Source organism: Mojavia sp. (assembly GCF_059505145.1).
On the sequence record NZ_JCACKA010000093.1, the window covers coordinates 1 to 42,109 of the forward strand.

Below are 42,109 nucleotides of genomic sequence, written 5' to 3' on the forward strand. Positions count from 1 at the left end.
CATTAACTCAGCATTTATCAGGTGCATTGATCCTTAATCCTTTCGGGGTGCGCTCTATCAAATATTTGTTCTCTTCATTAAGCAATTTTTAATATTTGATCCCTAAAATAGAAACCTATTTCCTCCAAAATTAAAAATATGCAACATAAATGTGCATTAGCTTATTAATACCAATTTTCTCTTAATGTTTATCCAATCTATTTTTTAGAAGTAAGATAAAACATCTCTGGATTGTTGATATGAGAAAGGCAGCAAGATGTCAAGCTTTGTTGCAAGGTACTTTTAACAAAATAAAAATCTCGTTACCTTAAAGATAGCTCTGTACTAAAATCAAGTCGGGGGAATAGTAGCAATGATGGGAATATTTTGGTTTTCGGTTTGCTGCTTGCTTTGGTTGATTGGCTTCACACTTTTGGCAGAAATTTGGTTCTATGAAGAAGAACAAGAGTCAAAAGGGTGAGTATTGCTAATTAAAAATTTGTAATTCGTAATTAGATGAATCGTGAGGCAGTCCGGTCTTGGTGGTTCTCTTTGCATAGGAACTGCCGTAAAGCCTTCTCCTAACAAAGACGCTGCGCGAACGGCATAGCTGCGCTTACTGCGTAGCGTCTTTGCAGGAGATACTCAGACGGTAATTAAGTTACATAGATGGACTGTAGCGATCGCTTTCTCTAATCAGTTTTTAATTACGAATTATGAATTAAGATTTACTAACTATAAATTTTCTGGGTCTATTCCTAACTCTCGAAGTTTTGTTGCTAGACGTTCAGCTTTTTGTTTTTCTTGTTCTGCATGTTGGGTCTGTTTTGCTGCGACTTCTTCGGGTGTAGGAATTAGCTGACCTTCGGCTGTAAAGTAGCGTAATTGATTTTCATGCACACCCAAGTATAAACTTAGTTGCTGGCTCCATAACAAACCTTGGAAGTTAGGTTCTATAGGTTGATAAGTACCACCAACTAAGATAAAACCAGCAAATTCTAAATTCTTGGGGTCAAACCAGAAATATTCTGGAGTGCGAAAGATATCTTGGTAAAGTTGTTTTTTTAAGCCTTTGTCAGTAGCTACAGTTGATTTAGAAAGCAATTCTATAATCAAGTTGGGATATTTACCATCTTCTTCCCACACAACCCAACTGTCACGAGGTCGACGTTCAGTATCCAGTATGACAAAAAAATCTGGCCCTCGAAATTCTTCTGATTTACGCTGACGCTGACTGTAATAAATCGTCAGATTACCAGCTGCAAAAAAATTATTGTGGTCTGGCCACCACCATTCCAGGCATTTTAGCAACAGCAACATTTGCTGCAAATGTAGATAGGTTTCCAAGGGCGGTTCGTCACTGTATAAATCCCCTTGAGGAAATATTATATCTTCTGGGGGTTCAAAATCTTTGGCGACGGACATGGCTGCAAGTATTTGGATGATATAAGTTTAGTGTAGTTTGATGGAATGTGATCCTAATTTGTAATTCTTAATTTGTAATTGGGTAACGCAAAAAAGGTATGAGCCAAGTGTTATTCGGTTATTGAAATTTTTTCTAATTGCACTACAGCATTATAATCTGGCACACCTTCTAAAGAACGTTTACTTTTATCTAGCAGTACGTTTCCTTCAGGCCAATGTACTTGCAAGTTACCTGATTGAATTGGTGCTAAATACACTTGTCCTTGTAATTCACCTAATTGATTTTTGAGAATTACGCGATCGCCATCTTTTAATCCTAATTTTGTCGCATCATCAGGATTCATTAACACTGCATCTCGCACTGCCCCAGTAATAGCATCTTTGCGTTCTTGCACCATACTATTAAATTGTTTGCCCCGACGTGTTGCTACAAAAAAACAACCCTCTGGTAATTCTTTCTGCGTTGGCAATAAAGGCGTAAAGTGCGCTTTTCCGTCTGGTGTGGAGAAGTTCCAGCCAAAGCACAAATGCGAACCGCCATATTGAAACTGATCGCCCTGTTGCTGTAAGTGTTGAATACCAGCATACTGTGGTACAACTTGGGCAATTTCTTGGCGCATCGTGGCTGTATTATCAAAACTCAGCTTGTCTGCTAAATCAGGTTTAACTCGTCTTGCTAACTCCATAAATACTTCCCACTCTGGACGCGCTTCACCAATGCGTGGCCCTGGAATTTCTGGGCTGAAAATTACCCGGCGTTCAGTGCTAGTTTGTGTCACTCCCCCTGCAATTTCGTAGCGAGTTGTCGCAGGTAGCAGCATTACTGTATCGGCTGGTTCTACCAACATTTGGCTAGACAGAACAATATCCATATGCACCCGTAAAGGTATTTTTTTCAGGGCAGATTCTACATAATCCGGTTCTGGCAGCACTTCTAGGAAATTACCCCCGACGGAGAACAACACATCTAATTGTTCTCGATGGGCAGCATCAATCATTTCTGGGGCAATTAGACCTTTAGTTGTGGGCACATCAAAGCCCCAAATCTGCATTAATTGGGCAGCATTTTCTGTGTTGATCGGCTTGCCACCAGGAAAGACTGTAGCATAACATCCCATCTCTGCACCACCTTGCACCCCGGAGTGACCACGAATTGGCATTAAACCGCAGCCTTCTCGACCGACAAAACCTTTGGTGAGAGCTAGGTTAATGATACTGCGTACATTGTCTTCACCGCATTCATGCTGGGTGATCCCCATGCTCCAAACAAATACAGCTTTGTTCGCTTCCCCTACCATTTTCGCAAAGGCATACATTTGATCGCGGGAGGTTCCAGAAAGGCGTTCTAATTCTTCCCAAGATTGGTGATCAAGTGACGCTTTGAGTTCGGCAAAGCCAGTGGTGTAGTTGTTAATAAATGACTGATCTACCCAGTTGTTAGCTATTAGATGCTTAATTGTGCCATTCAAAAAAGCCATGTCTCCGCCCAAGTTTACTAAAAAGAAGTCTTCAGCAAATTTAGTACCGAACAAGGCACTTTCGGGAATTGAAGGAACCCAGTAGCGCTCCATGCCTGGTTCGCGGTAGGTGTTAATAACTACAATTCTAGTGCCAGCTTTCTTGGCATAGTGGAGATACTTAACGGTTACAGGCTGATTGTTAGCAACGTTAGAACCAATAAAGACTAATAAATCAGTACCAATCCAGTCTTTATAAGAACAAGTTGTAGCCCCCGCACCGAGAGAAGCCTTTAAACCTGCGGTACTCGGAGAATGGCAGATACGGGCAGCGTTATCAATATTGTTACTTCCCATAGCCCGCACCGCTTTTTGGGTAGCGTAGTAAGTTTCGTTGACAGTGCCGCGACTGGTAATGTAAAAACTGAGGCGGTCTGGTGTTGTAGCGCGAATGCGGCTGGCGATGACATCTAATGCATGATCCCAACTGACACGGCGAAAGCCTTTTTCACCTCGTTGGCGGATCATTGGGTAGGGAAGCCTTCCCAAGTCGCGTAACTGGGAACTTTTTTGAGTTTGTAATTGAGAAACATTTTTTAGCAGCACTGGATCAAATGCTGGCATAGTATTCATCTGCAACAACCGCAACCGGACATTGCACAGATGGATGCCATCGAGCGTCCAATCTTTCATCCCGGTGGTTCCCAAAGCGCAACCATCGCAGACACCCTTATTTAGGATGTTCCACGCATAAGGTAATTGTTTACGAGAAAGCCAGATTGCTCGAAAAACTTCCCAATAGTTATTGGGGTATTGTTCGCCAATGCCAAAAGGTTTCCAACTTGCCCAGTGTGAAGGTGTCCAAAATTTTGATGGTTTGGGCAACATAGCCAATTGAGGTAAGTAAGCGGTTATTCTTCAAGGCTATCGCTTTGTGACAAATTTGAGTAGCGTTTGAGCGTTGCATAATTGAAGTATAAATTCAGGCGATCGCCTCAAGCTTGCGGGCGCATAGCGAGAACGCTCATCTAGTAATGTACATCACTGGCTGAGGAAATTAATAGAATGAAAACCAAAGTTCAAATGCACAGAACTATCTTGATCAACAGAGGATGAACCAACCCACACTTGCCTATGTGGAAACGTCTCTACCTTTTGCAACTCAGGCAAAGCGATTTGCAGCCGTCCGGGATTGGGGCATTGCTTTAGAAATTGCCAACGAAAAGGATATACAGATAGATGTGTATAAACGCGCCCAGATTCCGATAGCCAGCGTGCAGGCATATAAAATGCACGATTTTCATCCACTTCATCGCAATGCGGAACATCGCCATCAAGCCAAAATCCACGTAGAACAGACCTTGGAACTAGCCGCTCAGCTGAATGCACCTCGAATTGTGACAGTCTGCGGCTTTGGGCATGACCTAGCAGATAATCCATTAGAACGAGCAGTAGAGTTTTTCTCCACCTTGGCTCAACGAGCAGCAAACTTAGGGGTTCGCATCATGATTGAACCCTTAAGTCCCAAACGTGCTGGGGCATTGACACATCCTGATGAGATTGTGTCTGTGATAACGTGCTTAAATCAACCAGAGGTATTTTCTATTGTGCTAGATACCGGACATCTGCTCGATAGTGGCTTTAACCTCAATTTGTTTTTCTCCACCTGGCAGCATCCGGTCGAAGAACTGCAACTTAAGGGCATGAACTCATCTCCACCAACACTGACGATGCCGCTTACTAGTTGGATAAAAGCCATGAAGTTCCCGCCCGATGTGATTTGTGTGGAGCATCGTCAAGCTATTTCCTGGAAAGAATTTGACCAGATTGTACAAAAATGTTTTCATTCGCTGGGGAATTTAAATAAAAACATTTGAGTTTGCGAAGAGCGCGCTCTTCGCAATTGCATTTGTGAGTTTATACTTCTTTCACCTTATCCGCTTGTCTGCTTGCCTATCCTCTTGTTTGCAGAACATCTGTACTATATACTAACCGACAGGTAAATAATTGGCGCTTTTTGAGCTAATTATCACACCAAAAAGCTTAATATCAAGATTGAAACTTATACTCAAGCGATCGCCGCTTATGAAATAGCATTTTAACACTCAAAGATTTGTAGATTTTTCAAAATATTTTGTATTTCTAAAACACGTTGCTAATAAAAATATAGTTATCAAATGGAAGACCTGACACAAAGTCATGCACACGAAGATTTTTATGTTATAAGTCAATAAACCAATAGGATTTACTGAATACTAGCTTAGAAGATTACCAAGTTTTTCATAGACACAAATTATGTCTAATTGTTAAGTATTAAATAGCTATTAACTTGATTTATGATTGACTAAACTCTATTGCTATTTGTGGAGTGTTGCAATGTCTGGTTGCAGATTAACTCGTTGGGGCGCTGTCTTGGGTATTGCAATGTGTGCCAGCATTCCTGGTGCGAATTGTGCGATCGCTCAAATTAGCTCGGATGGCACTTTGCCTATTAACTCGAACGTTAATAAACAAGGTAGCACCTTCAACATTACTGGAGGGACACCTGTTGGCGGCAACTTGTTTCACAGCTTTAAGGAGTTCTCTGTCCCTACTAACAATACTGCTTTCTTCCGCAATGATGCCGACATTCAGAACATTATTAGCAGAGTAACAGGTAGTTCAATTTCTAACATTGATGGGTTAATACGAGCTAATGGTCTAGCTAACCTGTTTGTGATCAATCCCAACGGGATTATTTTTGGACGCAACGCTTCACTGAAAATAGGTGGTTCTTTTGTAGCGACTACAGCGTCGGCAATTGGGTTTGATAATCAAGGTTTGTTTAGTGCTTCTACACCGAATAATCCTGAACTACTTGTGGTCAATCCTTCGGCTCTTCTATTCAATCAAATTGTTGCAGCGCCGATCCAAAATAACTCAGCTAATTTAAGTGTTAATAATAATCGTAGTTTGCTAGCAGTTGGGGGCGATGTCAACATAAATGGTGGCTCCTTAAATGCCTTTGGTGGACGAGTGGAGTTAGGAGGTTTAGCCGGAGAGGGGACAGTTGCTCTTAATGCCAATAGCAACAATTTCAGCTTAAATTTTCCAGATAATGTAGCACGAGCAAATGTGTCGCTTACCAACGGCGCTAAAGTTAATGTTGCTTCTGCTGGTGGCGGTAGTATTGCCATCAATGCTCAGAATATAGATGTTTTAGGAAAAAGTAGCCTACGTGCGGGTATTCGCCCACTTGCAAGAATTGATGACGCTCAGGCGGGAGATGTCACCCTTAACGCCAAGGGAACAGTGAGAATCGAAAATAGCTCTATCTACAACGCCGTTTTTGGTTCTGGAAAAGGTGGTTCCTTACGTGTGGATACAGGGAAATTGATTATTCAAGATGGAGTAGTAGCGACTGCTACTATTTCTAGTGGTAGTGCTGGGGATCTGGTTGTAAATGCCTCTGATTCAATAGAACTCACTGGCAGTTCCTCATCAAACGGTACGATTGAGATTGATATCGATATTCCTATCGCTTTTCTTTTTAATTATCCTGTTTCTGTTCCTGTTCCTATTGGCTTGTTTTCCGCTTCTATTAATGCCCAGAATCTTCCTAATGTTTCTAGTTTTTTAAGTTCTTTACCTACTGCAAGTGGAGATGCCGGAAACTTAACCATTGAAACTGGGCGGTTAATTATCTCTAATGGGCCAGTGGTATCGGCAGGTACACTTAGCACAGGACATGGAGGAAATTTAACCGTGAAGGCAGACTTGATAGAACTTAGTGGTACCTCAGCTAATAATTCTCCCTCATATCTGTTGACTACAACAAATAAGGTTCCTAGCGGATTGCGTAATGAAACTGCCGGTTACGGAGCAGGTGGCAACTTGACCATTAATACTAGACAGTTAATTGTCCGTGATGGTGCATGGGTGACAACTGGTACTGGTGGCGAAATGCCAGGAGGGGAATTGACTGTGAACGCCTCTGAGTCTGTAGAACTTAGTGGCACCTCATCAGAAAATATTCCTAGTGTTTTGGCTTCTGGAACATTGGGATCTGGAAATGCTAACAAATTGGCTATTAATACTAAGAAGCTGATAGTCAACAATGGAGGAATTATCTCGGCGGGTACTTCTAGCTCTGGAGAGGGAGGCGAATTGATTATTAACGCCACCGATTCAGTAGAACTTGTTGGTACTTCAAAACAAGGCTTGTCCGCCTCTCAAATAAAAGATTTGATTGGATTTGGTGGAGCTTTAGTCTCTGACTTCGTGGAAGATCGTCCATTTCCGAGCGGTGTAATTTCTGGGACTGGAAATGAAGGAAATGCTGGAAACTTGACTATTGACACTGGACGGTTATTAATTCAGGGTGGAGCACAAGCATCGGTTTCTACAATTAGTGCCGGAGATGCGGGTGACTTAAATGTTCGCGCCTCATCTATAGAACTGAGTGGGACTTCGCTTGAAAGCCCTAAGCCCAATGACATTGTAGGTCGAAGTCTATTGACAACTGCTGTCGGTGAAGGCTCAACTGGAAAGGGTGGCAATATAACAGTTAACGCCAACTCCTTAACTATCACCGATGGTGCTGCACTGGCAGCCAGTACTTCTGGGCAAGGGGATGGAGGTGATATTACTCTTAACGCCAATACCTTGAGTGCTTTAAATGATGGGCAACTGCGTACATCTACCTTTGGTAGTGGACAAGCAGGTGACATCACACTAAATATTCCAGAAATACAGTTATCTGGTTCCACTAGTGGTGTTTTTGCTCAGACAAGCAGTACAGGGCCAGCTGGAAAGCTGACGCTTCAACCTTTGAATGGACAAACCTTGACAGTAAACTTTTTTCATAAAGCGCAGATTTCAGCATCCACCTCTGGTAGCGGTAAGGGAGGAAACCTCACTATCACCGCCCCTGAGTCAATCGCCCTCAATGGTAATGGTATCTTGGCGGCTACATCGGAAGATGTTGGTAGTGGACGAGCCGGAGATGTGCTTCTTGGTACTGAAAAACTAACTATCAGCAATGGAATGCGCGTTTCAGCCGCTACTAATTCTACTAACCCCGCAGCTAGTGGTGGCAATCTGACCGTGCAAGCTGCACAATTGAACTTGACAGACGGCAGTAGCTTAGAAGCTGGGACGACAGGACAAGGAGCAGGTGGTGACTTGACACTGAGAACAGGAAAATTAGCAGTTGAGAATGGGGCGAAAATAACTGTCAGTAGTACAGGCTCAGGGCGTGCAGGTGACTTAAAAATTCATGCTAACTCTGTATATCTAAATAACAATGCCAAAATTACTGCTGACACTACAGGAGGTGGCGGAAATATCTTTGTACGCTCCCCCTGGTTGTTATTACGCAATCAAAGCTCTATCACCACTAATGCTAGAGGCAGTGGTATTCCTGGAGGTAACATCGCTATTGATGGACTAGATGGCTTCATCATTGCTGTTCCAAGCGAAAATAGTGATATTAGCGCCAATTCTGTTGACTTTCGTGGTGGAAATGTCGAAATCAGCGCTCAAGGAATCTTTGGGATTCAGCGTCGCAATACATCGACTCCAAAAAGCGACATCACTGCAACAGGAGCAAGTCCTCAATTCAATGGTTCAATAGAACTTAATACACCTGGTATTGACCCCAACAGTGGTTTAGTAGAGTTACCCACGATAGCCGTAGACACTGAAGTAGCCCAAGTCTGCGATACTCCTGGTTATGCTCAAAGCAGTTTTATCATCACCGGACGCGGTGGTTTACCTTCCAATCCTACGAAGGATGTTGCAGTTCCTGATGGAGTAGAAGTAGGTTGGGTATCGCTCAAACCCAGAGGCGATGCCAAAGGTGGGCTACGCCTACGCAACGATCAATCCGTTATTAGTAAGCCAATTAGCAATATGCCAGAACGGATTGTAGAAGCAAGCGGATGGTCGGTGAATAAGAAGGGAGAAGTGGTACTCACAGCTAATGTAGCTAATACCAGCCGACGTTCATGGCAAAACGCCATAGCTTGCAATGTTCCTCATGCCAACAAGTAGAAACCAGCTTGAATATTAAGCAATATCGTAAAAATTTGTGTAAACAACTTTACTAAAGCCAATTTCCTACCAATATATAAGGTGCCCAAAAATACGGGCTTTTTTCTTTAGTAAACACAGCTAGTTGAGCACGCTGGAGCGCAGTAGCTTTATTCGTTCCAGCCTTTAACTCATGATAAAATTCACTCATAAGTTGAGCAGTAATCTGGTCATCCACTGACCACAAGCTTGCTAATGTACTACGCGCACCTGCTCGCACAGCTATCCCAGCTAATCCCAAAGCAGCTCGCTTATCACCTTGAGCCGTTTTGCAAGCACTCAAAACGAGTAACTCTATATTTCTATACCTGTTACGATCGCTAACTCGAAGTAAAGTATCAAATTGCTTAACTTTTAATAGTTTGTCCCAGATGAGAATAAAGGTTCTTTCTGGATCAGAACTAAATTCTCCATGAGTTGCGAAGTGAACCACAGAAAAAGGAGATGATTGCAGTTGCTTTCGTAAATTACTGTCGATAAACTTTTGATTTAATAGTTCTTGATTCTGAGGGATTTCCGCCTGGATTTGTTTTAATTCACGTACTACATTTTTCAGCGCTGAGAATTTTCGACCTTCTATCGAGCGTGCTTCTCCTACTCCGGCAGTTAAAGCATTTAAAGGCACCTTTTGCAGTGGTTTGGGGTCGAGAAGTTGTAAACTAGGAGCCAGAGCGATCGCATATTTCTCTATGAGATATTTCTTGTGCTGAGAATCATAGAGAACCCCCATTGGAATATTACGTAATTCGCCGTCTAACACAAAAACTAAAGTGGTAATGTCACTATTAGACAATTCTGCTTGTGCTGGTCGGACTAGCCAATCATATATCTTTTGTGACTGTTGTTTGACTTGAGAAGTCGCGGCGACATCCGGTAAGGATTTCCGCAGTAAAGCTACGGTAGTTTCCAAAGTCTGTTGGGATACATTGCTTGTGTAGTGATGCAATTGTTGATTTGGCAAGGTTAAAATAACCTCTAAGCGGTCTGGCAAAATAATTGAGTAAATAACTGCTGCTTTTTTGTCTTGAGTAACCACTTTGTCAATCTCTACAATTGGTTCTAAACAAGGTGAACGAAAGAAGTTGTTCAGTTCTGCTAGCTGAAGCGATTCCACTACCTGACGAGCTTGTTTGAGTTTGTATTGATTACTCTGTTGTGTGCCTCCTTGTGTGTTTTCTGCTCGTAACTGCAATTCAACTAACTCCCGATACACTGGTTCCACACTTTCACGAAAAGAGAACTGAACGTCTGGGCTAGCGGCAACTAAATCGCCGCGCAAAGATTCGAGAGTTTTGTAAGCTGTATCATATGCAGATATCGCACCTTTTATATCTCCTTTTTGCTTGAGTAAACGTCCTTGCTGCCATTGCCATTGATAAGTAATATCTGACGCATCAATACTCTGGGCTATAAATAAGGCTTTTTGTGTTAAAGCTAGAGCATCAGATAACTGTTTACTATCTTCATACAGTCCGCCAAGAAATCCAAGAGCATAAGATTCGGCTCGCTGGTCTTTCAAGTTCTGAGCTTGCTGCACAGCGGTAGATAATAGTTGAGCAATATCCAAGTTTGAAAGACCACTTGTAGTTGTTTTGTGTGTAAAATTTTTTAATAATGATGCAAACTGAATCCGAGCATATACTGAATTACGGCTAGGAACTAATTTGTTAATTTCAGGTAAGATTTGGGAAGACAAGGCTAATGCTTGTTTTAACGTATTAGTGTCTGAGTTGTTGTTAAAAATCTCTAGAAATAAATTTAGCTGATTTAGCTGTGCGAGCAGGCGCGTAGTAGCTGATGCAGCTTTAGCTGCCTGCTGATAAAATGCCAAAGCAGCTTGAAATTGTTGTTCAGCAAGTTCTATATTGCCTATGCTTCGTTGACTTCTTCCTTGAGCTAAGGCTGTGTTACCTAAACTAAGCAACCCATCACCTATAGCTCTTGAAGATTGTACTTGCTTTGCTACAGCTAAACTTTGTTCTAGAACAGTTCTAGATGTATCTAAATCACCAACGCCTCGTAAAAGATTTCCAAGCCCTTGAAGTCCAGCTGCTTTAATTGATAATTCTGTAACATGAGTAAGGGTTTGCTGAAGATCGGTTAAGGTCTTTTGTGCTTGACGGTAAAGCCCTAACGCTTGCATAGCTTGAGCAGAATTAATCCGGTTACGAATTAACGTTTCTTGATCATTTATTTGCTGATAAATGTCAGCTGCTTTTTGCCAACTAGACAATGCAGCTTCAGTTTGTCCTTGCGTTAATTGTAACCGCCCCTGTACATCCAAAGCTTGTGCTAAAATTGCCAGACTGTCTTTTGAAGGATTTAAAGCTTGTAGCAAATTCAGGCTTTGAATAATTGCTTTTTGTGCTGGCATTGTTTTACCAAACTGCTGATAAGTCAGGGAAAGATTGCTCAACACCATAGCTTGGTTCAATTTATCTCCAGTATTTCCATAATCAATAGCAGCCTGTTCCAAGACCTTGAGCGCTTCAGTAAATTGTCCTGCTTCATAGTAAGCTTTACCTCGTTCTACTAAGCTTTCAGTTTGAGTAACCAATTTTTGGATTTTGGCTTGTGGCTGCTTTAGGTTGGTGTAAGTAAGGCTTGCTAAAACAGGTGGACTAAAAATACATAGTAAGGATGTTACTAGCGCTAAGGAAGAGAAGAACAAAAGTCTCGAAAAAGATTGTAACAGACGGAATAAGATACGCTGTTTTCTTGCCATATTTATTCCAAAGATGAATTTGATTGAGCAACGCCTTTTTGTGGGTTATGAAGTTCTACAATCGATGCTGTTGCAATTTCTGATAAGCCAATATTTTTTAATAAAAGTGTCCAATCCTGTATGAAGATAAGTGAGTTTGGATTAGTACGACGAAGATTAGCTAAATTAGTTATAGCGTCTTGCCAAATCTGGTTGACAGCATAGGTAGTGTATTCACCCGACTGTGCTATTTTCAATTGATTTTGTAAGTCTTGAGTTAAGGGCACACGTTGTACCCACGCTTTCACATAAAAATAATCTAAACTATTTTGGGAATTGCCGCAGAAAACTTTAAAATACCATTGATAATTCTTATTGGTTTTCAAAGCATATTGTGGATTTTGCGGCAAAGTAATGCCGACAACACCAGGCTTCTCTGGTAGTGATAGAGATGTCCGATAGATGTTGTCGTCATTTTCATCTTGAAGTAGAAACTCACCTAAGCGAGCGTTTATAGGTAATTCAGGTACATAAACCCAAAAAGTCGGATATTCAGAAATTGTGTAAGTCAAAAACGATGTTGACTCCTCTGCAATTTCCTTACCAGGCACTAGGGCAATAACAGGCGCATTCAATGGTAAGCAACCATCACGGCTTGTTCCTCCTTTACGGCGACCAGTAGGCGCACCGTTATCTGGAAACTTTGGACGGGGAGAGTGGCTTGGGTTAGGGGCTTGCGCTCTGTTAGCTGATTCGGGAGACTGTGCCCAAACTAGCGAAGAGTAACTTGTCAGACTAACGAGTAATAGCGGGATAATGCCAGCAAGTTTCATCGGAGACATGTCACTTTTGCGAAAGGAATCTAATGGAGAATGGATAAATTATCTTTAGCCTTGCAATGACAATGAATTCAGAACAAACTCAAGCTTTATGAGCAAATGTGAAAGAAATTGCCGTATTTTTGTATGTTCGTAGTAAGCCAGTAATTTTAATAACCACAATTGAATGAAACTACGATATATAAAAACAGCAAAAATGCGTCATATTAAATTGCATACAAAGATGTCATTCTGAGCGAAACAAATACTTTTAAAGATTTTTATTTCGCTCAGAATGACAAAATATATGTTTGACTGGAAATTGGCATAATCTTTTGTACTATTATTAACATCATAACCACTGCATAAGGACATGACGAATTTAATAGATAAAAAGTTGCCTAAGAAAGTTGGCGATTCTGAATACCTTTAGATACAACGACTGCTTGAGCAGCTACCAACGCTAATGCTGCGGGAATCAATGGTATCCACCCTGCTTGTGTAAAAATGCCATAACAAATCCCAAACAGCGCCAATAGCATTATTACTCCAGCAAGTCCAAGATATAGTGGTTGCCGAATAAACCATGCTAGAGTTCCTCCCATTAATGACCAACCCCATACCCATAGCGCTTCAACCCAGGTAGGCCACCACCAAAGTAGAGGTCGATGATTTAAAACAGCACTGATAATTTGGCTGATCATGTGCGCCTGTACGAACACCCCTGGTATTTGCTTTTGATTAGTTAGCGCTTTAGCGCTGTAGGGGGTTTTCCAATAATCGGTAGTACTAGGGGCTGTAACACCAATAAGAATAATACGATCCTTAAGTAACTTTACTAATTCAGGATTGATCTGCTCGTTAAGGACATCTCTAAGAGGTACTTGTTGAGCAATGTTTTGCAAAGATCGAAGCGAACGATAATTGAGCAGGATTTGGTAACCTTTTGCATCTACTCCTTGATAACCGCTGGTATAAGCTTTTAATTGCTTAAATATGGCAGTACCAATCTGCAAGTTACCTTCTGGGGTAAAATCTGACTTGATACCTTTTGCTTCTAAATAATGAAGCGCAAGCTGGAGACTAAAGGCATATTCCGCAGCACAGTCAGATGTCACAGGAGGAGTCAAATGTAAAAGCTGCCGGCGGGCAATGTCATTATCGTCTGCTACAAAATCACTAAAGCTAAGACGTTCTTTGGGAACTTCTGGAGGAGGAGGAGTACCATCCGGAGCGCCATCTTCAGCAGCAGAAACTTTGCATACTGCATAAAGGCGTTTATCTGTATGTAAACGAGTTGCTAAATCTGCATAGTTGGGATCTACAGAAAAATCACGATAGATATCTAATCCAATAGCTCTTGGTTGGTACTGATCCAGTTTTTTCAATAGTTGTGCAAGTGCTTGGTCTGACAGAGACCATCGCATATTCATCTTCATTCGGTTTTGATACTGGATATCTGCTTCATCAACAGTAACTATCAAAAAACGTGAATCTGATTGTTCTTCTGGGCGCAGCCCCATGAGGTAGTCAAAAGCCCTTAATTCTGATGCCTGCAATAGACCAAGCGCTCTGGTTCCCATGAATAAACTGGTAATAATCAAACTTGACAACAGCACTACCTGAACGCTACGCCATTCAAACTGGCGTTGAGTTCTGTAATTTTTTGGTGGCAGTCCTTCTGTTTTTAATTCCGGCGAGAGCAGTTGGTTCCAAGTTGGTGGCACTACTGCTGGATTTTGGCAGAGTACGGGTAACCAAGTAGCACAAGGATATTCATCCTCAATGCCATGCAACCTTTCCCTTGATTCTCGGACTGCTAAGTAAAGAGATTCTCCTGTTGAAAATTTCCTCAGAAAATTTTTTAAGAATTCTTGTGCTACCAAATCTTGCACTGGCTCGCGCATAACAATAATTTGTGGGATGTGCAAATCTTCTAATTGATGCGCTAATCCCAAGCCATCACAAGAATTGAAAATAGCTAACTGTAAGCCTCTACCAATAGCTTTCTTAAGGGCATATTTTAACTCCTCAATTGTTAAGCAATCGGTTTCATTAATGTAGATTTGACCACTTCTACCATCGTCTTGACTGGAACTATGACCAGCGAAAAATAAGATATCCCAGTCCTGTTCCCATAGTTGCTGATTCAACTGGCAACGTTGTGGCTCTACCAGAAAAGTTATTTTTGCATTTGGTAATTTTTCTAGGATCTCTCGATCTTTCTCGACAAGAATCCCTTCACTATTTCCTAGAATAGCTAAGATTTTTACTTTCTCTTTAACAGCGGCTATCTTTGGTTTTGGCAAGTTTTCGTACTCTGGAGCGCTCAACGCGGCTTCGGCTTGAGAATAATCCTCAAAGAACTCCCATAGCTGCCAGGGGAGCCGTCGTAACCAGATATCGTCAGTTTTAAACAGTACCCGTACCGTATCATCAGATTTTAGTTGTTTAAGTAATTTCTCCTTAACTGGACGAAATGACTGGCAGTTGAGCCAGCTATTCATCTGTTCGCTTAAATTTTCACCTAATTGGCGGCAGTTGTTAATTTGCTCGATACGAGAACTCCCAATACTAATACTTATAGGCGTGATGCGAAAATTTTCCAAGCTGCGGTAGGTTGTCTGCCAAAGGTCATAGTGTGTAATTATTTCTGGCTTTGGCGTCAGGTAGCCTCGAATTTCTGTGGTAGCGCGATCTCCTTCTGCCCCAATCTCCAGCGTGACTTTTACACCATCGCTTAAGTTACCATCTAGCTTTAAGACAACCAACTTTTGCATGGTCAACAACCAATGAATGCATCTGCTTAAACTATAAAGTTCTCAGTAATATTAGTATCCCCTAGTTCTAACCTAACGCTAAAGCGTTCTCCAATTTGAGCATTAAACTCTAGTGTTACATGAGCATTGCTACTTTTAGCATGAGCTTCCATAACAGCAACTCCCTTGAAATCTAGCACTTTCACAATTAGATTTTCAGGTAAGTAGGTTTGTACACCAGTGGGCTGCACCTGCAATTTGAGTTGGATTTCTACCGAGTTTTTTGGGGTTAGGGTAACAATCAGCGCTACCGATTGACCTGGCAATTGTATTCCCAAGTCAACTAGCTTACCTCGCGTAACTCTGCTTTTGTAACGAAAAGCTTGTTGTGGTACTTTTGGAGATAAAATTTCTTCAATTGACTGCCAACCTACCTCAAAAATATTTTGCAACCACTGACTTAAGTTGACTTCGCTTTGGTTACGTTCAAGGTGATCTAAGTGTGCAAGTAAATCGTCAATGCTTTGCAGTTGATTAATGGATACCTCACCAGATTTCACTGTTTTAGTAAAACCCACCAGAGTTGCTTTTTGACGCTCTGTGTCTAGCTCAACTGCAACTACACCGATTCTATCGTCCGGCACTTCTGGTGGAATGTAACAAATCTCTTCACCAGACTTGAGGGGGCGACATTCTAAGTAGCCCAATTTAGTCAACTTCAAGTCTGCAACATCACCATAAAGCCGCATAGCCTGATCCCAACTGTCACTACCTTTTAAGTCAGTAGCAATGTCCATCATTTCCATGTAGTCATTTACAACACATACAGCCAGGGTATTGAGATAAACCTGCTTTTTCTTTTCTCTTGTCGGCTGTTGCTGGGCAAATTGACGTGCTACTCTCAGCGCTGTCTGCGTGATAGACACCGGAATCGATTTTTCTGTTATATTCTCAGTCCTATAAATCATAATGGTTTCCCTTGTTCTAAATATTCCTTCTTTGAGTTATCTGTGCTTGAATATCAAAATTCGTGATATCCCTGTTTGAGTGCAAAATTTCGTAACCGCGGCAGACATTCGCGTTTATAAAAATTGGGTGCGGTTGATGGGGGTAAGTTAAACTCCTGAGCAATGTTTTTCCAAGGGGTTTCTGGAGGTAAGCGTCGCAGAATTAAAATCTGGCAAGTTACCTCAGGACGTCCTTTGACATGAGTACTGGCTAACTCGCCATCTGGATCTGTTGTAGCCCATTGATAAGTTTCTTCTAAAATTGGTGGAATCTCTGGGTCTGCTGGCAGATTTTCAATGGTGTTTGTTATTTCCTCAATTTCTAACGTGGAGCTAGAAACATTTTTAGCTTGATTCTTCGCTTCCCAAGTGCGAAAATCTTGCAATCGCCACTTCAGGCAATTGTCGAGCCAAGTGATTACGCTACAACGCTCTGGATTATATTGCTCTGGATTGCGGCAGAAATACAACCAAGTTTGTTGCAGAGCATCGTTATAGTAAGGTGTGTTCTCCTTCCATAGTTTGCCCGATTTCATCACAACTCTAACTATCTCACTAAGTTTTTGTCGCCGCATCAGACTCCTCGCTGGATACGAACAGGCTTCGGCAACGAGTTGAGATAGTTGTTGATTGAGATCATGTACAGTATGCATCTTTATCATCAACAATCTCCTTTGTGAACACTTACAAAAGTATTCTGGAGATCCCCCTGGCTAGTTGAAGTCCCAACAATCGAATTCATAACTTGATGTTTAATGTCTCAATAAGTAGGGTCTACTACCTAGTTATCAAACTCAATTTCAAATTTTTCGCAGAAATTATTAAAAATATTGCTGACTCGTATTCGACTGGCACGCTTGTTTAGTCTTCTGGGCTATCGATGCAATTTTATGCGATCGCACATCAAAAACAGTCAATATATTGCCTCTAGAATTGAGCATTTTTTTGCACAATATCCTGTAAACCCAATTGTGTAAGGGTTAACCCTTAGGGAGATCAAAGACATAAAATGCCTTGTTGCAATCAAAAGTACCAACTGTCATTGCGAGCGAAACAAAGTGGAGCAAAGCAACCTCCCCTAACGAAAGATTACTACAACAGAACGCAACTTGGTATGAGCAGTATTGAGCTAGACTCCCAACAGCAGCAGGAAGTGTGGCAACTTTCAGTACAAGAAGCTGGTGGTAAATTGCCAACTGGTAGAATCGTCAAAGACGTAGTGCAAAGGATAATGGAGCGAACCAAAGCCCCCAATCCCTACCGTGTCAGGGAAGTGTGCCAAATCATCGCCAAAGGTGTAAACGAGTGTTTTAGGATTAGAGATTCAAGAGTAAGAAATTGCGCTATTGCTTCTGTTATGACCCAGATTATTTACCAAGTTGCTGTCAGCATTGATGGCTATATTGCTGCTGCCGATGGCAGTGTAGACTGGCTGAGTGCTTTTCAAATAGAGGACAATGACTACGGCTATGCCCAGTTTTATGCCTCGATAGATGCCCTGTTGATGGGAAGCCGCACCTACGAACAGGTGATTGGATTTGGAGAGTGGGCTTATCCTGGTAAACCATGTTGGGTTGTCTCTAGGCGATCGCTTAAGGTTGAGCAACCAGAAGTCAGACTAACCTCTAACAGTCCAGGTGAAATTATTGCGGAACTACAGGCACAGAAGTTAAATCGGGTTTGGCTAGTGGGTGGTGGTCAACTGGCTGCATCTTTTCGGGCACAGGGGCTAATTTCAGAATACATGATTGCTGTGATTCCAATGATTTTGGGTGCTGGAATCCCACTGTTTGGCTCGCCTGGTTTACAGGAACACTTGAACTTGGTTGAATGCAAACCCTTCCCTCAAGGAGTCGTTTTGTTACGGTATCTCCGATAGAAGTATGGCGAAAGTTCCAGATAAAGGCTATCGGGGGCAAGCCGACTGACTTCTGGCTGGAACACGGAAGTTTGCTTGTGATGCACCCCGGTTGTCAGGCTACTCATCTGCATCAGGTTCCGAAGACTATACTGAATTTTATTTGTCAACTTGAGCAATATTGATACAGCCACTTCACTCGTAAGAAGTTAGAATAAAGGGTATTTTGTCAATCACCTAAAATACTCAAAATAGTTTGAATAAAAATGATAATTTTGAGGTGAGGGGAAAGAGGGCGATAGTTTATTACTGTTTAGCAAGTAACTGTAAGACGTAGCTTTCCAATTCTATGGCACGATGGGCAGCAGTATGAGATGTTAGAACACGCTGACGGGCGCGATCGCCTATAGCAATGCGTTCGGTTTCTGATATTTCTTGTAAATAGCGCAGAGTATCTTTAGCTGTATAAGAGACAAGAATTTCTGTACCAAACTTAAAAAATGTATCCAGTCCTTCCCAATAATCACTAATAATCGGTGTACCACAAGCAGCAGCTTCAAATAAACGCACACTAGGCGAGTAACCTGCTTGCACCATATCAGTACGAGTTATGTTGAGGGTATATCTTTGAGCATTATAAAATTCTCGATGCTTTGCAGGCGGTAAATGTTCAATCCGCTCAATATTTGCAGGCCATTGAATATCATTAGGATACTGGGGCCCAGCTACAACCATGCGTCCTTGTTGCCAATAACGCGCAGGTTCTAGTAATAACTTTTCTAGTATAGGTTGGCGATCGCTACTATAAGTACCCATATAACCTAAGTCCCATTTCTGGGTGTGAGATTCTGGATAATATAAAGCCGGATCAAAAGAGCAATATAATGGTCTTGCCATTGGCGATCCATACTGCTGCTCAATACGCCCAAGAATTGGCCCACCTGTAAAAGATAAGTACAACTGATAGCGAGGGATTAAATCAAAAGAGAGATATTCTGTATCCCCACGCGATAATTTTGCCAAAGTCACAGGCGTATCAATATCGTAAAAAGCCGTTGCACCTTTAGTCATACTCGTTATCCATTCCCCAACAGCAACGCCTTCGGGTACATAAGAACCGACAATTACTAAATCTGCCGTTTGTATTTCCTTAGTAAATCGTTCTTTGAGGTCTTGCAGATTACTATATAACTCAGTTTGCCCATAGGGAGGACAAGGTAAATCGCGGTTTGCTGCATACCAGGGAACATCTCTTTCCAAAAATAATACCCGATGCCCACGCGCACAAAGTTCACGCATTAGTCCACGATATGTAGTTGCGTGTCCATTACCCCAAGAAGAAGTAATTGATAATCCGAGAATGACGATATTAAAGGAATACTCAAGAGAGCTTTTCATCGTTTATTGTGACTTAAATACTCTTGCAAAAATTAGTTTTTACCTTCGCGTACCTTTGCGTTTACCTCTGCGTTCTTTGCGTTAAAAAATTTGATATTGACGAACTAAAGATAAACAGGCGAGCGCACTGCACCTAATAAAACCTCTAATTGTGCGGCACGATGAGCATAAGTATGTTCTGCTAAAACACGCTGACGTGCTGCTGTACCGATGGAACGGGCGTGTTCTGGTGAAAGCGATCGCAATTTTTCTGCAACTTCCTCACCATTTTGAGCTACCAAAATTTCCTTTTCAGGCTCTAAAAATTGTTCAATACCTTCCCATTTATCTGTTATCAAACAAGCACCAGCACCCGCCGCTTCAAATACCCGCGTTGCTGGAGAAAAACCATAACGCGCCATACTTTCTCTACTAATATTTAATACAGCTAGAGGAGTACAATTAAATGCGTTGTGGTCAGCAGTATAAACATGACTGAGATAGCGTACATTTGCTGGTAAAGATTTATCACCCCAACCGTTTCCACCTAAAATAAATTCTTTATCTGGAAGTGCAGCAGCAGCTTGTAAGAAAAACTCTTCTACCCGCGCCTCTCTATCTGGTAAACGATTACCTAAAAAACCTAAATCAGCCCTGAATTTGGGATCTGGTATAACCCGATGGTGCGTAGATGGATCGAGTGCGTTATATATTGGGACACAAATTTTTGCGCCTAGTGCCTCATAAGCTTTGACTACTGGATCGCCACCACCATAAGTTAAAACTAAATCGTAGCGAGGAATTAAAGGTAAAAAGGGATCGCTAGGATCGGCTTGTACTCTATCGAGTGTTGCGGGTGCATCTACATCCCAAAAAGCTACTAAAGTAGTAGATGATTGTAAGTCTAAAACTGCTTGTTCTAACCAAGTATCAAATACCCCAACTCCACTAGCTTTTACTACTAAATCTGCACATGCGGCTTGTTTTAATGCTGAAGATACGCCTGCTTCATCTGCTGAATAAACAACAACTTTAGCCCAATCTGGATCGGGGATGTCTCGATGTTGTTGTCGTTCATAAGCATCTGGTTCATAAAAGGTTACATGATGTCCGCGATCGTGTAAGGCGCGAATAATGCCTCGGTAATATGTTGCTGCTCCATTCCAGTAGGCGGATACGAGGCTAGAACCAAAAAAAGCGATGTTAAGATTCATAATTGTAAATTTAACCGCAGATAAACGCAGATGTAATCAAGATTTGGCGTTGCTGAGAGGAAATATGAATTTGAATCACGCAGAGGCGCAGAGTCGCAGAGAGTAAGAGTTGAAAAGAGTTGATTTTTGCATTTCATATTCAAATTCAGCAACGCCCAAGATTTTATTGACTCATGTAAGAAGTTTAAAGATTTAGGCTGCTACAGATGTTTAGTAATTCGTCTACCCGATGGCTACAAGTATGGCGAGATTGAATTGTATGTAGTCCATTTGTGACAAGTTCCTGTGCTATTGTTGGGGTTGTTAATACTTCTTTGAGATAGTGTTGCATTTCCTCTCCTGTATGAGCAACTAGAAAATCTTTGCCTGGATTAAATAATTGTTCTATATCTTGCCAAGGTGCAGAAATTAATGGGATACCACAAGCAAGTGCTTCAAATGGTCGAATTGTGGGAATACCTGGAAGGGTAGCTGCATAAGGACGACGGGGTACGTGGACGGTAACGCGGAAGCGGCTAAATACTTCTGGTACTTTGTAGTTGGGCAACCAGCCGCCGTATTCAATACCTGCATCTTTAAGTGCTTGTAGTGCTGAGTCTGGATAACGCACGCCATATATACGTGCTTTCAATCCTAATTTTTTAACTGGTTGGATCAGAAATTCGTGTAATTCGGCTGTACGTTCTTCATCGCCCCAGTTACCAATCCAGACTAAATCGCCTTCTGGTTCTTGTTGTGTATTTACTGGATGAAACACTCGTGTATCTGCGGCTTCATGCCAAGTCCAAGCTTGTTTTGCCCAACCACGCGCTAGATAAATATCGCGGACAACGCCTCCAAATGCGAGAACTCCATCATAATTACTTAGGTCATAAGCTGCCATGCTATCTGGTGCTGTGGCAGAGCGATGGTGGGTATCGTGGAAAAATAGTTTATATTTATCTGAATGCTGACGATGTTTGCCAATTTGTTGTACAAGCTGGTGGTCGTTCCACTCATGCACTAAAACTAAGTCGGCTTCAGCTAAAGCTGTATCTAAATTTAAGGTTTCTAAGTCGTAGCGAATGCTGTTCAGTTGCGGGTAGGTGGAATGGAATTGCGTAAGCGCATTTTCCCCGTGTTCTGCTATTAAATTCTGTAGACTCCAAGCTTCTCTGGGTTCGTAAACTCTTACTTGATGTCTGCGTGAGATCAATTCTGTTGTAATGCCGCGAAGAAAGTGGGCATTGCCGTGATTCCAATCGGATAAGAGTGAGTGGCAAAAAATTACGATTTGCATAGGATTTTAATAACCGCCAAGACGCCAAGAGCGCCAAGAAAGACAAGAAAGAGTAGATATGCGTAATTCCTGTAGTTATTCTTTTAAACCACATCTATTTTGAGAACCATAGTTTTAAAAGTAGTGGGAGCATCTTGCTCCCTGGTGGTAGTAGCGGGCTAGAGAGCCATCACTACTCCAGGTTTCAAAATGGACGAGGTTTAACATTAAATGTTAGTTAATCAATTTAGTTCCTCATAGAAATAATCAAATTCTTCATCTGCGTACATCTGTGTCCTAAAAAATTCATAATTGTTGCGCTCAACTTAATACAATACATTTGTCATCTGCTGTAAAAGGTTACTGTAAGCGGATAAATACTTTGCTGCCATGCTTTGGGAAGTAAATTTTAAGGCGCGATCGCTAGCTTTTTGTGCTAAATTTTGACGATACACTGCATTCGCAATTAAAAAGTTTAAAGCTGCTTGCAAAGCTTCTAAATCATCTGGATGCACAAAAATTGCTGCATCTTGCCAATTTTCTCGTAGGCTTGGAATATCACCTAACACTAAGGCACATCCAGCTAAACCTGCTTCTAATACAGATAAACCAAACGGTTCATAGCGAGCAGGTAATGCATAAATAGCTGCCTTTGTCAACCAAGGAGCTAATTCTTGCGGAGACAAACGACCTAACAAATTAACCTGTGTAGTTGTGATATTTCCACCTTGCGGATGCTGGGTATCTCCCGCAACATAAATGGGACAATTCAGCTGTGGTGCAATTTTTTCTAGTGCTGCTACATTTTTAGCTTCATCCCACAAGCGCCCTACACTGAGGACAAATGCTGACTTTTCTCCTGGTATAAATAGCTTGTTATCTCGACCATTGAGAATTACTTGACTATTAGTAATCACACCATAATGTTGATTAAGTGCAGTCAGCATTGCTTTTGAAGGTGCTACCACCAAATCCGCAGCTTGCAAACCTTGTATTACTGCATGACGGTAGAGTTCCCATTCACTAGGTGCTGCTTCTCCTTTGACTGCTTGCCACCAAGATAAAACACAAGAATGAGCTACGATTAACTTAGGTGTTTTCCAGGGCAAGGATGCGTGAGCATAACCATTGAGATGCACAATATCAGGATGTAATTGTGCCTCAAGTTGTAATAACCACTCACCCGCTTGCTGGACATCCTGCCAAGGATTGGGCATCCATTCTAGTTTAAAGTTGCTTTCAAATAAGGTCAGGTTGGTAATTTGTTTTACCTCGTGACGCTGTTCGCTAGTTAACGGTGCGCCCATTGTTGCGATCGCAACTTCTACACCATATTCTCCCAAAGCTTTTGTCAGTTCAAGTGCGTATGTCCAAACACCGCCGATAGTATCAGCAGTCATTAAAATACGTTGAGGTTTATTCTTCACTCCTCACCTCTTGCTAATTTCTAACTCGCTTAAAGGTACAGGTTGCTGTTCTTGAATATCACTAAACTGGGCGTAAACTTCTAAATAGTGAGCGTGGGCGCGTTCCCAAGCATGGTCATCTGGAAAACCCCATTTTTTTGTGTATTCTGGCGAACCAGGATAAATAAACAAAGGTACAGGTTTATTTGCCCAAACTCCAAATTTTTGCAAATATTCTCGCCACTGTTCAATTGCTTCTGGTGCGTCTACTTTTGATTCCAATAAGTTCGCTTGGACAAATGGTACTCGCTGCTTGGCATAGATTAAGCGATCGCTTAATTGTTGAGTTGATAACTTACAATTTTTATCGAGTAGTTGACGACCTTCTGCTGTAATACTTTCTACTCCTGCTTCAATAGAAACACAACCTGCTGCACCTAAAAGGTCTAACATTTCTTGATTCCACAAATCAATGCGCGTTTGAATGCCAAACTTAATTGGACGTTCTACTAAAGCTTTTAATAACTCCTTATTCGGCAGAAAAATCTCATCAATAAAATAGATATACTCAACACCTTGACCTATAAATCCATCTAATTCTTCTAAAATTACAGATAAAGGACGCTTGCGGTAGTTATTGCGAAAATTTTCTTTAGCGCAGAAAGAACAGTGATAAGGACAACCGCGAGAAACTTCCATTTCTGCGCCTAACCCTGTTGGCACAACATCAAAACGATGATGGTGATGGTGGTGTTTTTTAACTAACTCATCAGCCCAATGTAACGCAGGTAGGCTTGTCATATCACCAACATGGGGACTACCTTGAATGCGTGGCGTATCACCATCCCAATAACAAATAGCAGAAATTTCTTGCCACTGTTTTTTTGTTTTCTGGGCAAATTGCGGCAATATTTCCTCACACTCACCCATAATTACTACATCCACACCTAGTTTTTTTAACGCAGCTTTAGGTGTGGTGGAACCATGAGGGCCAACTGCTATCCAAATACCACCAATTTCATGCAAATAATTTACTACTATTTGAGGGACACGCACCTCCGGTGGCGCACATCGCCAGAATAAATAACTAGGTGCAGTAGTAATTACAGAAAAATCTGGTTGAAAGTTAGTAACCCGCGTTTTTATCTCTTCTAAAGATAGTTGTTCCAGTTGTCCATCTACTAGCAATACCTCATGCCCTGCTTGCTCTAATAAAGCTTTGGCATAACCATACTCTAGTGGTAAATGAGGCTCACGACAACCGAAATAAATACTGCCATCAAAAGCCCAGTTAGGATTAATCAGTGCATATTTCATAAGATATTTGGTAAAAATCAATTATTTTTATGTGTTTATCTGTGTAATACCAATTCTTTATAAACTTGCATTAAATAACTATCTCTCTCTTTCTTTGCGTTCTTTGCGTCCTTTGCGGTTCGTTTCATAAAAATTAAATGCATCTTTACAGAGAATCAGTACAAGACTTATCCCAAAAATCTATACACTTATCCTCCCAACTACGAGTGGTGCAGATATTAAACCCCGCGACTTCAATAACCATTGATAAAGTTGCTGCACACCTTGACGAACATTTACTTGCGGTTTCCAACCAGTAGCCGCCGTGAATTTACTTGTATCAGAAACGTAATAACGTTGATCTCCTGGTCGCCAACAATCAAATTTTACATTTGGTCTATTGCCTTGAATTTTCCCAATTAAATCAATTAATTCTAATAAACTAATAGTATTAGCTGCACCGCCGCCAATATTAAAAGCTTGACCAGATAGTTTGTGAATACAATTTTGGGCTAGTAAAAATGCGTCAACTAAATCTTCTACAAACAACACATCTCGTACTTGCATTCCATCTCCGTATAAGCAAATAGGTTGCCCTTCAATAGCACTAATTAAAAAATGTGCTACCCATCCTTGATCCTCAGTACCAAATTGGTGAGGGCCGTAAATACAACTCATGCGAAAAACTACAGTTGATAAACCAAAGGTGTGAGCGTAGTCCAGCACATATTGATCTGCTGCACCTTTAGAACAACCGTAGGGACTATGAAATGCTAAACTACGCCCTTCGCTAATACCACTATTACGAATTAATTCATCTACTGGTTGATAACGTTTACTATTAAGTTGCAATTTAATATCTTGTAAATCTCCATAAACTTTATTCGTCGATGTAAATACTAAAGGCGGTGGATTTTCCATATTCCGCATTGCTTCGAGTAAATTCAAAGTGCCACGAATATTTACCTCGAAGTCATGTATGGGATTTTTTAAGCTTGTAGTTACCGCTACTTGTGCAGATAAATGAAAAATTTGCTCGGCACATTGAACAGCTTCAGTAATCGCATAGGAATCTCGAATATCTGCAATTTGAATCTGTACGCGATCGCCATGTACTTCGCGCAACCAACGCAAGTTTGCCTCTACACCCGGACGGGAAAGATTATCAAATATTAATACAGTCCGCCCCGAACTTAACAAACGATGCGCTAAGTTAGTACCAATAAATCCAGCCCCACCTGTAATTAATACAGGTCGTTGTTCATGGCATTCTATTGGTGCAGGTTTACCTAGTTCTAAAGCGTTACGTACTGCATCTAAACCAGAATCAGCCCACAAACGGTATAACAACTTGGGCGAACCGTCTGCCCGTTTTAAACCCATGTGATAATGTCTCACATCACAATACAAACCATCTTGTGTAGGCTGATCGGGTTGTAAATCGTATCCTGCATACCAGTAAACTCGTTTTACAGGCGCAGCGATCGCACTTATAAAAGCTTCTAGTTGTGCGTGTTCATCATGCTTCCAAGTAGAAAAACCTGTCTCAGTAATCCACACTTGGGCATCCGCATTAAATTGAGCTAGTACCTCTTGCACTTGCTCAACCTTTACCGCCCATTCTTCCCAATCAAACTCCCAAGTTCCAGGGAAACCATGTATACCAACGGCATCAATATAAGCTAATACACCTTTTTGGCCTATCCGTCGCAACCAGTTAGCATCAGAAGGAGCCATACCAGCAAGTACAGTTTTTTTTCCTCGTTGCTGACTCCAATAAGCCGCCGCGCCGATCATTTCTGCAAAGATGTTCCATTCTGGATCGAGTCGCCAATCCCAATCATTTAAATTATTCGGCTCATTCCACAATTCTACCCATTCAAAGTATTTGCCAAACTTAGTAATCATTAAATCTAAAAAATCGGCAAAATCTTTTGGTTGACGTGGTGGTGCAGATGTCTTCGGCTCAATGCCTAAAGATGGGGGCGTATAATGAAAACAAGGCAGAATATTTACCGATTGAGCTAGTTTAGGAAATAACCAAGCGTACCATTCTTGCCCTTGTGATGTATGCCAATCAGCCCAAGAAAACCCTGTACGTAACTGGGTTACGCCCAATCTTTTCAAATCAGCTAATAACCAATCAACTCGCTCATATTCCCCTGGACGAAACCACTCTAGTACACCCAAAACCGGATTATTTGCTGTTGATGCAGATGCCATTTTTCCTTCAGTATTTAACGTTGAAATATTTGATTTCAACTTTGTCACCATAGAAATTATTCCTTTGTTGTTCTCTGAAGCGTCTTTGTTTAATGATTCAGACGCAAAGACAGCAGATAAACGCAGATATTTTTGAGAGTGTTAATTTACTCATACTGTCAAGCCGCGTACAGCGAGTTCTGCTCTAGCTTCTGGGGTGCGATCGCACGCCACTTGACCCTCTAGCCAGCTTGCTAATTCCACCAAACCCTCGGCTAAAGTTATCTGGGGTTCATAACCTAGAATTTGCCGTGCTTTAGTAATATCTGCAAAACAATGACGAATATCGCCCACACGGTACTTTTCAGTAATTTCTGCTTGGATGTGTTCTTTCCCTAACACAGTCGCCATTTGTTCGGCAATCCCACGAATTGTGTATTGCCTACCACTACCAATATTAAAAACATGGCCTGCTGCTTCTTTTACTTCTAAAGCTAAACGGCAAGCTTTAGCAACATCATAGACACTTACAAAGTCACGCTGTTGATAACCATCCTCATTAATTAGAGGTGGCTTGTTATTGAGAAATCGAGAAGCAAAGATTGCTAAAACGCCAGTATAAGGATTAGACAAAGCTTGACGGGTTCCAAAAACGTTGAAAAATCGTAAACCGACTGTATCAATACCATAAGCTTTGCCAATCATCAAACACATTCGCTCTTGATCGTACTTAGAAAGCGCATAAATAGAAGGCAAAGCAGGTAGTTTGCTTTCTGGTGTAGGTATAGGTTTTAATACTTCTCCTGCTTGATTGCGAACTTCCCAATCTCTTGCTTTAAGTTGTCCTAAGCTACGTTCAATTCCTACAGCTAGATTGCCATCAGCAGTACGATAAAGCCCCTCACCGTATATACTCATGCTAGAAGCGACAATTAATCGCTCTACCTGCTTCTCAATCAATGCTTCTAGTAAAACTGCTGTACCCATATTATTAACACTGGTGTACTGAGCAATTTCATACATACTCTGACCAACACCAACAATTGCTGCTAAGTGATAAACAGCATCAATACCCTTAAGTGCCTGTCGCACTATATCTGAGTCACAAACATCGCCAACTATTAACTCTACTTCTGAGTTTAAATATTCAGGTCGTTTGGCACCGAATCCATGAACTTGAGCTGCCAGATTATCTAGAACGCGGACTCGATATCCTTGTGCCAGTAGTTCATCTGCTAAATGAGAACCAATAAATCCCGCTCCACCTGTAATCAGAATATGTTTCATGCTTTAGCTGTCAAAGGTATTTTGAGATGAATATATTGAATTTTTCACTAATTTTCTCTCTGACAACCAATAAACCTTAAACTCACTTAAAAGTAACTATACTTTAGATATATTTAACCCTAACTATTAGCTATGTATAAATCACATATTTCTTAACAATTATTGAAATAAAGTTAAGTAAATTAAAGCCTAAAAGTATTGATTTAGCGTAGGAAAAAAGCTGGAAAGTTGGCATATAACTGTTAAAGTTACATAAATTAATAATTAATAGACAGAAAAAGAAGGATGTTTTATATAAGTAGAAAATTTAAAATTGTTATTTATCCTACTTATTAAAGTAACATCAAGAACTAAATAAAAATTTAAAAGTGTTCTAAGATAAGAGGATGTTTTAAAAGTAGGAACAACTGCGGGGATGTGTGGCTATTTATTGAAACCGCAACTGAAATACTTTAGCTGCCAAATTGCCAAGATGCTCAGGGGTTTCTCTTGCCAGATATTCAACCTCAGTGCGGTTAAGATTATGGGTTCCTGCACTACACTGACCCAGTAAAATGAAACCATTGTGGAAAACTGGAATTATCTTGAGTGCGCTCGCGTTTGGTGAAGGTTGCGTAGACGCATAGCGGCTTGTCGTAGACATCACAGAGGGATGGTCTAACAATCCTACTGGCTTGTTTATCAACAGCTGCAAGAGTGGGGCTAAGGGAAAAAATACCGTAACAACCGAATGTCATATCATGTCCGTTTAAATAACCGTCATTGCGACCGAAGGGTAGCAATCCCAAAAACTTTGCGATTGCGTCGTTTCATTTCGTTCCACTCGCAATGACATATTCAGGGTGATTTGCCGGACATCATATTAGCACTTGGTTTGACTGGGCACGACGGCAGAGGATTGTGCTGGGGATGTCAGGTGCTAGCCCTGTTTCAAAAACTACCACATGATGCGCCGCAGGTTGTTCAATCGCCAACCGCAACTCATCCAATTGCATTTCTGCAATCATATCAAGTTCGGATAATTAGTTATAATTCCCGCATCTGTGCAAAAACGTAAAAAGCCTTTCTCCCCCTGCACCCTCCTCCCTGCTTTCCTGCGGTCTTAATGATAAGTCTTTAACCGAACACGATATGACTCCCCCAGCTCCCCCAGCTTCCCCAGCTACCCCCGCTACCCCAGATCATTTCACGATGATCTCACTATGAGCGCGTTGCTCCCCCCTCCCTACTCATTAAATAAGTCCAAGTCTGTGACAGCACCAACACTGCTAGAGGAAACTAAAGACGCATATTTTGCTAAGATGCCTTTTGTATAACGGGGTGGACGGGGTTGCCATTTGGCGCGGCGAAGAGCTAATTCTGCATCGTCAATGTTGATTTGTAACAAGCGAGAATTAGCATCAATAGTGATGCTATCACCTTGTTCTACCAGAGCGATCGCACCACCAACGGCGGCTTCTGGAGCTACGTGACCAACTACCATGCCGTAAGTACCACCGGAAAATCGCCCATCAGTAATTAATCCTACCGAATCGCCCAAACCAGCACCGATAATTGCTGAGGTGGGGGCTAGCATTTCTCGCATCCCAGGGCCGCCTTTGGGGCCTTCATAACGGATAACAAGCACATCACCGGCTTTAATCTTACCTGCGAGAATCGCATCTAAGCATTCTTCTTCAGATTCAAATACCCGTGCTGGGCCTGTAATTACTGGCTTTTTCACCCCAGTAATTTTTGCTACTGCTCCCTCTGTAGCGAGATTTCCTTTAAGGATGGCTAAGTGACCTTGGGCATACATCGGCTTATTCCAAGGACGAATCACATCTTGATCGGTGGGTGGTTCATCGGGGACATCTGCTAAAGTTTCGGCGATGGTTTTACCTGTGATGGTGATACAGTTACCGTGAAGTAATCCATGCACCAATAGCATTTTCATCACTTGGGGAATACCACCAGCTTGATGTAAGTCTGTGGCGACATATCTACCACTGGGTTTTAAATCACATAAAACTGGGACACGACCACGGATAGTTTCAAAGTCATCTAATGTTAGTTCTACACCAGCTGCATTGGCGATCGCCAGAAAGTGTAACACAGCATTTGTAGAACCACCCACAGCCATAATTACAGAAATAGCGTTTTCTATGGATTTTCTGGTGATGATCTGTCGGGGTAAGAGTTGATTGCGAATTGCTTCTACTAAAACTAATGCTGATTCTTCTGTACTATCGGCTTTTTCTTCGTCTTCTGCTGCCATTGTAGAAGAATAGGGCAAACTCATCCCCATTGCTTCAAATGCCGAAGACATGGTATTTGCTGTATACATACCACCGCAGGAACCAGCACCAGGGCAAGCTTGACGTTCGACTGTTAATAGTTCTGCTTCGTCAATTTTGCCAGCACTATATTGGCCTACAGCTTCAAAAGAACTGACAACTGTTAAATCTTTGCCGTTGTAGTGTCCGGGCTTAATCGTGCCACCGTAAACAAAGATAGCCGGGATATTCATCCGGGCGATCGCAATCATTGCCCCTGGCATATTTTTATCACAGCCACCGATGGCAATGACACCATCCATACTTTGCCCATTACAGGCGGTTTCAATCGAGTCTGCAATCACTTCTCGTGACACTAGGGAATATTTCATCCCCTCAGTTCCCATCGAAATCCCATCACTAATAGTAATCGTGCCGAACATTTGTGGCATCGCCCCGGCATGTCTCAGCCCAGCTTCGGCTCTTTGCGCTAGTTTATTTATCCCCATGTTACAGGGAGTGATCGTGCTGTAGGCATTAGCCACACCCACAATCGGTTTGTTAAAGTCTTCATCCTGAAAACCTACTGCACGCAGCATTGCTCTATTAGGCGAGCGCTGCACTCCTTGTGTAACAACTTTACTTCTAAAATTCTCTGACATTGTTTTTACACCTATTGCTCTGGGATCGAGCAAATCTCTGTACGAGTATGATATTTAGATTTTTTTGAGATGTCCAATATATATTTATTTATAATTAATACTTATAAAATATCAAAAATCGGTAACTACGACATCTGCGCTACTTTATTGCTGTAGCTGAGGAACCGTATTGCTTTGTATTCCCTATTTTTATCCACTGTTTGATAAGCCGCTATAGCATTTTCATACTCTTTGCTAGAAAATCTGAAAATATCTAGCGATAAAGAGTAAATAATTATGATCGCAAAACTGATGCGACTCTTATGCTTGCTAAGTTGTTTGTGGTTTGTATTTCCAAGCGTTTTAGTAAAAGCCCAAACTCCTGAAGAATGGGTAACATTAGGCAAACGTGTACACGGAGGTTTTGGTAGTTACATTGCTTTGGGAATTCGTGTAGGATTGGATGCAATGCAGCGTCTTGATGCCAAACCACGCGACTTGGACGTTACTTACCTAGACGGTGCAAATGCGCCCTGTCCTTGCGTTGCAGATGGCATTATGATTGCTACAGTTGCCACTCCAGGTCAATATTCTCTACGGGTTGTCCCTTCTAAAAACGATTCTCGCAACTTTGGCGTTATCTTAATTAAGAATAAAAAAACGAAAAAATCGCTGCGTTATGTAATACCAGCCGAAGCTCGTTCTTTACTAGATAAGTGGAATCGAGAACTGGACGAGCGCCAACGCTATGAAACCGTCATGAATGCTCCTAGTGATTCTTTATATCGTTTGGATACTGACGACAAAAGCGCAAAGCCAGCCTACAATTTGCATCAAAATTAAATAAACAAACGCCCTGTTGATTGCTTGCCTTGTGGGTACTATTGGTATCTCTGCATGGGGAAGATTTAGGATCTGTCAGTATCTTGTCCCATCAGTCACTACTGCGCGATCGCACCTGCTAATTCTACATCGGTGGGGCCAGCCCCCACAATCACAAAAGTCAACTTCTGTTTCAGCGCAGCTCAACTTTATTTAATGACAAGAGGCAACTGATAACCCTGATAATAATGTTGGTTTTCACCTATCTACATTATTAATTACCTTGCCTATATTTTTGCAAGCTGATGAACAACAAGCTAAAACCAGACTGGGCTGGGGAAGATACGCTCTCCAAATTCGTCAATCTTCTGATTCAGACCGGGCCTATCTACAAGTTGATGAAACACCAAGCCAGACAAGTACTCATCAAAACCGCAGAGAAAAATGGTGTTCCCTGGCGCAAAAACTACGAGGCACTTAAATTATCAGGAGTCAAACAGCAGATTTCGGAAGTAACTAACCCTAATGTTGTTTACCCTGACTACTACAAAGTACCTTTCCACGCTTACTCTCAAGGTAACCTCTGCTGGGATGCGGCTTTTGAAACAGAGTCAGCTACTTACTCAATGGCACTGCGGGTGTGGCCGAAAGAAAATTTAACTTGGGAAACTGCCCATGCACGGCTTAGAGGTAGTTTTCATGAAGTTCTAGCTACCTATGGCCCGCCGGATGTACGGAATATTCTAGATATTGGCTGTTCTGTGGGTATTTCTACCCTAGCGCTGCACCGCTACTACCAGCAAAAGCAAAGTCATCCGGTTCGCACAGTAGGTCTTGATTTGTCACCATATATGCTTACTGTTGCTCGTCATCGGGATATCAATAGAGAAATATCTGAGTGGATTCACGCCCAAGCCGAAGACACAAAACTACCAGACAACTCCTTTGACCTAGTGACACTCCAGTTTGTCACTCATGAACTTCCAGGCTATGCCAGCAAAGAAATTTTTGCAGAAGCTTTGCGACTCCTACGACCTGGTGGTGCAATAGCGTTGGTAGATAACAACCCTAAATCGAGCGTCATCCAAAACCTACCACCTGTTCTATTTACCTTAATGAAAAGCACTGAACCTTGGAGCGATGATTACTACACGTTTGATATTGAGGCAGAATTGCAGGCAGTAGGTTTTGCTCAACCAATTACAGTTGCCAGCGATCCTCGCCATCGAACTATTATTAGCAGAAAACCAGAGTAAACTCCAACACATGAGTTTTCATAAGTGCGTTAGCGATCGCTCCTAGTTCTTGGGAAGATAAATTTAGCGATCGCTAAACGCATTTTTTATTACAAATAAGAAAAAACTGTACAATCCCCACCACAAGATGCTTTAAAGGCAATTAGATTTATGATCGTGGATTACTTTTTACCACTTTGCATAATCTTGACATTCTGGGGTGATAAGTCTACAAAACACAACCTGCTAGAGTTGATACCCTCCCTTGTCCTATTTTTGATGCTCACAGGAGAATTTAACAACATAGCGATCGCTAATCCGAAGTACTATGAAAAAGTATTTATCATAAATTATAACTGCTGATAGATACTGAACTATGAGCTATTGCCTCAATCCCAGTTGCGAGAAACCCCTTAACTCAGACGGCACAAATTTTTGCCAGAGTTGTGGGATACAACTAATACCACTGTTACGAAACCGCTATCGTATTATTCAACCACTGGGAGGCGGCGGATTTGGCAGAACTTTTTTGGCAGAAGATGAAGATAAGCTCAAAGAGTATTGCGTTGTTAAGCAGCTAGCACCGCAAGTTCAAGGTACTAACGCCTTAAATAAAGCAACTGAACTTTTTCACGAAGAAGCACGGCGGCTGCAACAGCTAGGAGAACATCCCCAGATTCCCACTTTGTATGCTTACTTTGAGCAGGATAACTACCTGTATCTGGTTCAGCAGTTCATCCAGGGACAAAGTTTACGGCAAGAGTTGAGACAGCAGGGAACTTTCAGTGAAGCGAAGATTTGGGAACTGTTGAGTGAATTATTACCCGTTTTAAGTTTTATTCATGAACATCAAATAATTCACCGCGACATTAAGCCAGACAATATTATGCGCCGTACCCTACACCCTAAAGGGCAAGGGGGAAATATAGTGCTGATTGATTTTGGTGTTGCCAAACAGCTAACACAAACCTCTGTGGAATTGACAGGTACAAGCATTGGTTCCTATGGTTATGCGCCGATGGAACAAATGAGGTATGGCTTTGCCTATCCAGCGAGTGATTTATTCAGTTTAGGAGTAACTTGCTTTTCTCTATTAACAGGAATTCAGCCATCTCATCTGTATATGGAAGAAGGTTATGGCTGGGTGGCACACTGGCGAAAACATCTGAAGTCTCCAATGTCTGCAAAATTGGAGCAGGTGTTAGACAAGCTGTTGCAAAAAGAGATTGAGCATCGCTATCAGTCAGCAGATGCAGTTCTAGAAGATTTGCCACAGCAGCCACAGCACGCAACTGTACCACAGGATCGTGTTGTCAAGTCTTCACTATCTAGGATGCGCCCCAAAGCATTCGCGGCTCCTCACAACGCGATTCAACTCAAAATTAAGCTGCCATATCAAATACTAATAGGTGGTGTAATCTTGCTTTTAGGATTAGCAGGATATGCCCATTGGCAAAGTTTACCTCTTACTGGACATGAGGGTGAAGTTAATTCTCTCGCCTTTCGCCCCATACCGTCATCGGGTGCTTCCCAAAGTAAAAAACAACTAGCTAATCTACCTTTGGCCCAAATATCTGTAGGGCAGGAAGAAATATTAGCTAGTGGTAGCGATGACAAGACTGTTAAAATTTGGAATTTGCAGCACAAAAAAGTAATCCGCACCCTCAAGGGACATTCTGACTTGGTTTATGCCGTTGCTATTAGCCCAGATGGTCAAAATGTTGTCAGTGGTAGTAAAGATAACACTATTAAAATTTGGAATCTCAACACAGGCGAGGAAATTCGCACCCTCAAGGGACATCAAGGTTACGTTCATTCGGTTGCCATTAGCTCAGATGGTCAAACTGTGGTGAGTGGTAGTTATGATAAAAGTATTAAAATCTGGAATTTGAATACAGGTAAGGAAATACGCACCTTAAACGGGCATCAAGCAGAGGTTTTGTCTGTGGCTATTAGCCCGAATGGAAAAAAAATTGCCAGTGCTAGTGCCGATAGAACTATCAAAGTTTGGCAGCTAAATACAGGTAAAGAGCTACATGGTCATTCTAAACATTTCGGTGATGTTAATGCTGTAGCTATCAGCCCGAATGGCCAGCTGTTGGTGAGTGCTAGTGATGACGCAACCATTAAACTGTGGAACCTGAATACGGGTAAGGAAATACGCACCTTTAAAGGACATTCAGCTGATGTGAATGCGATCGCCTTTAGCCCCAATGGTGATTATATCGCTACTGGCAGCGATGACAGAACTGTGAAAGTCTGGCAAAGGTATACGGGAGAGGCAATGCACAATTTTGAGGGGCATTCAACCGAGGTTTATGCCGTCGCTTTTAGTCCTGATGGCAAAACTTTGGTTAGCGGTAGCAAGGATAAAACTATCAGGATTTGGCATATAAGGGGTTGACTCTCTAGTTAACTGGAGATTTCATAATCGAATCAGAAAATTATTGAAATCACCCCTATGCAACTTCCTACTCTGAAAAACAGTTTATTGGCATTTAGCTTAGTAGCGATCGCTTCTTTTTCCAGTAGCGTGCTGACAGCCTGTTCTACGAATACTTCCTACAAGCAAAGCCAAGCACCAAACGCTACTGATACTAGCGATAAGCAACTGATGAACCACCACGATGGAATGCATCATGGTAGTGGGATGAACCATAACATGGTTATGGATTTAGGTGCAGCCGATGCCAACTATGATTTGCGGTTCATTGATGCGATGATTCCGCACCATCAGGGAGCAACCCTAATGGCAAAGGAAGCACAGCAAAAATCCAAACGCCCTGAAATTAAAAAGTTAGCTGACGACATCATCAAAGCGCAAAACCGAGAAATTACCCAGATGAAACAGTGGCGCACAGCTTGGTATCCCAAAGCTGGAGATAAACCAATGGCTTATGATGCTCAAAAGGGTCAGATGATAGAGATGTCATCTGAGCAAATGCAAGCCATGATGATGAACATGAACTTGGGTGCTGCTGATACCGAATTTGACCTGCGCCTGATCAACGCGATGATTCCTCACCATGAAGCAGCTGTGACTATGGCTAAAGATGCTTTGCAAAAGTCTCAGCGTCCCGAAATCAAGAACTTGGCTCAAGAAATTATCAAAGCGCAAAATAGAGAAATTAACCAAATGCAACAGTGGCGCAAAGCTTGGTATAACAAGTAATATCATGTCCGGCAAATCACCCTTAATGTCCGCAGCGAGTGGAACGAAGTGAAACGACGCAATCGCAATGCTTTTGGGATTGCTACCCTACGGTCGCAATGACGGTTATTTGAATGGACATGATATAAGCCCAAGTTTCGGTGAAGTCGCGGTGCGGTGAGACCAGTGGTGAAAGAGGGTTTCCCCTGTTGAGCAAACTTCTCCTGTCGGCAGAGTCGCAGATAGTAGGAGTTTAGCCTACTTCATGCAAAGGAAAACTGCTAAAAGGCAAGGTTAAAGAAAGGGTGGGTTAATTTTTGCAAGTCGATGCATTAACAATGTAAAAGGTTGCGTTTACCAGTTTGCTCAAGTCGAGTAACCTATCCACATGACTGGCTTCATCTTGCGGCTTCCTACAGCAGCGTCTACAGCACTGTTTAGGTCAGTTCTCAATTTCATCCTAATTTCATTTTGAGATGAAACACTAGGAATCAGGGGGAATTCTGAGTGCTGAGTTAAGGATAATAATTTCTCCCCTTGTCCCCTTGTCCCCATAATTAGCGATGTCTGACTTTCTGCGTTCCCAACCACTTATAGCCTCTATTACACTGCTGAGTTTACTTTTACTGACAACTCCGGCAGTAGTTTTAGCCCACGGCGGACATGGAAATGAATTTCAAGGAGGAAGTGAAGCTACTCCAGCAACAGATTCTATTCAAGTTGAGGCTCAAACTGCTCAAAGGCTAGGAATTAAAGTTGAGCCGGTCAAACGTGAGCGTTTAGCTGTGGGTATAAAAGCTACAGGACAGATTGAAACTCTACCCAGCAAACAAGTGGAAGTAACAACGCCAATTGCTGGGGCGAAGGTGGTTGAGCTATTGGTAGAACCTGGTGCATCAGTTAAACAAGGTCAAGCTGTAGCTGTTGTATCAAGTCCTGACTTGGTGTCGCTGCGTGTGGAATCACAAGAAAAACTGGCTCAGGGACAAGCTGATTTGCAACAAGCATTAGCTGATTTAAAATTAGCGCAACAAAACCGCGATCGCTATCAACAAATAGCTGCTGCTGAAATCGCCCAAGCTCAAATTCAAGTAGCTTATGCTCAAGAAAAGTATAACAAAGACAAGCAGTTAGCTGATGCTGGTGCTTTACCACAACGCACAGCCCTGGAATCCCAAACCCAGCTAGCTCAAGCCAAAGCTGAACTTACCAAAGCCAATAGCCGCCGAGATGTGATTGAAGCGGAAAATCAACTTCAACGCGCTCAGGCATCTGTTAATGTCGCAAAATCACGTATTAATCTCAGTAGCCGCACTTATGAAACTCGCTTACAACAACTGGGGATTCGTGGCAATGCTAAAGGATTGGTGACGGTAACATCTCCGATTTCTGGGAAGGTGGCAGATAGGGAAGCTACCCTTGGTCAATCTTTTGAGGATGCAGGTGGTAAGTTGATGACGATTGTAAATGACAGTCGAGTTTTTGCCACAGCGAATATATATGAAAAAGATTTAGACAAAGTTAGAACAGGACAACAAGTTAGCGTCAAAGTTGGTTCTGTAGGCGATCGCACTTTCACGGGACGAATTGCGGTAATTAATTCTGTAGTAGTAGGCGATACGCGGGTTGTACCTGTGAAAGCCGAAATAAATAACCCTGGCGGTGTACTCAAACCAGGAATGTTTGCAGAGTTGGAAGTTTTGACAAGCCAAACCTCGCCAGCTATCTTGGCTATTCCCAGTGCGGCTGTGGTAGAAGCTAATAACAAAAAAGTTGTCTATCTACAAAATGGCAATGCTTACCAACCAGTTGAAGTCACGCTAGGCCAAACCTCTGGTGACATGGTGGAGGTAAAAACTGGTTTATTTGAAGGGGATATGATTGTTACCCAACGCGCTCCGCAACTTTATGCACAATCTCTGCGGGGTAGTGGAACAGAGGAGCATGAGAGCGAAGGAGCAGAGGAGAAAGAAGCAACTTCTAATTCCTCATTTCCTTGGTGGGTTGGAGTTGGGGGAGGAGCAGCACTCGCTAGTGTAGCTTTTATGGCTGGTGCTTTCTGGGCTGGCCGTCGCAGTAAACATCAATATCAACTAACCACAGCGCAAGCAGATATATCGCCAGAATGGGTTGAGAATCATCACATAGCGAGTCAGGATTCAGAATTTAAAATTGAGAGATAACAATGCTTAGTGCCATCATCAAGTGGGCGATCGCTCGCCGTTGGCTAGTGATTCTCAGTGCAATTATCCTGATGTTTTGGATATTCCGCACAATTATCCAAATGCCTTTGGATGTTTTCCCTAGCTTTGCACCACCCCAAGTTGAAATTCAAACTGAAGCACCAGGACTCGCTCCTGAAGAAGTAGAATCTCTGGTAACTTTACCAATTGAAAGTGCAATTAATGGTACTCCTGGGGTGACAGCAGTACGTTCATCTTCAGCAGCGGGTATTTCTGTTGTCAAAGTTATTTTTAACTGGGGAAACGATATTTATCAAGCTCGTCAGTTGGTAACAGAGCGATTGCAACAAGCACAAAGTAAGCTACCAGCAGGGGTAGAAACGCCGCAAATTTCTCCTACTAGTTCCCCTATCGGTACTGTACTGCAATATGCCTTCACCTCCCAAACTACTCCTTTAATGGAAGTGCGCCGTATTGTCGATTGGCAAGTCACAAATCGCTTTTTGGCTGTCCCTGGTGTAAGTCAGGTTGTAGCTTATGGTGGTGATAGTCGCCAATATCAAGTATTAGTTGATCCAGAGGAATTGAAAGCTTTTAATGTTACTTTGGCAGATGTAGAAGAAGCAACAGCTGCGGCGAATATTAATGCTCCTGGTGGTTATTTAATTACCCCTGACCGAGAAAAATTAATTCGGGGTATTGGCAGGATTGAATCTATCGCAGAATTACAGCAATCAGTGATTACTGCCCGCAATGGTACACCAGTCAAAATATCTGATGTTGCTGATGTGCAAATCGGTGCAGCTATTAAAAGAGGTGATGGCAGTTTTAACGGTGAAAAGGCAATTATCGTCATGATTAATAAACAGCCTCAAGCCGATACTCCCACCGTTACCCGTGCTATAGAGCAGGCGATTGCAGAAATAAAAGCGGGTTTACCCAAAGATATCAAAGTTACGCCGACATTTCGTCAAGAAAACTATATCGATGCTTCGATTGAAAATGTCCGCGAAGCTTTAATTGAAGGCAGTATTATTGTTGCTATTATCCTCATTCCCTTTTTGATGAATTGGCGTAATCTCGCCATCTGTTTAACCGCACTTCCTCTATCTTTATTACTAGGAATATTCCTCCTCAATTGGTTAGGACAAGGTTTAAATACGATGACTTTGGGAGGGCTAGCTGTCGCCATCGGTTCAGCAGTTGATGATGCAATTGTTGATGCCGAAAATGTCTACCGCAATCTGCGAGAAAACAAATATTCTCCCAAACCAAGGCCTGTTTTAGATGTGGTATTTGATGGTTGTCAAGAGGTACGTGATTCGGTATTTGGAGCGACGATAATTACTATTGTTGTCTTTTCGCCTGTGTTTGCCTTGGCTGGTGTGGAAGGTAGCATTTTTATCCCAATGGGGTTAGGCTACATGGCAGCAGTGATTGCTTCAAGTATCACAGCATTGACGATAACTCCGGCTTTATGTGCAATTTTATTACCTTACGGTCACTTGCCAGAAACCGAACCTTGGGTAGCGAGATTTTTTAAGCGGCTGTATTATCCGCTGTTAACATTTTCGCTACGGCGTTCGGGAATTATTTTAGCTTTAGCTATTGCTAGTACAGTAGCAGCGATCGCGATCGCTCCGGCTTTCGGCAGAGTGTTTTTACCAGAGTTTCAAGAGCAAACTTTGGTAAATACCCTAACTCTCTATCCCGGCGTATCTTTGGAAGCTACCAATGCGGCGGGAGAAGCAATTCAGGAAGCACTCAAAGGCGATTCTCGATTTCCCTATGTACAGTTGCGTTCTGGACGTGCGCCTGGTGATGGCGATGCAGCTGGGGTGAATTTGGCACATTTGGATATTGAGTTAAGCCGCGAAGCCATAGAAGATAGGGAAGCGGCGATTAAAAAGCTACGTCAGGAATTTGCTAAATTACCAGGGGTAGCGCCGAATATTGGTGGTTTTATCTCGCACCGGATGGATGAGGTATTGTCTGGGGTAAGGAGTGCGATCGCAGTCAAAATTTTCGGCCCTGATTTAGCACAACTCCGCACGCTTGGGAGTCAGGTAAATGAGGTAATGAAAACTGTAAATGGCATTGTAGATTTACAACTTGAACCTCAAGTACCAATCGAACAAATACAAATTAAATTCAATCGCACAGATGCTTCTCGCTATGGTTTAACAGTCGGAAAAATTTCCCAAATTATTGAAACTGCCCTCAATGGAAGAGTGGTTTCCCAAATCTTAGATAAACAACAAACCTTCGATTTGGTTGTCTGGTTAAAGCCAGATGCACGTCAAAATTTAGATACAATTCGCAATTTATTAGTTGATACTCCAGATGGGCAAAAGATTCCTTTAGCACAAGTTGCTGCAATTGAAAATGGCACAGGCCCAAATACAATTAACCGGGAAAACGTCTCACGTTTGATTGTCGTATCTGCTAATACCAGCGGTAGAGATTTGCGCTCGATTGTGAATGAAATTCAAGAGAAAGTAAATCAACAAGTACATCCGCCTGCTGGTTACTACATACAGTATGCAGGTCAATTTGAGGCGCAAGAGCGAGCCACTCAAAATATTTTAATTTCGAGTGCGATCGCCTTTGTCGCAATTACAGTTATCATGTATATTTCTGTCAAATCTATTCCTTCTACCGCCATGATTATGATTAACTTACCTTTGGCATTGGTGGGGGGAGTTTTTTCAGTAGCATTGTCTGGCGGCGTTATTTCTATTGCATCTTTAGTTGGCTTTGTCACTCTATTTGGAGTTGCTACCCGCAATGGTTTATTACTAGTAGATAACTACAACACTAAATTTACTGAAGGGATGCCTTTGAAAGAAGTTTTGATCAAAGGTTCAATGGAAAGACTAAACGCCATTTTGATGACAGCTTTTACCTCAGCTTTAGGATTAGCACCTTTAATAGTTGACAGCGGGCCTGGCAAAGAAATATTGCAACCTCTTTCAATAGTGGTATTGGGTGGTTTGTTTACATCTACAGCATTAACACTGGTAGTTATCCCAGCGTTATATGCTAAGTTTGGCAAAATTTTGTTGTCAAAGCAGGCTACATATTAGTAATTAAATGATTAGTTTAAATGAGGATTAAATTAATGAATTCACTCAAATCTAGGTTAATCATTATAGGAAGTTTAGGGTTACTTTTATTAGCAGCTTGTAGTAACGCTAATCAAGCAGCTAATACTAGTTCAAATACTCAGCCTTCAGTTTCACCTGTGACTAAAACAGAGGGGCAGCATGGTAAATCTCACGGGGGTCAAGTTGTAGAAACAGGAGCTTACCATTTAGAGTTTGTCCCAGTAAAAGAAGCTAATGCAACTCATCTGGATTTATATTTGCAAAGAGGAGACAACCACGAGGCAATACCTAATGCCAAAGTGACGGCTCAAATTCAGTTACCTAATGGCACACAAAAGACAGTTCCTTTTACATACAATGCCAAAGATAAGCATTACACAGGTTTGTTAAAAGAAAACCTAACTGGACAATATCAGGTAAAAGTTAATGCAGATGTGAAAGGCAAAAAAGTAGATGGGCGTTTTAATTTTAATCGGTAAATATTAGTGGCATTGGAATAAAGCAAATGGCACAAGGCAGACGCCAGAAGGATTTGAGTAGGCTGTAAGAGCTTCCGCCTTCACGTTTCCGTGTTTCGCGCAGGCTGTAGCAACTTC

Annotated in this window: 27 protein-coding genes; 10 read left to right on the top strand and 17 right to left on the bottom strand. The window is 41.9% G+C overall.

Annotation, left to right across the window (positions count from 1 at the left end):
* Positions 1–714 precede the first annotated feature (714 nt).
* Positions 715–1,404 carry a Uma2 family endonuclease gene (locus tag AC5JL8_RS26765; protein ID WP_495882719.1) on the bottom strand — a complete coding sequence of 230 codons (690 nt, stop codon included), beginning with the start codon at positions 1,402–1,404 and terminating at the stop codon, positions 715–717.
* 110 nt (positions 1,405–1,514) lie between these two features.
* The gene (locus tag AC5JL8_RS26770; protein ID WP_495882720.1) at positions 1,515–3,749 is read right to left on the bottom strand and encodes an FdhF/YdeP family oxidoreductase; all 2,235 of its coding nucleotides are present in this window, start codon (positions 3,747–3,749) and stop codon (positions 1,515–1,517) included.
* A 224-nt stretch (positions 3,750–3,973) separates the two neighbouring features.
* Here AC5JL8_RS26770 and AC5JL8_RS26775 point away from each other — a divergent pair, with 224 nt between their 5' ends.
* Positions 3,974–4,738: a sugar phosphate isomerase/epimerase family protein gene (locus tag AC5JL8_RS26775; RefSeq protein ID WP_495882721.1), complete on the top strand. Its 765-nt coding sequence runs from the start codon at positions 3,974–3,976 to the stop codon at positions 4,736–4,738.
* Between the two features lie 499 nt (positions 4,739–5,237).
* Positions 5,238–8,894: a two-partner secretion domain-containing protein gene (locus tag AC5JL8_RS26780; RefSeq protein WP_495882722.1), complete on the top strand. Its 3,657-nt coding sequence runs from the start codon at positions 5,238–5,240 to the stop codon at positions 8,892–8,894.
* 52 nt (positions 8,895–8,946) lie between these two features.
* Here the strand turns inward: AC5JL8_RS26780 and AC5JL8_RS26785 are convergent, their stop codons facing one another.
* The 5 genes from AC5JL8_RS26785 to AC5JL8_RS26805 form a co-directional block, all read right to left on the bottom strand.
* The gene (locus AC5JL8_RS26785; RefSeq protein WP_495882723.1) at positions 8,947–11,658 is read right to left on the bottom strand and encodes a CHAT domain-containing protein; all 2,712 of its coding nucleotides are present in this window, start codon (positions 11,656–11,658) and stop codon (positions 8,947–8,949) included.
* Between the two features lie 2 nt (positions 11,659–11,660).
* Entirely contained in the window at positions 11,661–12,479 is an 819-nt protein-coding gene (locus tag AC5JL8_RS26790) for a DUF928 domain-containing protein (protein ID WP_495882724.1), read from the bottom strand.
* A gap of 377 nt (positions 12,480–12,856) precedes the next feature.
* Positions 12,857–15,235 (bottom strand): CHASE2 domain-containing protein, encoded by a 2,379-nt coding sequence (locus AC5JL8_RS26795; RefSeq protein ID WP_495882725.1) that lies wholly within the window; start codon positions 15,233–15,235, stop codon positions 12,857–12,859.
* A 26-nt stretch (positions 15,236–15,261) separates the two neighbouring features.
* A complete protein-coding gene (locus tag AC5JL8_RS26800; RefSeq protein WP_495882726.1) occupies positions 15,262–16,182 on the bottom strand; it encodes a DUF1822 family protein in 921 nt (306 codons plus the stop codon).
* A gap of 53 nt (positions 16,183–16,235) precedes the next feature.
* The gene (locus AC5JL8_RS26805) at positions 16,236–16,883 is read right to left on the bottom strand and encodes a sigma-70 family RNA polymerase sigma factor (RefSeq protein ID WP_495882727.1); all 648 of its coding nucleotides are present in this window, start codon (positions 16,881–16,883) and stop codon (positions 16,236–16,238) included.
* A 380-nt stretch (positions 16,884–17,263) separates the two neighbouring features.
* On the opposite strand from AC5JL8_RS26805, the gene AC5JL8_RS26810 reads away from it, so the two are divergent.
* The gene (locus AC5JL8_RS26810; protein WP_495882728.1) at positions 17,264–18,100 is read left to right on the top strand and encodes a dihydrofolate reductase family protein; all 837 of its coding nucleotides are present in this window, start codon (positions 17,264–17,266) and stop codon (positions 18,098–18,100) included.
* Between the two features lie 285 nt (positions 18,101–18,385).
* Here AC5JL8_RS26810 and AC5JL8_RS26815 read toward each other — a convergent pair whose 3' ends face one another.
* The 10 genes from AC5JL8_RS26815 to ilvD form a co-directional block, all read right to left on the bottom strand.
* Positions 18,386–19,477: a CgeB family protein gene (locus AC5JL8_RS26815; protein ID WP_495882729.1), complete on the bottom strand. Its 1,092-nt coding sequence runs from the start codon at positions 19,475–19,477 to the stop codon at positions 18,386–18,388.
* Between the two features lie 104 nt (positions 19,478–19,581).
* The gene (locus AC5JL8_RS26820; protein ID WP_495882730.1) at positions 19,582–20,670 is read right to left on the bottom strand and encodes a CgeB family protein; all 1,089 of its coding nucleotides are present in this window, start codon (positions 20,668–20,670) and stop codon (positions 19,582–19,584) included.
* Positions 20,671–20,854: 184 nt separating this feature from the next.
* Entirely contained in the window at positions 20,855–21,949 is a 1,095-nt protein-coding gene (locus AC5JL8_RS26825; protein ID WP_495882731.1) for a CgeB family protein, read from the bottom strand.
* Positions 21,950–22,254: 305 nt separating this feature from the next.
* Complete coding sequence (locus tag AC5JL8_RS26830; RefSeq protein WP_495882732.1) at positions 22,255–23,355, bottom strand: glycosyltransferase family 4 protein; 1,101 nt, start codon at positions 23,353–23,355, stop codon at positions 22,255–22,257.
* A gap of 3 nt (positions 23,356–23,358) precedes the next feature.
* Entirely contained in the window at positions 23,359–24,651 is a 1,293-nt protein-coding gene (locus AC5JL8_RS26835; RefSeq protein ID WP_495882733.1) for a TIGR04295 family B12-binding domain-containing radical SAM protein, read from the bottom strand.
* A gap of 180 nt (positions 24,652–24,831) precedes the next feature.
* Positions 24,832–26,904 carry a GDP-mannose 4,6-dehydratase gene (locus AC5JL8_RS26840; protein WP_495882734.1) on the bottom strand — a complete coding sequence of 691 codons (2,073 nt, stop codon included), beginning with the start codon at positions 26,902–26,904 and terminating at the stop codon, positions 24,832–24,834.
* A gap of 99 nt (positions 26,905–27,003) precedes the next feature.
* Positions 27,004–28,119: an NAD-dependent epimerase/dehydratase family protein gene (locus AC5JL8_RS26845; RefSeq protein ID WP_495882735.1), complete on the bottom strand. Its 1,116-nt coding sequence runs from the start codon at positions 28,117–28,119 to the stop codon at positions 27,004–27,006.
* A 427-nt stretch (positions 28,120–28,546) separates the two neighbouring features.
* Entirely contained in the window at positions 28,547–28,804 is a 258-nt protein-coding gene (locus AC5JL8_RS26850; protein WP_495882736.1) for a hypothetical protein, read from the bottom strand.
* A 172-nt stretch (positions 28,805–28,976) separates the two neighbouring features.
* The gene (locus tag AC5JL8_RS26855) at positions 28,977–29,126 is read right to left on the bottom strand and encodes a hypothetical protein (RefSeq protein ID WP_495882737.1); all 150 of its coding nucleotides are present in this window, start codon (positions 29,124–29,126) and stop codon (positions 28,977–28,979) included.
* Positions 29,127–29,344: 218 nt separating this feature from the next.
* Positions 29,345–31,036 (bottom strand): dihydroxy-acid dehydratase, encoded by a 1,692-nt coding sequence (gene ilvD, locus AC5JL8_RS26860; protein ID WP_495882738.1) that lies wholly within the window; start codon positions 31,034–31,036, stop codon positions 29,345–29,347.
* 276 nt (positions 31,037–31,312) lie between these two features.
* Between ilvD and AC5JL8_RS26865 the strand changes: the two genes are divergently transcribed.
* The 7 genes from AC5JL8_RS26865 to AC5JL8_RS26895 all read left to right on the top strand — a co-directional run bounded on the left by AC5JL8_RS26865 (position 31,313) and on the right by AC5JL8_RS26895 (position 41,992).
* Positions 31,313–31,858 (top strand): formylmethanofuran dehydrogenase subunit E family protein, encoded by a 546-nt coding sequence (locus AC5JL8_RS26865; RefSeq protein WP_495882739.1) that lies wholly within the window; start codon positions 31,313–31,315, stop codon positions 31,856–31,858.
* Positions 31,859–32,142: 284 nt separating this feature from the next.
* Positions 32,143–33,093 carry a class I SAM-dependent methyltransferase gene (locus AC5JL8_RS26870; protein ID WP_495882740.1) on the top strand — a complete coding sequence of 317 codons (951 nt, stop codon included), beginning with the start codon at positions 32,143–32,145 and terminating at the stop codon, positions 33,091–33,093.
* 355 nt (positions 33,094–33,448) lie between these two features.
* Positions 33,449–35,476, top strand: coding sequence for a protein kinase domain-containing protein (locus AC5JL8_RS26875; RefSeq protein ID WP_495882741.1), 2,028 nt, complete (start codon positions 33,449–33,451; stop codon positions 35,474–35,476).
* Positions 35,477–35,533: 57 nt separating this feature from the next.
* Positions 35,534–36,244: a DUF305 domain-containing protein gene (locus AC5JL8_RS26880; protein ID WP_495882742.1), complete on the top strand. Its 711-nt coding sequence runs from the start codon at positions 35,534–35,536 to the stop codon at positions 36,242–36,244.
* A 542-nt stretch (positions 36,245–36,786) separates the two neighbouring features.
* The gene (locus AC5JL8_RS26885) at positions 36,787–38,406 is read left to right on the top strand and encodes an efflux RND transporter periplasmic adaptor subunit (protein WP_495882743.1); all 1,620 of its coding nucleotides are present in this window, start codon (positions 36,787–36,789) and stop codon (positions 38,404–38,406) included.
* Between the two features lie 2 nt (positions 38,407–38,408).
* Entirely contained in the window at positions 38,409–41,492 is a 3,084-nt protein-coding gene (locus AC5JL8_RS26890) for an efflux RND transporter permease subunit (protein WP_495882744.1), read from the top strand.
* A 35-nt stretch (positions 41,493–41,527) separates the two neighbouring features.
* Complete coding sequence (locus AC5JL8_RS26895; RefSeq protein WP_495882745.1) at positions 41,528–41,992, top strand: hypothetical protein; 465 nt, start codon at positions 41,528–41,530, stop codon at positions 41,990–41,992.
* Positions 41,993–42,109 lie beyond the last annotated feature (117 nt).

Bases quoted from the DNA above. Each gene is read 5' to 3' on its own strand.
- AC5JL8_RS26765 (WP_495882719.1), bottom strand. From the start codon at position 1,404: ATGTCCGTCGCCAAAGATTTTGAACCCCCAGAAGATATAATATTTCCT.
- AC5JL8_RS26770 (WP_495882720.1), bottom strand. From the start codon at position 3,749: ATGTTGCCCAAACCATCAAAATTTTGGACACCTTCACACTGGGCAAGT.
- AC5JL8_RS26775 (WP_495882721.1), top strand. From the start codon at position 3,974: ATGAACCAACCCACACTTGCCTATGTGGAAACGTCTCTACCTTTTGCA.
- AC5JL8_RS26780 (WP_495882722.1), top strand. From the start codon at position 5,238: ATGTCTGGTTGCAGATTAACTCGTTGGGGCGCTGTCTTGGGTATTGCA.
- AC5JL8_RS26785 (WP_495882723.1), bottom strand. From the start codon at position 11,658: ATGGCAAGAAAACAGCGTATCTTATTCCGTCTGTTACAATCTTTTTCG.
- AC5JL8_RS26790 (WP_495882724.1), bottom strand. From the start codon at position 12,479: ATGTCTCCGATGAAACTTGCTGGCATTATCCCGCTATTACTCGTTAGT.
- AC5JL8_RS26795 (WP_495882725.1), bottom strand. From the start codon at position 15,235: ATGCAAAAGTTGGTTGTCTTAAAGCTAGATGGTAACTTAAGCGATGGT.
- AC5JL8_RS26800 (WP_495882726.1), bottom strand. From the start codon at position 16,182: ATGATTTATAGGACTGAGAATATAACAGAAAAATCGATTCCGGTGTCT.
- AC5JL8_RS26805 (WP_495882727.1), bottom strand. From the start codon at position 16,883: ATGATAAAGATGCATACTGTACATGATCTCAATCAACAACTATCTCAA.
- AC5JL8_RS26815 (WP_495882729.1), bottom strand. From the start codon at position 19,477: ATGAAAAGCTCTCTTGAGTATTCCTTTAATATCGTCATTCTCGGATTA.
- AC5JL8_RS26820 (WP_495882730.1), bottom strand. From the start codon at position 20,670: ATGAATCTTAACATCGCTTTTTTTGGTTCTAGCCTCGTATCCGCCTAC.
- AC5JL8_RS26825 (WP_495882731.1), bottom strand. From the start codon at position 21,949: ATGCAAATCGTAATTTTTTGCCACTCACTCTTATCCGATTGGAATCAC.
- AC5JL8_RS26835 (WP_495882733.1), bottom strand. From the start codon at position 24,651: ATGAAATATGCACTGATTAATCCTAACTGGGCTTTTGATGGCAGTATT.
- AC5JL8_RS26840 (WP_495882734.1), bottom strand. From the start codon at position 26,904: ATGGTGACAAAGTTGAAATCAAATATTTCAACGTTAAATACTGAAGGA.
- AC5JL8_RS26845 (WP_495882735.1), bottom strand. From the start codon at position 28,119: ATGAAACATATTCTGATTACAGGTGGAGCGGGATTTATTGGTTCTCAT.
- AC5JL8_RS26855 (WP_495882737.1), bottom strand. From the start codon at position 29,126: ATGATTGCAGAAATGCAATTGGATGAGTTGCGGTTGGCGATTGAACAA.
- ilvD (WP_495882738.1), bottom strand. From the start codon at position 31,036: ATGTCAGAGAATTTTAGAAGTAAAGTTGTTACACAAGGAGTGCAGCGC.
- AC5JL8_RS26865 (WP_495882739.1), top strand. From the start codon at position 31,313: ATGATCGCAAAACTGATGCGACTCTTATGCTTGCTAAGTTGTTTGTGG.
- AC5JL8_RS26870 (WP_495882740.1), top strand. From the start codon at position 32,143: ATGAACAACAAGCTAAAACCAGACTGGGCTGGGGAAGATACGCTCTCC.
- AC5JL8_RS26875 (WP_495882741.1), top strand. From the start codon at position 33,449: ATGAGCTATTGCCTCAATCCCAGTTGCGAGAAACCCCTTAACTCAGAC.
- AC5JL8_RS26880 (WP_495882742.1), top strand. From the start codon at position 35,534: ATGCAACTTCCTACTCTGAAAAACAGTTTATTGGCATTTAGCTTAGTA.
- AC5JL8_RS26885 (WP_495882743.1), top strand. From the start codon at position 36,787: ATGTCTGACTTTCTGCGTTCCCAACCACTTATAGCCTCTATTACACTG.
- AC5JL8_RS26890 (WP_495882744.1), top strand. From the start codon at position 38,409: ATGCTTAGTGCCATCATCAAGTGGGCGATCGCTCGCCGTTGGCTAGTG.
- AC5JL8_RS26895 (WP_495882745.1), top strand. From the start codon at position 41,528: ATGAATTCACTCAAATCTAGGTTAATCATTATAGGAAGTTTAGGGTTA.